General features: G+C 68.3%; 52 protein-coding genes (1 of these 52 only partly in view). 31 read left to right on the top strand and 21 right to left on the bottom strand.

Translation table 11 applies throughout. The features are described from left to right. A protein-coding gene (locus tag E0H75_RS37575; RefSeq protein ID WP_131518474.1) for a sensor histidine kinase crosses the window boundary here: on the bottom strand, positions 1 to 1,009 show its 5' portion. The gene continues 653 nt to the left of window position 1, outside the view; 1,009 of the gene's 1,662 nt are visible here — the first part of the coding sequence; the start codon lies at positions 1,007 to 1,009; its stop codon lies beyond the left edge, outside the window. A gap of 329 nt (positions 1,010 to 1,338) precedes the next feature. Here E0H75_RS37575 and E0H75_RS37565 point away from each other — a divergent pair, with 329 nt between their 5' ends. The 5 genes from E0H75_RS37565 to E0H75_RS37545 all read left to right on the top strand — a co-directional run bounded on the left by E0H75_RS37565 (position 1,339) and on the right by E0H75_RS37545 (position 6,306). After that, positions 1,339 to 2,349, top strand: a complete 1,011-nt coding sequence (locus E0H75_RS37565; protein ID WP_131518473.1) for a Bug family tripartite tricarboxylate transporter substrate binding protein — start codon at positions 1,339 to 1,341, stop codon at positions 2,347 to 2,349. 76 nt (positions 2,350 to 2,425) lie between these two features. Beyond that, positions 2,426 to 2,938, top strand: coding sequence for a tripartite tricarboxylate transporter TctB family protein (locus tag E0H75_RS37560; RefSeq protein ID WP_131518472.1), 513 nt, complete (start codon positions 2,426 to 2,428; stop codon positions 2,936 to 2,938). After that, a complete protein-coding gene (locus E0H75_RS37555; RefSeq protein WP_131518471.1) occupies positions 2,938 to 4,446 on the top strand; it encodes a tripartite tricarboxylate transporter permease in 1,509 nt (502 codons plus the stop codon). Before E0H75_RS37560 ends, E0H75_RS37555 begins: the two co-directional genes overlap by 1 nt. Before the next feature lie 12 nt (positions 4,447 to 4,458). After that, complete coding sequence (locus tag E0H75_RS37550) at positions 4,459 to 4,902, top strand: EVE domain-containing protein (protein ID WP_131518470.1); 444 nt, start codon at positions 4,459 to 4,461, stop codon at positions 4,900 to 4,902. Positions 4,903 to 4,980: 78 nt separating this feature from the next. Beyond that, the gene (locus E0H75_RS37545) at positions 4,981 to 6,306 is read left to right on the top strand and encodes an MFS transporter (RefSeq protein WP_131518469.1); all 1,326 of its coding nucleotides are present in this window, start codon (positions 4,981 to 4,983) and stop codon (positions 6,304 to 6,306) included. Here the strand turns inward: E0H75_RS37545 and E0H75_RS37540 are convergent, their stop codons facing one another. Then, positions 6,307 to 6,900, bottom strand: a complete 594-nt coding sequence (locus E0H75_RS37540; RefSeq protein WP_131518468.1) for a TetR/AcrR family transcriptional regulator — start codon at positions 6,898 to 6,900, stop codon at positions 6,307 to 6,309. It lies immediately after the preceding gene. Between the two features lie 97 nt (positions 6,901 to 6,997). Between E0H75_RS37540 and E0H75_RS37535 the strand changes: the two genes are divergently transcribed. From E0H75_RS37535 to E0H75_RS37525, 4 genes are all read left to right on the top strand, one after another. Further along, positions 6,998 to 7,633 carry a VC0807 family protein gene (locus E0H75_RS37535; protein WP_131518467.1) on the top strand — a complete coding sequence of 212 codons (636 nt, stop codon included), beginning with the start codon at positions 6,998 to 7,000 and terminating at the stop codon, positions 7,631 to 7,633. Continuing rightward, entirely contained in the window at positions 7,623 to 8,624 is a 1,002-nt protein-coding gene (locus E0H75_RS37530; RefSeq protein WP_131518466.1) for a hypothetical protein, read from the top strand. Before E0H75_RS37535 ends, E0H75_RS37530 begins: the two co-directional genes overlap by 11 nt. Next, on the top strand, positions 8,621 to 8,776 hold the full coding sequence (locus tag E0H75_RS43360) for a hypothetical protein (RefSeq protein WP_165554323.1): 156 nt from the start codon (positions 8,621 to 8,623) through the stop codon (positions 8,774 to 8,776). The genes E0H75_RS37530 and E0H75_RS43360 overlap by 4 nt, the downstream gene beginning before the upstream one ends. A gap of 250 nt (positions 8,777 to 9,026) precedes the next feature. Further along, positions 9,027 to 10,211, top strand: coding sequence for a winged helix-turn-helix domain-containing protein (locus E0H75_RS37525; RefSeq protein ID WP_238163510.1), 1,185 nt, complete (start codon positions 9,027 to 9,029; stop codon positions 10,209 to 10,211). Positions 10,212 to 10,283: 72 nt separating this feature from the next. Here E0H75_RS37525 and E0H75_RS37520 read toward each other — a convergent pair whose 3' ends face one another. Genes E0H75_RS37520 through E0H75_RS37505 form a run of 4 tightly spaced genes read right to left on the bottom strand, consistent with a single transcriptional unit; the run spans position 10,284 to position 16,646 of the window. Continuing rightward, positions 10,284 to 11,528, bottom strand: coding sequence for an MFS transporter (locus E0H75_RS37520; RefSeq protein ID WP_131518464.1), 1,245 nt, complete (start codon positions 11,526 to 11,528; stop codon positions 10,284 to 10,286). Beyond that, the gene (locus tag E0H75_RS37515; protein WP_238163509.1) at positions 11,525 to 12,883 is read right to left on the bottom strand and encodes a GH1 family beta-glucosidase; all 1,359 of its coding nucleotides are present in this window, start codon (positions 12,881 to 12,883) and stop codon (positions 11,525 to 11,527) included. Before E0H75_RS37515 ends, E0H75_RS37520 begins: the two co-directional genes overlap by 4 nt. Next, entirely contained in the window at positions 12,873 to 13,466 is a 594-nt protein-coding gene (locus E0H75_RS37510; protein WP_131518463.1) for a YbjQ family protein, read from the bottom strand. The genes E0H75_RS37515 and E0H75_RS37510 overlap by 11 nt, the downstream gene beginning before the upstream one ends. Positions 13,467 to 13,493: 27 nt before the next feature. Then, complete coding sequence (locus E0H75_RS37505; protein WP_131518462.1) at positions 13,494 to 16,646, bottom strand: penicillin acylase family protein; 3,153 nt, start codon at positions 16,644 to 16,646, stop codon at positions 13,494 to 13,496. Positions 16,647 to 16,762: 116 nt separating this feature from the next. On the opposite strand from E0H75_RS37505, the gene E0H75_RS37500 reads away from it, so the two are divergent. Beyond that, positions 16,763 to 17,851 carry an aminotransferase class V-fold PLP-dependent enzyme gene (locus tag E0H75_RS37500; RefSeq protein WP_131518461.1) on the top strand — a complete coding sequence of 363 codons (1,089 nt, stop codon included), beginning with the start codon at positions 16,763 to 16,765 and terminating at the stop codon, positions 17,849 to 17,851. A 49-nt stretch (positions 17,852 to 17,900) separates the two neighbouring features. On the opposite strand, the gene E0H75_RS37495 is transcribed toward E0H75_RS37500, so the two are convergent. After that, positions 17,901 to 19,844, bottom strand: coding sequence for a DEAD/DEAH box helicase (locus tag E0H75_RS37495; protein WP_131518460.1), 1,944 nt, complete (start codon positions 19,842 to 19,844; stop codon positions 17,901 to 17,903). Positions 19,845 to 20,172: 328 nt separating this feature from the next. Between E0H75_RS37495 and soxR the strand changes: the two genes are divergently transcribed. Beyond that, entirely contained in the window at positions 20,173 to 20,646 is a 474-nt protein-coding gene (gene soxR, locus E0H75_RS37490) for a redox-sensitive transcriptional activator SoxR (protein WP_131518459.1), read from the top strand. Between the two features lie 303 nt (positions 20,647 to 20,949). Next, positions 20,950 to 21,618 carry a snapalysin gene (snpA, locus tag E0H75_RS37485; protein WP_238163508.1) on the top strand — a complete coding sequence of 223 codons (669 nt, stop codon included), beginning with the start codon at positions 20,950 to 20,952 and terminating at the stop codon, positions 21,616 to 21,618. 116 nt (positions 21,619 to 21,734) lie between these two features. Here snpA and E0H75_RS37480 read toward each other — a convergent pair whose 3' ends face one another. Beyond that, complete coding sequence (locus E0H75_RS37480) at positions 21,735 to 22,754, bottom strand: LacI family DNA-binding transcriptional regulator (RefSeq protein ID WP_131518531.1); 1,020 nt, start codon at positions 22,752 to 22,754, stop codon at positions 21,735 to 21,737. Between the two features lie 231 nt (positions 22,755 to 22,985). Between E0H75_RS37480 and E0H75_RS37475 the strand changes: the two genes are divergently transcribed. Further along, entirely contained in the window at positions 22,986 to 24,065 is a 1,080-nt protein-coding gene (locus E0H75_RS37475) for an ABC transporter ATP-binding protein (RefSeq protein ID WP_131353352.1), read from the top strand. A 9-nt stretch (positions 24,066 to 24,074) separates the two neighbouring features. Here E0H75_RS37475 and E0H75_RS37470 read toward each other — a convergent pair whose 3' ends face one another. Continuing rightward, positions 24,075 to 25,073 carry a glycosyltransferase family 2 protein gene (locus E0H75_RS37470; RefSeq protein WP_238163507.1) on the bottom strand — a complete coding sequence of 333 codons (999 nt, stop codon included), beginning with the start codon at positions 25,071 to 25,073 and terminating at the stop codon, positions 24,075 to 24,077. Positions 25,074 to 25,166: 93 nt separating this feature from the next. On the opposite strand from E0H75_RS37470, the gene E0H75_RS37465 reads away from it, so the two are divergent. Continuing rightward, complete coding sequence (locus E0H75_RS37465) at positions 25,167 to 27,656, top strand: YfhO family protein (RefSeq protein WP_165554321.1); 2,490 nt, start codon at positions 25,167 to 25,169, stop codon at positions 27,654 to 27,656. On the opposite strand, the gene E0H75_RS37460 is transcribed toward E0H75_RS37465, so the two are convergent. Then, entirely contained in the window at positions 27,646 to 28,638 is a 993-nt protein-coding gene (locus tag E0H75_RS37460; protein WP_131518455.1) for an ABC transporter permease subunit, read from the bottom strand. The two genes, E0H75_RS37465 and E0H75_RS37460, sit on opposite strands and share 11 nt — an antisense overlap. Next, positions 28,638 to 29,561: an ABC transporter ATP-binding protein gene (locus E0H75_RS37455; RefSeq protein WP_238163506.1), complete on the bottom strand. Its 924-nt coding sequence runs from the start codon at positions 29,559 to 29,561 to the stop codon at positions 28,638 to 28,640. The genes E0H75_RS37460 and E0H75_RS37455 overlap by 1 nt, the downstream gene beginning before the upstream one ends. 174 nt (positions 29,562 to 29,735) lie before the next feature. Between E0H75_RS37455 and E0H75_RS37450 the strand changes: the two genes are divergently transcribed. From E0H75_RS37450 to E0H75_RS37435, 4 genes are read left to right on the top strand one after another with little or no spacing between them, the layout of a single operon-like run. Further along, positions 29,736 to 30,041, top strand: coding sequence for a metal-sensitive transcriptional regulator (locus tag E0H75_RS37450; RefSeq protein ID WP_131518454.1), 306 nt, complete (start codon positions 29,736 to 29,738; stop codon positions 30,039 to 30,041). A gap of 34 nt (positions 30,042 to 30,075) precedes the next feature. After that, positions 30,076 to 30,294: a heavy-metal-associated domain-containing protein gene (locus E0H75_RS37445; RefSeq protein WP_131518453.1), complete on the top strand. Its 219-nt coding sequence runs from the start codon at positions 30,076 to 30,078 to the stop codon at positions 30,292 to 30,294. Next, positions 30,291 to 31,289, top strand: a complete 999-nt coding sequence (locus tag E0H75_RS37440) for a hypothetical protein (protein ID WP_131518452.1) — start codon at positions 30,291 to 30,293, stop codon at positions 31,287 to 31,289. Before E0H75_RS37445 ends, E0H75_RS37440 begins: the two co-directional genes overlap by 4 nt. Before the next feature lie 11 nt (positions 31,290 to 31,300). Then, on the top strand, positions 31,301 to 33,520 hold the full coding sequence (locus E0H75_RS37435) for a heavy metal translocating P-type ATPase (protein WP_131518451.1): 2,220 nt from the start codon (positions 31,301 to 31,303) through the stop codon (positions 33,518 to 33,520). Here the strand turns inward: E0H75_RS37435 and E0H75_RS37430 are convergent. The 5 genes from E0H75_RS37430 to E0H75_RS37410 form a co-directional block, all read right to left on the bottom strand. After that, the gene (locus tag E0H75_RS37430) at positions 33,513 to 35,054 is read right to left on the bottom strand and encodes a glycoside hydrolase family 13 protein (RefSeq protein ID WP_131518450.1); all 1,542 of its coding nucleotides are present in this window, start codon (positions 35,052 to 35,054) and stop codon (positions 33,513 to 33,515) included. The two genes, E0H75_RS37435 and E0H75_RS37430, sit on opposite strands and share 8 nt — an antisense overlap. A gap of 9 nt (positions 35,055 to 35,063) precedes the next feature. Then, positions 35,064 to 35,933, bottom strand: a complete 870-nt coding sequence (locus E0H75_RS37425) for a carbohydrate ABC transporter permease (RefSeq protein WP_131353081.1) — start codon at positions 35,931 to 35,933, stop codon at positions 35,064 to 35,066. After that, complete coding sequence (locus E0H75_RS37420) at positions 35,930 to 36,715, bottom strand: carbohydrate ABC transporter permease (RefSeq protein ID WP_238163505.1); 786 nt, start codon at positions 36,713 to 36,715, stop codon at positions 35,930 to 35,932. The genes E0H75_RS37425 and E0H75_RS37420 overlap by 4 nt, the downstream gene beginning before the upstream one ends. 170 nt (positions 36,716 to 36,885) lie before the next feature. Next, the gene (locus tag E0H75_RS37415) at positions 36,886 to 38,259 is read right to left on the bottom strand and encodes an ABC transporter substrate-binding protein (protein ID WP_131518449.1); all 1,374 of its coding nucleotides are present in this window, start codon (positions 38,257 to 38,259) and stop codon (positions 36,886 to 36,888) included. Positions 38,260 to 38,432: 173 nt separating this feature from the next. After that, on the bottom strand, positions 38,433 to 39,425 hold the full coding sequence (locus E0H75_RS37410; protein ID WP_131353083.1) for a LacI family DNA-binding transcriptional regulator: 993 nt from the start codon (positions 39,423 to 39,425) through the stop codon (positions 38,433 to 38,435). A 67-nt stretch (positions 39,426 to 39,492) separates the two neighbouring features. Here E0H75_RS37410 and E0H75_RS37405 point away from each other — a divergent pair, with 67 nt between their 5' ends. Further along, a complete protein-coding gene (locus E0H75_RS37405; RefSeq protein WP_238163521.1) occupies positions 39,493 to 40,740 on the top strand; it encodes a DUF4032 domain-containing protein in 1,248 nt (415 codons plus the stop codon). Here E0H75_RS37405 and E0H75_RS37400 read toward each other — a convergent pair whose 3' ends face one another. Both E0H75_RS37400 and E0H75_RS37395 read right to left on the bottom strand, forming a co-directional pair. Further along, positions 40,741 to 41,508: an SDR family NAD(P)-dependent oxidoreductase gene (locus tag E0H75_RS37400; protein WP_131518447.1), complete on the bottom strand. Its 768-nt coding sequence runs from the start codon at positions 41,506 to 41,508 to the stop codon at positions 40,741 to 40,743. Further along, complete coding sequence (locus E0H75_RS37395; protein WP_131518446.1) at positions 41,505 to 42,656, bottom strand: acyl-CoA dehydrogenase family protein; 1,152 nt, start codon at positions 42,654 to 42,656, stop codon at positions 41,505 to 41,507. The genes E0H75_RS37400 and E0H75_RS37395 overlap by 4 nt, the downstream gene beginning before the upstream one ends. 85 nt (positions 42,657 to 42,741) lie before the next feature. Between E0H75_RS37395 and E0H75_RS37390 the strand changes: the two genes are divergently transcribed. The 6 genes from E0H75_RS37390 to E0H75_RS37375 all read left to right on the top strand — a co-directional run bounded on the left by E0H75_RS37390 (position 42,742) and on the right by E0H75_RS37375 (position 46,093). Further along, positions 42,742 to 43,326: a TetR/AcrR family transcriptional regulator gene (locus tag E0H75_RS37390; RefSeq protein ID WP_131518445.1), complete on the top strand. Its 585-nt coding sequence runs from the start codon at positions 42,742 to 42,744 to the stop codon at positions 43,324 to 43,326. Between the two features lie 17 nt (positions 43,327 to 43,343). Next, positions 43,344 to 43,478, top strand: coding sequence for a hypothetical protein (locus tag E0H75_RS44750; RefSeq protein ID WP_272948961.1), 135 nt, complete (start codon positions 43,344 to 43,346; stop codon positions 43,476 to 43,478). Next, complete coding sequence (locus E0H75_RS44405; protein ID WP_475009193.1) at positions 43,427 to 43,765, top strand: DUF7800 domain-containing protein; 339 nt, start codon at positions 43,427 to 43,429, stop codon at positions 43,763 to 43,765. The genes E0H75_RS44750 and E0H75_RS44405 overlap by 52 nt, the downstream gene beginning before the upstream one ends. Continuing rightward, positions 43,711 to 44,154, top strand: a complete 444-nt coding sequence (locus E0H75_RS44400; protein WP_238163503.1) for a hypothetical protein — start codon at positions 43,711 to 43,713, stop codon at positions 44,152 to 44,154. Before E0H75_RS44405 ends, E0H75_RS44400 begins: the two co-directional genes overlap by 55 nt. 49 nt (positions 44,155 to 44,203) lie before the next feature. Beyond that, the gene (locus E0H75_RS37380; protein WP_131518444.1) at positions 44,204 to 45,079 is read left to right on the top strand and encodes a S1 family peptidase; all 876 of its coding nucleotides are present in this window, start codon (positions 44,204 to 44,206) and stop codon (positions 45,077 to 45,079) included. 129 nt (positions 45,080 to 45,208) lie between these two features. Beyond that, complete coding sequence (locus E0H75_RS37375) at positions 45,209 to 46,093, top strand: S1 family peptidase (RefSeq protein ID WP_131518443.1); 885 nt, start codon at positions 45,209 to 45,211, stop codon at positions 46,091 to 46,093. Between the two features lie 51 nt (positions 46,094 to 46,144). Here E0H75_RS37375 and rlmB read toward each other — a convergent pair whose 3' ends face one another. Next, positions 46,145 to 47,104, bottom strand: coding sequence for a 23S rRNA (guanosine(2251)-2'-O)-methyltransferase RlmB (gene rlmB, locus E0H75_RS37370; protein ID WP_131518442.1), 960 nt, complete (start codon positions 47,102 to 47,104; stop codon positions 46,145 to 46,147). Position 47,105: 1 nt separating this feature from the next. After that, positions 47,106 to 48,542 (bottom strand): cysteine--tRNA ligase, encoded by a 1,437-nt coding sequence (cysS, locus tag E0H75_RS37365; protein ID WP_131518441.1) that lies wholly within the window; start codon positions 48,540 to 48,542, stop codon positions 47,106 to 47,108. Between the two features lie 73 nt (positions 48,543 to 48,615). On the opposite strand from cysS, the gene E0H75_RS37355 reads away from it, so the two are divergent. The 4 genes from E0H75_RS37355 (at position 48,616) to E0H75_RS37340 (ending at position 52,681) form a co-directional block, all read left to right on the top strand. Continuing rightward, on the top strand, positions 48,616 to 49,788 hold the full coding sequence (locus tag E0H75_RS37355) for a neutral zinc metallopeptidase (RefSeq protein ID WP_165554319.1): 1,173 nt from the start codon (positions 48,616 to 48,618) through the stop codon (positions 49,786 to 49,788). A 114-nt stretch (positions 49,789 to 49,902) separates the two neighbouring features. Beyond that, a complete protein-coding gene (locus E0H75_RS37350; RefSeq protein WP_202873369.1) occupies positions 49,903 to 50,739 on the top strand; it encodes a lysozyme in 837 nt (278 codons plus the stop codon). 31 nt (positions 50,740 to 50,770) lie between these two features. Further along, complete coding sequence (locus E0H75_RS37345) at positions 50,771 to 51,328, top strand: GNAT family N-acetyltransferase (RefSeq protein WP_131518439.1); 558 nt, start codon at positions 50,771 to 50,773, stop codon at positions 51,326 to 51,328. 63 nt (positions 51,329 to 51,391) lie between these two features. Then, positions 51,392 to 52,681: a peptidase C39 family protein gene (locus tag E0H75_RS37340; RefSeq protein WP_131518438.1), complete on the top strand. Its 1,290-nt coding sequence runs from the start codon at positions 51,392 to 51,394 to the stop codon at positions 52,679 to 52,681. 3 nt (positions 52,682 to 52,684) lie between these two features. Here E0H75_RS37340 and E0H75_RS37335 read toward each other — a convergent pair whose 3' ends face one another. Beyond that, positions 52,685 to 54,364, bottom strand: coding sequence for a DUF2207 domain-containing protein (locus tag E0H75_RS37335; RefSeq protein WP_131518437.1), 1,680 nt, complete (start codon positions 54,362 to 54,364; stop codon positions 52,685 to 52,687). A gap of 102 nt (positions 54,365 to 54,466) precedes the next feature. Here E0H75_RS37335 and E0H75_RS37330 point away from each other — a divergent pair, with 102 nt between their 5' ends. Beyond that, on the top strand, positions 54,467 to 55,537 hold the full coding sequence (locus E0H75_RS37330) for a neutral zinc metallopeptidase (RefSeq protein WP_131518436.1): 1,071 nt from the start codon (positions 54,467 to 54,469) through the stop codon (positions 55,535 to 55,537). 26 nt (positions 55,538 to 55,563) lie between these two features. Continuing rightward, the gene (locus E0H75_RS37325) at positions 55,564 to 56,754 is read left to right on the top strand and encodes a neutral zinc metallopeptidase (protein ID WP_238163502.1); all 1,191 of its coding nucleotides are present in this window, start codon (positions 55,564 to 55,566) and stop codon (positions 56,752 to 56,754) included. The last annotated feature ends 917 nt before the right edge of the window (positions 56,755 to 57,671 follow it).

Raw genomic sequence — 57,671 nt, 5'->3', positions numbered from 1 at the left:
GCTCACGCTCCAGTTGCGCCAGCTCGGTCCGATCGCGCAGCGTAGTCACTGAGCCAAGCGAGTGCCCGTCCTTGGTGACGCTCATCCGGTTCATCACCAGCACCCGCCCACGCCGTACGACGACCGCGTCGCGAGCCTCGTCACCGGAGTGCTCCCCGGCCAGAACCTCGCGGAGCCGGCCCTCGATCCCTAGCTCACGCAGGCTCCTACCGACCGCGTTCTCCGGCAGGTCGAGCAGCCGGCGGCCGACGTCGTTCACCAGCGTCACCCGCAGGTGCGGATCCAGCGCGACGACTCCCTCGGCCAGTCCGTAGAGCATCGCCTCGCGGTGCTCGGCCAGCCCGGCGATCTCCCGCGGCTCGAGTCCGAGCGTCTGCCGCTTGATCCGGCGAGCGAGCAACCACGAGCCGAGCAGCCCGAGCACACACGCGATGCCCAGATAGATCGCCAGGTACGACGATGCGCCGCGCAGCCGCTGCCAGATCGACGGAGCCCGCTCACCGACCATCACCGTGCCGATCTGGTCGCCGAGCGTCCCGTCCGGCTGGTTGTCCGCGTTCGTGCCCTGACTCAGCACCGGGACCTGCGAGACCAGCTCGGTCCCGTCGTCGACGCCGAGCTCGCCGGACCAGCCGCGGCCTTTCGCGACCCTGGGATCACCGAGCGTCAGCTCGCTGCCGAGCGCGGAGAGCTCGGTCGCGGCGATCACCCGGCCCTTCGCGTCGGCGATGGTGATCGAGGTGACGCCGGACTGGGTCAGCGTGGTCTGGAGCAACGGCGCCAGGACCTCGGCCGGCGCCGGGTGCCGGATGCCGAACCGCAAGGTCTGATTGCCGGAGAGCTGCTCGGCCAGGGCGGTCACTCTGCGTCCCTCGACCCGGTTGAAGGTGGCCGCGGACTGGGCGAGCGAGACCGCGGCGACGGCGACCAGCACCACCACCACGATCGCCAGCTGCAGCACCAGCAGCTGACCGGCCAGGGTCGGCCGCTTGCCCAGTCTCCATGCCATGTCGCATGATCACCGGTCGAGCGCCGGCTTTGCCACACCTCGGCGGAATTCGGCGTGTGACCACAATGAACTCAACCTCCGCTGCTGACACAAGGCAGACGGCACTCCCGCGGGAAGGTCACGATCAACGCCCTGAGAGGGCGTCTGAGAACTCTGCGCCGTCGCGAGGAGGTGCTCGGTGCGGTGCATCGCCGTGCGGGGGCGAAGGTCTCGATGCGGAGCATCGTGGCCTTTGCACCCGTGCGGCGAGGTGCCGTGCCGAGTGCCCCGCAGTAGGCGCAGGGTTCTCAGACGCCCTCTGAACCCTTGGACGTGAAAGGACTCCGCCGATGAGGTCTCCCCGGTTACTGGTACCGACCGCGGCAGCGATGCTCGCCCTGTTCACCGCGACCGCCTGCGGCGCGACCGCGGACAAGGAGGACACCGCCAACGCCGGCAACGGCAAGCCGGCCACCGGTCTGCGCCTGATGGTGCCGAACACGGCCGGCGGCGGGTACGACACCACCGCCAGGGTGGCGGCGAAGGTGATGGACGACGCCAAGATCGCCACCGGCGTCCAGGTCTTCAACCTGCCCGGCGCCGGTGGCACGGTCGGCCTGCAGCGGACCGTGAACGAGAAGGGCAACGGCAAGCTCGCGATGCAGATGGGCCTCGGCGTGGTCGGGGCGACGTACACCTCGAAGTCGAAGGCGACGCTGACCCAGACCACCCCGCTGGCCAAGCTGATCGAGGAAGCCGGCGCGATCGTCGTACCGAAGGACTCCCCGTACAAGTCGATCGGGGACCTGGTCACCGCGTGGAAGGCGAACCCGAAGGGGCTCGCGGTCGGCGGCGGCTCGTCCCCCGGCGGCCCCGACCACCTGCTGCCGATGCAGCTCGCGCAGACCGTCGGGATCGACCCGAAGGACGTCAACTTCGTCTCGTACGACGGCGGCGGCGAACTGCTGCCGGCCCTGCTGGGCAACAAGATCGCCTTCGGCGCCAGCGGATTCGGGGAGTTCCTGGACCAGGTGGAGAGCGGCCAGGTCCGGGTCCTCGCGGTGACGAGTGAGCAGCCGATCGAGGCGCTGAAGGACGTGCCGACGCTGAAGTCGTCCGGCATCGACCTGGTCTTCACCAACTGGCGCGGGATCGTGGCACCGCCGGAGATCAGTGCCGAGGACAAGCAGGTCTGGGTCGACGCGCTGACCAGGATGCACGACTCGCCCGAGTGGAAGGCCGAACTGGCCAAGCGCGGCTGGACCGACGCCTTCGTCACCGGTGACGCGTTCGCCACCTTCCTGACCGACCAGGACAAGGCGGTCGCGGACATCCTGACCAAGCTGGGGCTGGCGGCATGAGCGAGCGAAGCGAGCTCATCATCAAGCACAGCGCATCTCGTGTCTCATCCGCGCCCGGAGCGAAGCGAGGACGTGGATGAGCACCGCCGAGGCTCAGGTCGAGACTCGGCGGGATCGGGCGCAGTACGCCGTGTGTGGGTTCCTGGCCGTTGTCGGTGTTCTGGTGATCATCGACGCGGCCCGGCTCCGGCACATTGCCAACAGCAACGACCCGATCGGCCCCAAGCCGGTCCCGATCGTGCTCGGCGTACTGCTTCTGGTGGTCGCCGCCGTGTACGCCGTGGACGTCGCGCGTGGTGGCACCGGTGCGGCCGAGGAGGGCGAGGACGTCGACCCGACCTCGCCGATCGACTGGCGGACGGTGCTGCTGCTGATCGGCGCGTTCGTGGTCAACCTCGTACTGATCGAGCCGCTGGGCTGGGTGATCAGTGGCGGGCTGCTGTTCTGGGGCTCGGCGTTCGCGCTGGGTAGCCGGCACCACTTCCGCAACCTGGTCATCGCCGCCGGGTTGTCGTTGGCAACGTTCTACGCGTTCGCGATCGGCCTTGGCGTGAACCTGCCGGCCGGCGTACTGCAAGGGATCCTGTGATGGACAACCTGAACAATCTGCTGACCGGGTTCGGCGACGTACTGACTCCGATGAACCTGCTGCTCGCCCTGCTGGGAGTGACGGTCGGGACCGCTGTCGGCGTCCTGCCCGGCATCGGTCCGGCGATGACAGTCGCGCTGCTGCTGCCGATCACCTACGGCCTCGAGCCGGTCCAGGCGTTCATCATGTTCGCCGGCATCTTCTACGGCGGCATGTACGGCGGTTCGACCACGAGCATCCTGCTCAACACACCCGGCGAGTCGTCCTCGGTGGTGACGGCGATCGAAGGCAACAAGATGGCCCGGGCCGGACGCGCGGCACAGGCGCTCGCGACCGCGGCGATCGGGTCGTTCGTGGCCGGCACCATCGGTACGGCGCTGCTGGTCCTGATCGCACCGCAGGTGGTGAAGTTCGCGATCAGCCTGGGTGCGCCGGACTACCTGGCGATCATGCTGCTCGCGTTCGCCGGTGCCACCGTTGTGCTCGGCTCGTCCCGGATCCGTGGGATCGCGGCGTTGCTGCTCGGCCTGGTGATCGGACTGATCGGCATCGACAAGGTGACCGGTCAGGAACGGCTGACCTTCGGTCTGCCGCAGCTTGCCGACGGCATCGATGTCGTCGTCGTTGCCGTCGGCATCTTCGCGGTCGGCGAAGCGCTCTGGGTGGCCGCGCACCTGTGGCGGAACCCGGGCACGGTGATTCCGGTCGGGCGGCCGTGGATGGGGCGCTCCGACTGGCGTCGTTCGTGGAAGCCTTGGCTGCGCGGGACGGCGTACGGGTTCCCGATCGGTGCGCTGCCGGCCGGCGGGGCGGAGATCCCGACGTTCCTGTCGTACGCGACGGAGAAGAAGCTCTCGAAGCACCCGGAGGAGTTCGGGCACGGTGCGATCGAGGGGGTGGCTGGGCCGGAGGCGGCCAACAACGCCTCGGCCGCCGGGACGCTGGTCCCGATGCTGGCTCTCGGGCTCCCGACCAACGCGACTGCTGCCGTGATGCTGGCGGCCTTCACGTCGTACGGGATCCAGCCCGGTCCGTTGTTGTTCCAGCGGGAGTCGTCGCTGGTGTGGGCGCTGATCGCGAGCCTGTTCATCGGCAACCTGATGCTGCTCCTGCTCAACCTGCCACTGGCGCCGGCCTGGGCGAAGCTCCTGCAGATCCCGCGGCCCTACCTGTACGCCGGGATCATCTTCTTCGCCTCGATGGGTGCGTACGCCGTGAACGCGCAACCACTCGACCTGCTGCTCCTGCTGTTGCTGGGCCTGCTCGGCTTCACCATGCGCCGCTTCGGCCTGCCGGTCCTGCCGCTGATCATCGGCGTCATCCTCGGTCCGATCGCCGAACGCCAGGCCCGGATGTCCCTCCAACTCTCCAACGGCGACCCCTCCGGCCTGATCGGCGGCCCTGTCTCCTACGTCATCTACGCCGTCATCCTGACCCTCCTCGCCTGGCCGCTCCTGGCCAAACTCCGCTCCCGAAAAATAAGACAAGACGTGTCAGCTATTCGGTAGCACGGTGGAGCCATGATCACCGCGACCCCGGAACGCGCCTGGCTCGGTGTCGTCTCCGCCGACCACACCCGCCGCGCCACCGACCACGGCTTCATCCAGCTCAACCACGGCAAGCGGCACAACCTGAACCGGTTGCGGCCCGGAGACGGCTTCGTCATCTACTCGCCGACCGAGCGGTACGGCGAGAAGGCGCCGCTCCGGGCCTTCACCGCCCTCGGCATCGTCGCCGACTCCGAGCCGTACCAGGCCGAGCCGATGTCGATGGGAGCTCACGGCGTCGTCCGGCCGTGGCGGCAGGCGGTCGACTTCGAGGTGGTCGAGCGTGCCGCCCTCGCCGAGGTCAGCGGTGAGTTGACGCTCACCCGGCAGCCGAACTGGGGTTACCAGCTCCGCCGGGGGCTGGTCCCGCTCGCGGTCGAGGACTTCGAGGTGTTGCGGTCGGTCATGATCTGTTGATCGGGGCGTGTCAATTTCTCGTCGGGGACTTCGACGTACAGGTGAGAGCACGAACTCACCGAGGCGAAGGGCGATCCGATGAGCGCGACGGGGACTGCGGCGAAGTCCAGGACATTCCGGCGGTTGCTGGCGAACACGCTGGTGGCGAACGTGACGACCAGCTTCCTGTCGTTCGCGCTGGCGTTCTGGGTCTACCTGGAGACCAAGTCGGTGCTGGCCGCGTCCATCGTCTCCGGCGTCTCCATGCTGATCGGCGCCATCTCCGGCACGATCGTCGGCGCAGTCGTCGACACCCACCGCAAGAAGACCGCGATGGCGCTGTCGAGTGCCATCACCGGAGTCGCGTTCGCAATCGCCGGCGCCGTGTACGTCGTCGCCGGCGAGCGGACCAGCAACTGGCACGGACCGTGGTTCTGGGCGTTCACCGGACTGATTCTCGTCGGAAGTATCGCCGGCCAACTCCGTAGCATCGCCCTCTCGACGACTGTCACGCTCCTGGTCCCCGCGGATCGCCGGGACAAGGCGAACGGCCTGGTCGGCACAGTCAACGGGGTAGCTCACCTGGTGACCAGCATCCTCAGCGGACTCTCGGTCGGCCTGCTCGGCATGGGAGGAACGGTCGCCATCGCCGTCGTCTTCACCGCCGTCGTTCTGGTCGACCTGCTGGCCTCGATCCACATCGACGAGCCGCGGCCCGAGGGACACCACCAAGCGGGGTTCGATCTCCGCGCCACCTGGCAGACCCTGCGCGGCGTACCGGGCCTGCTCCCGCTGGTGCTGTTCAGCAGCTTCAACAACCTCGTCATGGGAGTGTTCATGGCGCTGATGGACCCGTACGGCCTGAACCTGTTCTCGGTGGAGTCCTGGGGCGTCGTACTCGGCATCACCAGCATCGGCTTCATCGCCGGTGGTGCGCTGGTCGCCCGCTTCGGCCTGGGCCGCCAACCGCTGCGGGTCCTGCTGGTGGCGAACGTCGCGATCGCGATCATCGGCATGGGTACGGCGGTCCGCGAATGGCAGTCGCTACTGGTCCTGGGGATGTTCGGGTTCATGCTCGTCATCCCGATCGCTGAGGCGGCCGAGCAGACGATCCTCCAGCGGCTGGTCCCGTTCCAGCAGCAGGGCCGGGTGTTCGGCGTCGCGCAGAGCATCGAGACCGCGTCCACCCCGATCGCGGCCTTCATCATCGGCCCGGCTGCGCAGTTCCTGCTGATCCCCTACATGGAGTCGGCCCCGGGCCGTTCCTCCTTCGGCTGGCTGCTCGGCGACGGTCAGGCCCGCGGGATGGCCTTGGCCTTCGTGGTCGCGAGCCTGCTGATGCTGATCGTCGTACTGCTGGCCTTCCTCAGCACCGCCTACCAGCGCCTCAACCTCCGGTACGCCGCCGAGCCCGTGCCGGCGTAGTCAGCCGTGGGAGCGCATGAGGGGCAGGTACACCTGGTCGACGATCTCGACCAGGACCGCGTCGGGAACCGATCGCGCGCCGTTCAGCGAGTACTCGTTCCGCAGCAGGTCGACCGCGACGGTGGCGACTCTGGGGGTGAGCGCGGAGGGGTCGACCTCGCCGCGGCTCACCGCCCGGGTCAGGACCTTCAGCCAGACGGCGACGCCCGCGCGCGAGGCCTGCTCGCGGAGGTCGCGAAGCGGCTCGGGCTCGGCCTGGATGCCCGCGATCAACTCCCGCAGCATCTGCCCCACCGGCGTTGACATCCGCTCGTTCGCCCGCTGGAGGAGCGCCAACGCGTCCGAGCGGACCGAGCCGGTGTCCGGCGTGTCCTCGGCGTCGGTCGGCAACATCCGCAGATAGGCGGCGACGCAGAGCGCGCCACGGCTCGGCCAACGCCGGTAGATGACGTTCTTCGACGTCCCGGCGCGAGCGGCGACCGCGTCCATGGTCAGGCTGCGGAACCCAACCGCGTGCAGCTCCTCGATCGTCGCCTGCAGGATCGCCTCGTCCAGCGCCGCGCCCCGGCGGCGGGTCGGTCTTGCGCTTGTCACCCAACCTCCCCTGAGAGATACCCAGAGTATCCCATGACATTCGGCACCTCTCCGCTCACATTCACCAGCTTAAGCTACTGGCAGTATCTTATTTGAGATGGAGATGACGATGCAGAAGAAGGCAGTCCTGATCGGGTTGCTGTGGGACCTCGGCCTGCCGGCCGCGGTGTTCTACGGAGCCCGCGCGCTGGGGTACGACGTACTCCCGGCGCTGGTGGCCGGTGGCGTGGCGGCGGTGATCCGCGTCGGGTTCGTGGCCGTCGTACGGCGCCGCCTCGACGGGGTCGCGGCGCTGGTGGGTGGCACGTTCGCGGTGCTGGTAGTCGTGTCGTTGCTGACCGGGGATCCCCGGATCCTGCTGGCGAAGGAGTCGGTGCTGTCCGGTGGGGCCGGCCTGCTCCTGGTCGGTTCGTGCCTGCTCGGCAAGCCGTTGGTCTACACGCTGGGGCGGAAGCTCAACACCGGCAAGGCGGAAGTGCTGGCGCAGTGGGACGAGCGGTGGCGTACCGAACCGGCGTTCCGCGGGCATTTCATGAAGCTGACCGCGGTGTTCGGCGGTGTGCTGCTGGCCGACGCGATCGTCCGGGTGGTGCTCATCTACTCGCTGCCGGTCGACCTGATGGCGAACCTGTCGCCGGTGCTGCACGTCGCGGCTCTGGCAGTGCTGGTCGGCCTGGCGCTGTGGTATCGGAGCCGTCGGCAACGAGCGATGGAGCAGGCGAATGCGCGGTAAGGGAATCAACTACGACACCGGCGCTCAGTTGACCGGTGGGTGCACGAGGCGGTCGTTCGACTCGGCGACGGTACGGCGCGAGCTGGAGGTCATCGCGGACGAGTTGCACTGCACCGCCGTCCGGATCTCCGGCAGCGATCCGGATCGGATGGCGATCGCGGGCGAGCATGCGGCCGCGGTTGGGCTCGAGGTGTGGTTGTCGCCGTTCCCTTGCGACCTGACCACAGAGCAGATGCTGCCGTTGTTCGCGGAATGCGCGGAGCGGGCCGAGAAGATTCGCCAGTCCGGGGCGGACGTCGTACTGATCGCCGGTGGCGAGCTGAGCATCTTCTCGCGTGGCTTCCTGCCCGGTGACGATCTCTTCGAGCGCACCGCGAATCTGACCGATGCCGGTCCTGACCTGCCGTGGTTGCTCGGCAGTGTCCCGACGAAGCTGAATCTGTTTCTGGGTGAGGTCATGGAGACGGTACGGCCGATCTTCGGCGGCAAGGTGACGTATGCGTCACTGCCGTACGAGAACGTCGACTGGACGCTCTTCGACTTCGTCGCGGTGGATGCCTATCGCAGCGCGCAGAATGCGGCGACGTTTCGCGAGGAGGTCCGTGGTCTTCAGCAGTACGGTCTGCCGGTCGTCGTGACCGAGTTCGGCTGCAGCACCTACCGCGGCGCCGGGGACCGCGGTGGGCGCGGCTGGATGATCCTCGACCGCGATCAGAATCCGTGGCGCCTGGACGGTGACTACGTCCGCGACGAGGACGAGCAGTCGGCGTACTTCCGCGAACTCGTCACCGTCTTCGACGAGGAGGGTGTCGACACGGCGTTCTGGTTCACGTTCGCCGGTTACAACTTCCCGCACCACCCCGAACCGCGCCGCGACCTGGACATGGCGTCGTACGGCGTCATCCGGCTGAACCCCGACCACACCTGGTCGCGCAAAGCCGTCTTCCACACCCTCAGCACCACCTACTCCACGATGGGAGCCTCCTCATGACCACCCGCCTCGCAATCGTCGGCGCCGCCCTCACCCTCGCCGGCCTCCTCAACCTCGGCGCCCTCGCCAAATACTCCCTCCCCCTAGGCATAGCCGTCCTCGTCCTCACCGCCATCCTCTGGCTCGCAAACCACCAGAAATCCCGCGAGTAGACGACCGACGGGGAGTGCAGCTGGACAGGTAGTGCACCTGTGAGACGCCGTACACACGCCGCAGGCGCCGCTCAGGTGTACTACCAACCGCCCGGTACTTCCTGTTCATCTGCACGCCGCCGGATAGGTTCGGGGTATGGGCGCGCGGGTTGTTGGGGATGCGGTGGGGGTGGGGGCGGCTCGGCGGATTGCGTTGGGGGCTCAGGGGTTTGGGGGGCGGCCGGCGGCCGGGCGGGGGGACGTACGGCGGGTGCGGAAGGCGGTTGGGCGGGCCGGGGTGTTGCAGGTGGACTCGGTGAATGTGTTGTGCCGGTCGCACTATCTGCCGGTGTTCGCGCGCGCTGGGGACTACGCACGGACGACGCTCGATCGGATGAGCTGGGGTGAGCCGCGGGAACTGTTCGAGTACTTCTGGGGACACAAAGCGGCGCTACTCCCGTTGAGCTACTACCCGTTGCTGAAGTATCGGATGCAGGCGGCGGAGCGGCAGGTCTGGGACGCCAAGCTCGATCCGGACGTGACCGCGCCGTGGTCCGTGGTCGTCGGGATGCAGCGGTTGACCGCCGAGCGGCCCGGATTCGTCGACGAAGTACTGGCCCGGGTGACCGAGCAGGGCCCGATCTCCGCCGGCGAGGCGAGTCCGGACGGCGTACGACGGAAGCGGTCCGAGCCGGACCCGGATCCGAGCACCGGCCGGATGTGGAACTGGCAGGACGCGAAGATCGCGATCGAGTACCTGTTCTGCACCGGCCGTGTGACGATCGCGGGACGGCGGAACTTCGAGCGCCTGTACGACCTGACCGAACGCGTCCTGCCCGCCGACGTCCTCGCCCGTCCCGCACTCGACCCCGCCGACGCCCGCCGTGAACTGGTTCGGATCGCCGCCCGCGGGCTAGGCATCGCTACCGCCCGCGACCTTTGCGGCGCCGGCACCGGCCACTACCCGTTGCCCACAGCAACCGCCCGCGAGGTTATCGGCGAACTGGTCGACTCCGCCGAACTGATCCCTGTGCAGGTCGAAGGAATCACCCAACAGAGCTATCGCTGGCACGAGTCCGACGACCGTCCCGTCGACGCCCGCGCCCTCCTCTCCCCCTTCGACCCCCTGATCTGGAACCGAGACCGCACCCACCACCTGTTCGACTTCTTCTACCGCATCAGCATCTACACCCCCGCACCGCAACGCATCCACGGCTACTACGTCCTCCCCTTCCTGCTGGGGGATCGCCTGGTAGCCCGAGTAGACCTCAAATCCGACCGCTCCACCTCCACGCTCCTCGTCCCCAGCCTCACCTCCGAGCCCAACGCCCCCGCCTTCACCCAACCCCTAGCGGATGAGCTCCGGCTCCTGGCCAAGTGGCTCGGCCTCACCCACATCCGCGTGACCGCCACCAGCCCCGCCGCTGTCCCCCTGGCCCAAACCCTCAAGGGTTGAGGGGTCGATGGCGGCTTATGTTGCCGCTGGCGGGGTACTTCGGCGCCAGCGGTCAAACAACCCGCCAGCGAGCTACCTGACCGACCTGACCTTGGTGACCAGTACGCCGGCCAGGACGGTGACGAAGGAGGCCAGGAGGTAGAGGACCGGGTAGCCGCCTAGGTGTCTGACGATCGGGGCGGCTATGGCGGGGGCCAGGACTTGGGGCAGGGAGTTGGCGATGTTGATGACGCCGAGGTCCTTGGCGCGGTCGCGGGCGTTGGGGAGTACTTCGGTGAGGAGCGCGAAGTCGACCGAGAGGTAGACGCCGAAGCCGGCACCCAGGACCACGGCGCCGAGGATCGCGCCGGGCCAGGTCGGCCAGACGGCGAGTACGACGCCTGCCGCCGCCATCACCACGCCGGACCAGGTCACGAAGATCTTCCGACGCGCGGTCCGGTCGGACCAGCGGCCGAAGCTGATCGCGGTGGTGAGGACGCAGACGCTGTAGATCGCGGTCAGGATCAGTACGCCGGTGTCCGCGTCCGAGATCCTCACCTCGTCCTGCAGGTAGTAGAAGAGATACAACGTGCCCAACGCGTTCCCGACGTTGAACAGGAACCGCGTCAACCACGCCCACCCGAAGTCCGGATAGCGGCGAGGGCTGATCCAGAACCCCCGCAGGAACTCCCCCACCACCAACGGCGAACGCTGCAGCAGCCGCACATCGCCACTACGCAACAGATAAGGCACAACCGACAGAAACAGGAAGACAGCACACGCCACATACCCCAACGCGAACCCACCGAACGCGGCCGCCAGCGCAGTACCGACCAGCGCACCCAGCACCTGCGAGATCGCGACCCACCCACCAACGACCCCACGCTGCGCGACCGGGACCCGATCCGGCACCGTCGCGGTGATTGCCGCGAGCAACGCGTTCCCGAACAGCTGCACCAGGCACCACCCGAGCAGCATCAAACCGACCGCTCGCGAGTCCGCCAGGATCATCAACCCCGCAACTCCACCGACAGCCCCGGCCAGCACCCAAGGCACTCGCCGACCGTGTCGCGACATCGTCCGATCCGAGATCGCTCCGAACGCCGGATTGGCCACCACCGACACCGCGGCCCCGAGCCCCGTCACCAACCCGAACACGAACTCCTTGTTGCCCGGAGCAACCGCCTCTGACTGCTGCGCCAGCAGCACCTGGATCGGCCCGAGCCACGCGGCGAACACTCCTACGTTCGCCAGTACGACGGCCGACGTCCACCCGGCCCGGACCCGCACGGTCGGCTCCGCCAGTGCGGCGGGTACGACCCCGGGCTCGGGAATCATCCGCGGCCGATCACGTCACGAAACCAGTGGTACGACGCCTTGGGCGTCCGCACCAGCGTCTCGAAGTCGACGTGCACCAACCCGAACCGCTGCGAGTACCCGGCGGCCCACTCGAAGTTGTCCAGCAGCGACCACTGGAAGTACCCGCGGACGTCGATCCCGTCGTCGATCGCCGCCTTCAACGCCCGCAGGTACCCGTCGAGGTAGTCGATCCGCCGCTGATCCGACACCACCCCGTCGACCGGTTCGTCGTTGATCGCACACCCGTTCTCGGTGATGTAGAGGGGCGGCAGCCGATCGCCGTACCGGTCCTTGAAGGTCCGTAGGAGCTCGCCGAACGCCGCCGGCACCACCGGCCATCCGAAGTCGGTGGTCGGGTACCCGGTCAGCTGTCGCGGCTCGAACGGCAACCCGGGCGGCAGCAGGATCCCGTCGGTCGCCGCCGTGTCCGCCTGTCCCGTCGCCGCCCCGACGCATATCGGCGAATAGTGGTTGATCCCGAACCAATCCAGCGGTGTCGAGATCACCGCCAGGTCATCCGCAACCGGCCCAGGCATCGCCGCCTCGAACCCAGCCGGATAAGAACCAAGCAGGACCGGATCGGCGAACAGCCAGTTGATCAGATTGTCGTAGAGACCGGCCGCCTCCTTGTCCTCGACGCTGTCGCTGGCCGTCCAGGTCGGAGCATGGTTGCCGGCGATCCCGATGTACGACGCGCCGCCCGCCCGCAACGCCTGTACTGCGCGACCATGCGCGAGCAACTGGTGATGCGCGACCGGCAACGCGTCGAACAGCAACTGCTTCCCGGGCGCGTGCGCACCGAGCGAATAGCCCATCAACGTGAGCACCATCGGCTCGTTGATGGTGATCCACATCGGTACCCGATCCGCGAACCGCTCGGCCAGCAGCAACGCGTACTCCGCGAAGCGATCACAGATGTCCCGGGTCAGCCACCCGCCCGCATCCTCGAGTGGCTGCGGCGTGTCCCAGTGGAACAGCGTCGGCGCCGGCTGGATCCCCGCTCCCAGCAGCGTGTCGATCAGCCGGTCGTAGAAGTCCATGCCGGAGGCCACGGCCGGCCCGGTCCCCGATGGCTGGATCCGCGACCAGGAGAACGAGAACCGATACGTGTCCACCCCGAGTTCCCGCATCAGCGCGACGTCCTCGGCGTACCGGTGGTAGTGGTCGCAGGCGACCTCGCCGGTGTCGCCGTTCAGGATCCGGCCCGGCTCCGCGCAGAAGGTGTCCCAGGTGGAGGGGCCGCGGCCGCCCTCGGCCACGGCTCCCTCGATCTGGTACGCCGATGTCGAGACCCCCCAGCGGAAGCCGGGTCCGAAAGACAGATCAGCCGTCACTCGCATCATCCTCATCGGGTGTGGTGTCCTGCGGCCGCGGCGGCTCGTCCTGCCGCACGATGACCGCCGTACCGTAGGCGGCGACCTCGCTCATCGTGTTCGCGATCTCGTTGCAGTCGAACCGCATCGCGAGGATCGCGTTGGCGCCCATCTGCTGGGCCATCTGGCACATCCGCATCACCGCGACGTGCCGCGACTCGGCCAGCATCTGGGTGTACTCCGGCACCTCGCCGCCACCGAGCGACCGGAAGCCGGCCGCGAAGTTCGACCCGAAGTCGCGGCTGCGCACGGTCAGCCCGAAGACCTCGCCGAACACCTTGTCCGCGGTGTACCCGGGCAGGTCGTTCATCGTCGAGACAAGCACCGGGTACGGCGACCCCTGCGGCGCGACGTGCGGCGCGTTCTGCTGCGTCGGCTGGTAGTTGCCAGGAGCCTGTCCGTACCCGGGCTGCTGCCCGTACCCCTGCGGCGGCGGACCCTGCTGATATCCCTGCTGCTGCGGCGGGGCGTAGCCGGGCGGCGGGCCCTGCTGGTAGCCCTGCTGCGGCGGGTATGGCTGGTTCGGAGGAAAGTTCTGGTTCATGCCCTCATCCTGACAGGCGCACGGTCGTCATTGGCGGAAGACTTGGAGCTCGTAGAGCGAGTACCCGTACGACGTCGCCCGCTGCGTCCCGGTCACCCGCACATACCGTGCGGGAACCGCGCCGAACCGGACCACATCCTCCCCGCCGTCACCGGTCGATGTCGCGTACACCTGCTGCCAGGTCGTCCCGTCCCGCGACGCCTCGATCCGGTACGCCTTCCCGTACGCCGTCTCCCACCGCAGCACCACCCGGCCGACCGGCTGCTCGTTGCCGAGGTCAACCTTCAGCCACTGCGGATCGGACCAGTTGCTCGCCCAGCGCGTGGTCAGCTTCCCGTCGACCGCCTGCGCCGGCGGCGAGTTGAACAACCCGGTCTCGTGACTGCTGGCGGTTGCCGTCTTCCCCACAGCCAGGTTGCCGACGTCGTCACCGCGTCGCGCCGGGAACTCGACCACCTGCTGGTACGTCGGCCTGTTCACCCAGGCAATGCGGTCCTGGGTGATGCCGCCCATCGGGTTGTGCGCGATCTGATCGGCACAGAACTGATCTCCCGCCGCACAGTCCGCAGTAGCCGGGTACGTCGTCGCAGCCGGGACCTTCGTTGCTGCCAGCAAAGAGTCAGTCAGCGCCTGCCGACAAGCCGGCAGCGATCCACTGCCGCAGAACGTGACCGGTTGCGGCGCCTGGACGGGATCGCCGAGCACCTTGCGCAGATCGCGCTGCACGAAGCCCCACCATCCGCTCTGGAACGCGGATCCCTGCGCACTCGGACGCTCGTCGATCTTCAGGTTCGCGACCAGAGCGCCGTACAAGTCGGGGCCGAGGTCCTTGAACTCCGCCGGGACCAGCAGTGGCCACCACGCGTCCAGGATCCGGATCGCGTCGGCGTGGTCGTAGGTCTTCGACGAGGCGTTGGGCGTCTTGCGGTGACTGCCGGCCGCCTCCCACGCCGTGAGCTTGGCGACCGCGTCGGCCACCGCCGGATCGGTGATCGGCGCGCTCTTCAGGACCCGGATCAGGTAGGGCAGCACCTGGTCACCACGGAGGTCGACGGTGGCGGCGTCCTCCATCGCCTCGACCAACTTGCCGCGGGTGAACCTCTGCCCGTTGTCGATGACGGCCTTGATCCGGTCGTCGAGCGGCTGGCTCCGGTAGACGGAGTTGTACCCGAACTGCCCATCCGACGCGGAGAACCCGGGTGCCTGCTTGTTGTTCCAGCTGGTCAGGTAGTCCTGGTTGACCACCTGCGGGTGCTGCGTGGCCGGGGTGTAGGTCGCGCGGTTGGTGGCCGGATTCCAGCCCTGCCACTCGTACGAGCTCCAGGTCGGCAGGTTCGGGTCGCCGCCGGCCGCGCGGACCGGGTTGTCACCGGAGTTGAAGTACGCGATCGACGACTTGTCGGTGTAGAACCAGTTGAACGTGTAGCCGATGTTGCTGGCGGCACTCTGGAAGTCGGCCGCCGAATGGATCCGGTCCGGGTCGTTGAGCTGCATGAACCCGAGCGCGGAGCCGGCCTCGTTGCCGTACGTCGACCGGTTCTTGGTGAACACGACCGGCCGTCCGCCGACCGTGCCGCGGTGCGTGACGATGCCGAACTTGGTGCGGAGGGCAACCAGCGTGTACGACCCGGCCGGTTCGGACGAACCGAGGCTGGCGTACCACTCGTTGTGCCGCTCGAGCCGTTCGATCGGTTGGCACTGACCGCGGAACTCGTAGTACTGCGAGTCCTTCGTCGGCGTTCCGCCACCCGGCTCACACAGCGGTACGGCGAACGTGTCGGTGATGTCCTGTCCGGCGGACGTAGCGCTCCACGAGTAGTCCGGTCCGCGGCCGATCAGGGTGTAGAAGTTCAAGCCGGCGAACGCGATGCCGCGTGAGCTGACTCCCGGTCCCTGCAGCTCCTGACGCATGAGCAACTGCGGAGCGAAGTACCCGGTCTGTGGACCGTAGACCGCGACCGGATTGCCGCTCTCGGTGTGCGCGCCGGAGACGAGAAGGGCGTTCGACATCCCCTTCTTGCCAAAGCCTTCTGGGAACAATCCACCGTCGAAGATTCCGCGCAGTGCCTCCGAACCCGCGGGTGCCGGTTTCGCCGCCTTCCCCGAAGCGACGGTCTGATTGATCACCTCGGGCTCGGGGGTGACCGAACCGCGGTCCGGCATGGCACGACCGGCCGGGTTCGGACCTGTCTCGCCGTACGGGAAGGTCGTCCCGTTGTGCACCGTCGTACTGGCCTCCGGGTCGTTCTGCGACCGGAACGACTCCCAGACCTTGGTGCCTTCGGCAACGCCGTACTTCGCCTGGGCCTCGAGCAAAGCCAATGCGGAGTTGACTTCCTGGCCGCCGCCGGTGCCGAAGATGCCCGCCACCACGGCCGCGGTGGCGACCACGTCGGTCACCTTCCACGGCTGGGTCGGCCAATCCAGGCCGAGCGCGACGTACTCACCGGGGTAGGCGATGCCGACGGTGTTGATGTAGTCGTTCACGCCGTCGACCCAGGCCTGGATGTCCTGCTGCATCCTCACGCCGTCTGCGCCGTACAACTCGTCGGCGTCGTCGTACTGCCGTTGCAGATCTGCTTCCGTGTACGGCGCAGTGCGCCAGAACTCCTGCTCGAACGCGCGATTCGCCGCCGCACCACCCGCGAACGGAGTCAGCTGGCCGCGGCCGAGATGCCGGAACACGTCCATCACGAACAGCCGGTCCTGGGCGCCGGCGTACCCGGAGCCGAACATCACGCCCTGGCGGGTGGTCCCGGTGATGTGTGGGATGCCGCGCGACTTGTCCCGCACGATCGTGACATCCGCACGCGGGTGGATCGTGCTCGCCACGTCGATCGGCTGCACACCGAACGAGGCGTCGTCGTAGTACGGCGCAAGGCCGTCGTCGGTGATGCCCTGCGAGTTCCAGACCAGGTCCTGGTACGGCTTCAGCGAATCGCTGAAGTGCGCCGGACGGACGCCCAATCCCTTGAAAAGAAGGAGATCCGTGAAGGTGGCGTTGCCGTTCTGACCGGGTGGAAGGATGTCGCGACATTGCCCGGCGCAATAGTCGGTGGGTGTGGCGGCGGCCGCTTCGGGCCTGGCCTGACTCGGCGACGGTAGGGCAGCCAGCACGGCGGTGACGGCGACTGCGGCGGTGATCGTACGAAGGTGGGTTCGGCGTGCGGGGCGGGGCACAAGAAGCCTCCTCTGCTCAGTGAAACTGAGAATGACTCACTAGTAGGTTTCGGGTCAAGATCTTGCGCTCGGGGTCTCGCCAATTGCTGTGCGTGACCACTAGGCTCAGCGGCACCATGAGCATCCATGAGCGATATCGGTTGAGTGTGGTGATCAACGCCAAGGGGACGTACACCCCGCTCGGGGTGTCGCGCAGTTCCGATGGGGTGGCGGCGGCCGTCGCACAGGCACTTCCTGAATTCTTCGTGATGGACGAGCTCGGCGATCGGGCCAGCGAGGCCATCGCGCAGTTCACCGGTGCGCAGGCCGGTGCCGTCGTGCACTGCACCGCGGCCGGCATCACGCTCTCGGTCGCGGCCACGATGACCGGCGGCGACCCACGCCGGATCGCAGCGTTGCCTGACACAACGGATCTGCACCACCGCGTCGTCCTGCCGGCCTGTCACGTCGTCAACTACGGCCACACCAACCTGCAGGGCATCCGGCTGGCCGGTGCGCAGGTGGACCTCGCAGGAGACGAAACCCGTTGTTCCATTGGGGATCTGGAGGAGGAGCTGGACGGACCGGACGTCGCTTGTCTGTTCCTCGTCTCGTCCCGGCTGACCGCAGGCGAGCCGATCGATCTGATCGCCGCAGTACGTGCTGCGCATCGTCGCGGCGTACCCGCGATCATCGACGGCGCCGCTCAGTTCCCGCGGATCGCGGACCTGCTCTCGACCGGCGCGGACCTGGTCCTGGTGAGCGGGCAGAAGTACCTCGGCTCGCCCACGGCCGGGCTGGTCGCTGGGACCTGGTCGCTGGTCCAGGCCGTCCGCGCCCAGGAGCGAGGCATCGGCCGGGGGATGAAGCCGACCAAGGAGGCCGTCATCGGCGTCCTGGCCGCACTCGAGGAGTGGCAGGCGTTCGACCGGATGAAGTGGGAGGCCGACGAACTGGCGAAGGTGGTCGCGTTCACCGATGCCGCCGGCAAGATTCCCGGTGTCGTGGCCGAGGTCGTGCCGGATCCGACCGGCCTGCAGGTGTCGCGAGCCCTGCTCAGGGTGCCGGACGCCAAACGCGTGGCCACCGAACTCGAGGCCGGGTCACCGTCGATCTACGTGATGACCGATCGCGTCGACACCAATGAGCTGATGTTCGAGCTGGTCCCGCTGGACGACACCGAGATCGCCGCCATCCTGGCCAGGCTCTGGGCGATCCTGACATAGCAAAGGCCCTGATCCCCTTGTATCACAGGGAATCAGGGCCTCGCTTGGATCAGTGCTGGTACGACTTGCCGTCAGTACGACGGGGTCCGTTGCTGCGACGCGGTCCGCTGCCGCCACGGCTGTCGTGGCCACGACCCGGCCGGCTGCTGCCGAACCGCTTGCCACCCTTGCCGCCGCCCTTGCCGAAGCGCTGCGGCTTCGGGGCCGGCAGCTTCACCGGGTACCCGGACGGCTTGTTACCGCCGGTCAGCTCGGTGACCAGCTGGTCGCCCGGACGCGCGCGCACCGGCTCGGCGTCGACGCCGGCCGACTCGGCCAACCGGACCATGCCGCGCCGCTGGTGCGGCAGCACCAGCGTGACGACCGCACCCTTGCCACCGGCGCGTGCCGTCCGGCCGGCCCGGTGCAGGTAGTCCTTGTGGTCCGCCGCCGGATCCGCCTGGACGATCAGGCCGACGTCGTCGACGTGGATACCGCGGGCCGCGACATCGGTTGCCACGAGCACCGGTACCGAACCGTCCTTGAACTGGTCCAGCGTCCGGTTCCGGGCGCCCTGGGTCAGACCGCCGTGCAGCGCCGCGGCCATCACGCCACGGTCACGCAGCTGCGTCGCGACCCGATCGGCACCCAGCTTGGTCCGGACGAACACGATGGTCCGGCCGTCGCGGCTGGCCAGCTCGGCCGTCAGCGACTGCTTGTGCCCCGGCTCGATCACCAGCAGGTGGTGCTCCATCGTGGTGACCGTGGCCTGGCCGGACTCGGTCGAGTGCGTGACCGGATCCTTCAGGTACGTCTTCACGATCGTGTCGACGTCGTTGTCGAGCGTCGCCGAGAACAGCAGCCGCTGGCCGCTGGCCGGGGTCATGTCCAGCAGCGTGGTGACCGCCGGCATGAAGCCCATGTCGCACATGTGGTCGGCCTCGTCGAGTACGGCGATCTCCACCGCACCGAGGTCGGCCGCACCCTGCTCGCACAGGTCGATCAACCGGCCCGGCGTCGCGATCAGCAGGTCGACACCACGGCGTAGCGCGTCGATCTGCTTCGGGTAGGGCAGGCCACCGGCGATCAGCTTCAGCGACACGTTCATCACGTGCGCGAGCGGCTCGAGCGCGTCGTGCACCTGCATCGCGAGCTCACGCGTCGGGACCAGGATCATCCCGCGCGGCCGCCGCGACTCGGTCCGGCCACCGGACAGCCGCATCAGCGTCGGCAGACCGAAGCCGAGAGTCTTGCCGGAACCGGTCTGGCCGCGGCCGAGCACGTCCTTGCCGGCCAGCGCGTCCGGGATGGTCGCGGCCTGGATCGGGAACGGCGTGGTGATGCCGTCCCGCGCCAGCCGCTGGATCAGCCGCGGCGCGAGCCCGAGCTCGGCGAACTGGTTGTCGGGAGCAACGGTCCCGAGGTCCTCCGGAACCTCGTCCCGCTTGCTGTACTGCTTGTCGTCGCGCCGGTACGTCGGCCGCTCACCGCGATCGTTCCGCTCGAAACGCGGACGCTCGTCGCGCTGGTACGACGGACGCTCGTTACGCGGACGCTCGTCGCGCTGGAACGACGGACGCTCGTCGCGCTTGTACGACGGACGCTCGTCCCGCTGGTACGACGGACGGTCGTTCCCCTCGAAGCGAGGACGCTCGTCCCGCTGGTACGAGGGACGCTCATCGCGCTTGTACGTCGGGCGGTCGTCGCGACGGTACTGCGGGCGGTCGTCCTCGCGACGCGGCTGGTTCGCGCGCTCGGCGCGGTAGCCCTTCACCGGGGCGCGGTCGTAGCTGCGCACACCGCGGTCCGAGTACTGGGTGGGTCCGCCCCGGCGCTCACCGCGGGCGGTGTCGTCCCGGACCTCACCGGCCGCCGGGGAAGCGGCCGCGGCGTCGGCCGCCATCCGCTCGCCGTACGACTGGGTCTGGAACTTCTTGTGCCGCGGCTTCTTGATCCGGCCGTCGGCCGTGGTACCGGCGGCAGGCTCGTGCTGGTCCTGGTGGTGCTGGGTCACGCAATCTCTCTCTCAACGTCACGGACGAAACCCGACCGGTACCCGCGCGCAAAGGCCGGCCAGGAGAAACTGGCCGGTCTGGACGAACTGGCAGGAGATAGGCATCGACCTGCGGGTGCTATCGCGTTGCACCCTCGTCGCCGGGAACCTTCAGCGGGATGCTGAAACCGACGGGTCGGAGCGCCTGGGAAATGCTCTGGTGACGCGACGCGCGCACCGACACCACCCAAGTGTACAGGAATCAGGACCGCCCCTTGACCACACCGGTCAACGCCCCGTCCAGTTCAAGTCCACTTGAGTCTTTGGCGCACCGTTCTAGGGTGGCGGTATGGCGCAGGAGAACGTCCCCAGCAAGGAGCACTGGCTCTCCATCGGGGAGATTGCACATCGGTCCGGAGTAGCGGCGTCGGCGTTGCGGTTCTACGAGGACCAGGGCCTGATCACCTCCCGGCGGACGGCCGGCAACCAGCGGCAGTACCAGCGGAACACGTTGCGGCGGATCGCCTTCGTGCAGGCCGCCCAGCGGGTCGGGCTGGCACTGTCCGAGATCAAGGGGGCGCTCGATTCGTTGCCCGAGGACCGGACCCCGACCCGCTCGGACTGGAGCCGGCTGTCCAAGACCTGGCGCGGCCGGCTCGACGAGCGGATCTCCGAGCTCGAGCGGCTGCGCGACGACCTGGACAGCTGCATCGGCTGCGGCTGCCTCAGCCTGCAGCGCTGCAACCTCTACAACAAGGCCGACCGCCTGGCCGAACGCGGCCCCGGCGCCCGCATCCTCAACGTCGGCATCCCCGGCGAGTAACCAGCCGTACCCCGGCCATGAAGCCGGCCGCACTCGGGATGAAGCGATCATCGGAAAACAAAGTGCCGCCAGGAGACGAAAAGTTTCCGATCAGGCACCGGCGCGGCCCGGGGACATAGGTGGGGTGTTATGGGTGACATACGACCGTCGACGTCACTCGCGGGTTAACCCCCGAGTTTGGGGCGATCCGGTGCGGAATTTCCGGAGTCTTGGCAGCATCCGGGGGTAGCGAACAGTAACCCGCTGGTCGCTATCCGCCACAGATATCCGGAGTGAGGCCCTCTCATGTCGCATCGCCGTGTCTTGAGTTCGTTAGCGGGGCTCGCCGCCGCCGCACTCGCCATCCCCGCCTTCGCCGCCGCGTCCCCCACTGCGTCGGCTCCCGCCTCCAACCCGTCCGCCTCCACCGCCGCGACCCGGGCGGCGTACGTCGGTTCGCCGCAGGACGAGGCCGCCACCAAGGCCTTCTACGACGCGGTGATGAAGTCAGCTCGCGCCAAGCTGGCCCAGCAGGCCAAGTCCGGCCGGAAGGTGACCGCGGTCACTGTCACGTACGCCGTCGACGCGCCGACCTTCCAGTCGCAGATCAACTCGAGCACGCAGATCTGGAACTCCTCGGTCAGCAACGTCCAACTGGTCGAGGGCAGCAACTACGACTTCTACTACACCGAGGGCAACGACCCACGCGGCTCGTACGCGTCCACCGACGGGCACGGCAGCGGCTACGTGTTCCTCGACTACGCCCAGGCCCAGGAGTACGACCCGACCCGGATCACCGCCCACGAAACCGGCCACGTGCTCGGCCTGCCGGACCACTACACCGGCCCGTGCTCCGAGCTGATGTCCGGCGGCGGCCCCGGCCCGTCCTGCACCAACCCCTACCCGGACTCGACCGAGCGTTCGCGGGTGAACTCGCTCTGGGCGAACGGCATCACCAGCCTGCCCAACGCGGCATTCCACGTCGCCAAGTGATCAACCTCGACTGATCCGGTTCTCCGGCTCGACCGTCCGGCAGGGGGCGGCCGGGCCGGAGTCATTCCGGTCTGCCCGGGCAGCCCGCCCCGATGCCCGGGCAGGCCGCCTCGCCGTCAGCGGGCGGGACCCGTCGTACCGCGGACCACTAGCTCGGGACGGAACAGGAACTCGGTGTGGGGGGTCGCGTGGCCACGAACTTCTTCCAGCAGAGACTGGACGGCCGCGAGCCCCATCGCCTGGACCGGTTGGCGAATGGTCGTCATCGGAGGATCGGTGAACTCCATCATCGGGGCGTCGTCGTAGCCGACCACCGAGATGTCGCCGGGAACAGAGAGGCCCTGCTGACGGGCAACCCGGATCACGCCGAGCGCCATCATGTCGGAGCCGCAGATGACCGCACTGACGCCGGCGTCCATGAGTTGCTGAGCGGCCGCGGCGCCCCCCTCGACCCCGAACATGCTCAACGCGACCATCGGATCCAGCTCGTCGTCGGACAACCCGAGCTGGGCCTTCATCGCGGTCCGGTAGCCGGCCAGCTTGCGCTGCACCACGATGAACCGCTCCGGCCCGGACGCGAACCCGATCCGACGGTGGCCGAGGGCAACCAAATGGGTGACCGCCAGCTCCATCGCGGCGTACTCGTCGGACGAGACGAACGGCGCCTCCACCCCGGGCAGCCAGCCGTTCATGAACACCACCGGCAGCCGCCGGTCGACCAGCGACTGGTACCGCGCGTGGTCCGCGCCGGTGTCCGCGTGCAGACCGGAGACGAAGATGATCCCGGAGACGCCGCGCTCCAGCAGCATCTCGACGTACTCCTCCTCCGTCGCGCCCGACGGGGACTGCGTGCACAGCACCGGGGTGAAGCCGCGCTGGGACAGCGCCGACTCGATCACCTGGGCGAACGCCGGGAAGATCGGGTTGATCAACTCCGGCATCACCAGCCCGATCAGTCCGGCTGACCGGCGCCGCAACCGGGTCGGCCGTTCGAACCCGAGTACGTCGAGTGCGGTCAGCACCGACTGTTTGGTGTCCTCCGCGACCCCCGGTTTTCCGTTCAGTACCCGCGAGACCGTCGCCTCACTGACCCCCGCCTTGGCCGCGATGTCCGCCAGCCGGGCCCTCCCGTTCACGCTGCTGCTCACGCCCGGAACTGTACCCAGCCCGCCGCTGATCTTGCAGCAAGATCCTGCAAGAACTTGCAGGATGCGCGGAAGTGTCCACAACGTGAACAGTACGGGCACCTCACACGCCGTACACCTTGTCAGGACGAGCGGGGCGGGCGAGGATAAGCGAACCCCCGCCCGGGGGCCTTTACTCGGATCGTCCGGCACGTTCCTGCCGGTGAAGGGATGTAAATCGTCATGGCCACTGTGTCGTTCAAATCGGCAACCCGGGTCTACCCCGGCTCCGACACCCCCGCGGTCGACAAGCTCAACCTCGAGATCGAGGACGGCGAGTTCATGGTGCTCGTCGGCCCGTCGGGTTGCGGCAAGTCCACCTCGCTCCGGATGCTCGCCGGCCTCGAAGAGGTCAACGAGGGCTCCATCTACATCGGCGACCGCGACGTCACGCACCGTCCGCCGAAAGAGCGCGACATCGCGATGGTGTTCCAGAACTACGCGCTCTACCCGCACATGTCCGTCTCGGACAACATGGGCTTCGCGCTGAAGATGCAGGGTGTCTCCAAGGAGGACCGGGCCAAGCGGGTGATGGAAGCCGCGAAGCTGCTCGGCCTGGAGGAGTACCTGGACCGCAAGCCGAAGGCGCTGTCCGGTGGTCAGCGTCAGCGTGTCGCGATGGGCCGCGCGATCGTGCGTAACCCGCAGGTCTTCCTGATGGACGAGCCGCTGTCGAACCTCGACGCCAAGCTGCGGGTCCAGACCCGTACCCAGATCGCCGAGCTGCAGCAGCGCCTCGGTGTCACCACCGTCTACGTCACCCACGACCAGGTCGAGGCCATGACGATGGGCGACCGGGTCGCCGTACTGAAGGACGGCCTGCTCCAGCAGGTCGACACCCCGCTGAACCTGTACGACGCCCCGAAGAACAAGTTCGTGGCCGGCTTCATCGGCTCGCCCGCGATGAACCTGCTCGAGGCGGACATCACCGAGAGCGGCGCGAAGGTCGGGGACTACGTGATCCCGATCGAGCGCAACATCCTGTCGAAGGCCGGCAGCGACAAGACCCTGACCATCGGTGTCCGTCCGGAGGCCTTCAAGGTCGCCGACAACGGCCTGCCGGTCAAGGTCGCCGTGGTCGAGGAGCTCGGCGCCGACGCGTACCTGTACGGCACCGCGGAGCACAACAACGAACACCAGCAGATCGTCGCCCGGATCGACGCCCGGATGCCGGTCGAGAAGGGTTCGACGATCCGCCTCGCGGCGGTGCCGGACAAGCTGCACCTGTTCTCGACCTCGACCGAGGAGCGGCTGACCGCCTGATCCTCGGCTCTACATCACACGCCGGCCCCGGGTGGCTCTGCCACCCGGGGCCGGTGTCTTGTCCAGACGGTCGGCCGGGTCCATGTTGGTCTGCTTGAGCAGGTAGTGCGGGCGCTGCTTGGTCTCGTAGTAGATCCGGCCGATGTACTCGCCGATCACCCCGAGCATCACCATCTGCAGCCCGCCGAGTCCGGTGATGGCCGCGATCAGTGTGACGTACCCCGGCATCTTCACCCCGTTCAGGGCGGCCACCACGATCACCCAGACCGCGTAGGCGGCCGCGATCGCGGTAAGCACTCCACCGACGTAGATCGCCAGTCGCAGCGGCTTGTTGTTGAACGACAGCAGCCCGTCCAGCCCGTACTCGAGCAGCCGCCGGAACGTCCACCGGCTCTTCCGGTCGGTCTGCTTCACGTTCTCGTACTCGAACAGGATCGACTCGAACCCGATCCAGGCGAACAGCCCCTTGGAGAACCGGTTGTACTCGCCCAGCTCCAGCAGCCCGTCCACCGCGCGCCGCGACAGCAGCCGGAAGTCGCCGACCCCGTCCATCAGCTCGACGTCGGCCCAGCGGTTGATCAGCCAGTAGTACGTCCGGGCGAACAGCGTCCGGGTGGCCGGGTCGCCGACCCGGGTCCGCCGCGCGATCACCTGGTCGAAACCGCGCTCGTAGTGCTCCAGCATCCGGCCGACCAGCTCCGGCGGGTGCTGCAGGTCCGCGTCCATGATCACCACGGCGTCGCCGCTGGCGTAGCGCAGGCCGGCCAGCATCGCGGCCTCCTTGCCGAAGTTCCGGCTGAAGGACAGGTAGCGCACCGACTCGTCGGTGGCGGCCAGCTCGACCAGCGCGTCCAGGGTCCCGTCCGCGCTACCGTCGTCGACGTACACGATCTCGTACGGACGGCCGGTGGCGGTCAGTTCCCGGCTCAGGGCCTGGTGGAATTTGGCGATCACCTCGGCCTCGTTGAAGCATGGTACGACCAGACTCAGTCGCATCGTCGTTCTCATCGATCCCACCCGCCCGCGCCGACGCGATTCTTGTCTAGACCTGAACTAGGCGTTAGCTTTGCACGCCGGGGCGAACGAGCAAAGGGGCGGGTAGTGGGATCGGAGCAAGGCGCGGGGGTGCAGGACCGGCCTGCCCAGGCGGGCAGAGCGGCGCTGGTGGCCGGGCTAGTGGTGGCGGCGGTGTTCGCCGCCTCCGGAGTCATCCGCGGTACCTATCCCTTCGGTTCAGTGTCCCGCAGCACCAATGATCTTGGCACGCAGTACATCCCATTCTTCGCCCATCTCTGGGACGTCCTGCACGGCCGCGCACAGGGCGACCTGTTCTTCAACTGGCAGAGCGGCTTCGGCGTCGGCTTCCTCGGCGACTACGGCGTCGTCCTGGGCAGCCCCCTGTCGTTGCTGGTGGGGCTGTTCCCGCGCGACCAGATCGATCTGGCCGTCTACGTCATCACCGTCCTCAAGCTGAGCCTCGCCGCCGCCGCGATGGCGGTGCTACTCATCAAGATGCATCGAGGACCCCGTTGGGTTGCAGCAATTCTCGGAGCTTCGTACGGCGTCTGCGGCTGGGCCATCGACGACGGCGCATACGTGCCGATGTGGTTGGACGGTCTGATCGCCCTGCCGCTGTTCTTCCTGGTCGCCGAGTGGTCACTCCGCCGGACCAACCGCCTGCTCAGCGTGCTGGTGGTCGGGGTCTTCTGGGTTTCCAACTTCTACACCGCCTACATGGCCACCATCGCCGGCGGAATCTATCTCATCGCCCGGGTGCTGACCAGCGACTTGCGCTGGGTGGACCGGCTGCGCGTCGTCGTCCGGCACGGAATCTCGTTCGTTCTCGGGATCGCCCTGTCGGGGCCCATCCTGCTCCCGGTCCTGATGGCCAACGGGGACGCAACGCCGTCGCCGCCCGGGATCTTCACGCCGAACGAATGGAGCGAGTTCCTCTCCCGCCTGCTCCCGCTGTCCGAGGGCGTCGGCCGGACAGCCAGCCTGTACGTCGGAACGGTCGCGCTGCTGCTCGCCTGCACCCTGCCGTTCAACCGGGCGGTGCCGATCCGCACCAAGCTGGTCTGGGTGATCACGACCGTCCTGGTCACCCTGTCGTTCTGGTGGGCGCCGACGCAGGCGATGTGGCACGGCTTCGACACGCCGAACGGCAGCCAGTACCGCGAGGCGTTCGTCCTGTGCGGCCTGATCGTGGTCATGGGCTGGTTGTCGGTGGCGTACCGCCTGCCCGGGCCGATCGCACTGCTCGGCGGCGGCGCCCTGGTCGCCGTGATCGCGGTGCTGTCGGACGGGAGCCCGTACCTGACCGAGCACGCGGTGAGCCTGCTGATCGTCTCCGGCGTCGTCACCGTTGCAGCGCTCACGATCATCTGGGCGGTACGACGCTCACCCTCGCTGAAACGGTCGAAATGGCCGGTCGCCGCGGCCTTCGCGCTCGTGCTGGCCGTCGTCGGGGTGGAGACCACCTGGTCGGCGGTGGTGACGGACGCGCAGCGCAAGGAGATCCTCAGCGCGTCGCTGCGCCCCTGGAACGAGCGGCAGACCCAGCGGCTCGACGCGCTCGAGGCAGCCGGCGACTGGCCGTCGTACCGGACGGATCCGGGGACCACGGTGACCCCGAACGACCCGGTGTTGCTCGGTGGGCAGGGCCCGGGTCTCTACAGCAGCCTGCTGCCGCACTCGCTGAACGAGACGCTGACCGATATCGGCTTCGGCTGGACCGGCTACGGCAGGGCCAACCGCGACCTGGACAACCCGGTGGTCGACGCGATCTTCTCGGTCGGGGCCCGGATGCACCTGAAGGGCGGCGACCCGGAGTTCACCCGTGCCACCGTGCCGCCGCTCGTCACGGTCCGGCGCCGGCTCGGCATGACCCAGGCGCCGAACGTCTTCGTCGCCCAGGACCGGCTGCTCGGGACCCAGGTGTACCAGGTGCCGGCGTACAAGGGCAGCCGGATGCCCGGCGGCGGAAACGTCGTGCTCGTCGGCCAGTGCCTCCCGGGCTCCAAGGTCTTCCTGAATCTGCCGCACACGGTCGGACAGGTGCGGCAGACCGGTGACGACACCTGGACGCCTCTGCTCGCGAGCCGCCGGCCAGGCGTGACCACGAACAGCGGGGTGGTCGGCCTCGGCACCACGCCGGCCTCCGGTGCGGTGTCCGTGGAGGTCAAGTTCCTTGGGAACGCGAAGCGCGGCATCGCGCCCCGGGGTGCGATCGGCTGCCTCGACGAAGCCGCGCTCGCGAAGGCCGTCGAGACGTTGCGCTCCACCGGGGCGACGGACGTCGAGGCGGGCGGTCACTCGATCAGCGCGACCCTCCCGGCGGGCAGCCAGGGGTACGCCGTCGTCGCCGTACCGAAGCTGCCGGGTTGGAGCTGCTCCACCGGGGACGGCGCGGCCAAGACCCCACGGGACTTCGGCGGCCTGATCGCCGTACCACTCGGCGACTCGGCCGACCGGATCGAGTGCAGCTACACGCCTCCCGGTCTGCGGCGCGGTCTGGCACTGGCCGCGGTCGCCGTTGCGATCGCTGTCGGTGTGGCGCTGTTCGGGCGGATGCGGCGGCTCAGGAGTTGATGTCGCGGCGGTGGAAGACCGCAGCGCCGAAGACCACCAGGACGACCGCGAGGATGCCCAGGTACCACGCACCCCGCTCGAACGTCAGCGTCTTCACGACGCTGTTGCACAGGTAGCCGCCGTCGCTCGTCGACGAGCACTGGTTGACGTAGTACGTCGTGTCGTGGCGGATGAACGCTTCGAAGTTCAGCCTCACCAGCCACGGCTGGACCTTGTTCAGCAGGTTGCCGAAGATCGCCTCGACCAGGACCAGGTAGCCCATCGCCAGACCGATCGCGGCCGCGGTGTGCCGCAGCAGCAGGCCGATCACCCCGCCGAGAGCCGCACCCAGAGCGGTCAGTACGACGGCTCGCCCGGCGGTCGCGAGCAGATCACCCCAGACCTTGCCGGTCGTGGTCGCGGTACTGCCGAGCTGGTCGACGATCAGGTAGGTGCCGACCACCAGGACACCGAGGACGACGACCGCCACCGGCACGAGCCCGATCGCGGCCGCCAGCAGCTTGCTGCCGTAGACCCGTAGCCGCCGCGGTTCGAAGGTGAGCCAGTTGCCGATGGCACCAGTACTGAACTCGGCCGCGACGAAGCTCGCGCCCAGCAGGAACGCGGCGAACAGCAACAGGTACGACACGCCGTGCAGCAGGTCGGGCATCAGCTCGGCGAACACCGCCGGCGGCTTGCCGAACTCCTCCGGCCGAGGCTCGGGGTAGCTGCACATGTCCTCGCGCTTGGGCTTCGGATCAGGCTGCTTCTCCCACTGCTCGTTGCACGCGGCCTCGTTCGCCACGTGGCCGTCCACCCACTGCTGATGGGCGATCTCGTACTGCGACTGGGCCGCGCGCTGCTCTACCGCCGACGACGGCCGCGCCTCCAGCCAGGTCGCGAACAACAGCAGCAGGGTGATCAGCAGGAGGCCGACCACTCCGATGACGGTCATCCGCCGGGCGACCAGCCGGTGCAACTCGACGGTGGTGAGACGGACCATCAGATCTTCTCCTCCGCGGTCAGCTCGAGGAAGACGGACTCGAGGTCCGCGCGGACCGGGACGAGTTCGGACACGTACAGCTCCTGATGCGCCAGCCGGCGCGTGATCTCGGCCGGTTGCCCGGCGCCGTCCACCAGCAGATAGTTGCCGTCGGCCCGCACCGCCATCCCTGCCGCGGCGAGGATCCGGGTCGCCGCCTCGTGGTTGTCGACGGCAACCTTGACGGTGGTCGCCGTACCGCCGCCGATCACCTCCGCGACCGTGCCGGAGGACAGCAGCCGGCCGTGGCCGATGATCGACACGGTGTCGGCGACCTGCTCGACCTCGGCGAGGATGTGGCTGCTGACCAGCACCGTCCGGCCCTGGTTGCCGAGTCCGCGCATGGTCTCGCGGATCTCCCGGATGCCGGCCGGATCGAGGCCGTTCGTCGGCTCGTCGAAGATCAGTAGATCGGGTTCCTTGAGCAGCGTGGCCGCGATCGCCAGCCGCTGCTTCATGCCCAGCGAGTACGAGCGGAACCGGTCGTCACCGCGCTCCGCGAGCGACGTCTGCTCGAGCACCTCACCGACCCGCCGGCGGGGTACGCCGATCGCCTCGGCGAGCAGTTGCAGGTTCTTCTCACCAGTGAACGCCGGGAAGAACTTGGGCGACTCGACGATCGCACCGACCCGGCCGACCACCTCCGGCAACTGGGCCGGTACGCGGCGACCGAACACCGTCATCGTCCCCGCGTCAGCGCGGATCAGGCCGAGCAGCATCCGGATCGACGTGGTCTTGCCCGAACCGTTCGGCCCGAGGAAGCCGTGCACTCCCCCGGCCGGCACGTCCAGGTCGAGACCCTGGACAGCGACGACCTTCCGGCCCAGCCGGGTCCGGTAGGTCTTGCGCAGACCGCGCGTACTGATCGCCAGTTCCGGCATCATGCCCCTCTCGTCTGGTGGCAGACGCACAGCGTGACAGATTTGTTGCCGGACTACTCCACGTGATACCCCCCGCCCGTATTCGCTGATGACTTGCATTCGATACCCCAAGGGGGTAACTTCATGCCTGTCGACATACCCCCAAGGGGTAGCCGCGGACCGCTGGAGGAACCTGAGATGACCACCGACGCCGACGCTCCTGTGCACGGATACACCGCCGAGAAGAGCAGCCACCTGAAGCGGCTGCGGCGGATCGAGGGCCAGATCCGCGGCCTGCAGCGGATGGTCGAGGAGGACAAGTACTGCATCGACATCCTCACCCAGGTGTCGGCCGCGACGAAGGCACTGCAGTCCTTCTCACTCGAGCTGCTCGACGAGCACCTGTCGCACTGCGTGGTCGAGGCCGCGCAGAAGGGTGGCGCCGAGGCCGAGGAGAAGGTCCGCGAGGCCTCCGACGCGATCGCCCGCCTGGTCCGCAGCTGACACACCTGAACGCATTCGAGCGAGGAGCACCGCTATGACCACCACGACCTACTCCGTCTCCGGGATGACCTGCGGCCACTGCACCACGGCGGTCACCGAGGAGCTCAGCAAGCTGGCCGGCGTGAAAGAGGTCAGCATCGACCTCGTCGCGGGTGGCACCTCCGCGGTGCACGTGACGAGTGAGTCCGCGCTCGACGACGCCGCCGTGCGCGAGGCCGTCGACGAGGCGGGTTACGAACTGGCGGCGTCGTGAGCCGGGCCGTCGCGCTCCGGCTCGGCGCGTTCGCCGGTGCGCTGGCGCTCGCCTTCGGGGCGGCGTACGCGATCGGCTCCGCGGTCGACCCGATCGCGGCGGCCGACACCCCTGCGGCTCCGGCCCATGGAGAGGAAATGGGCGGCATGGAGCAGACCTCAGGACACGGCGCCGGACACGATGCCTCCGGGCAGCTGCCCGGGCTGGCGGTGTCCGACGCCGGTTACACGTTCGCGCCGGCGACGACGTTCTACCAGTCCGGCGCGAAGACCCAACTGCGCTTCACGATCCAGGGCCCGGACGGCAAGCCGGTCACGCAGTACACGAAGACCCACGAGAAGGACCTGCACCTGATCGTGGTCCGGCGTGACCTGTCGGGCTTCCACCACGTACACCCGACCAGGGACGCGAGCGGGACGTGGAGCGTGCCGTTCACCTTCACCGCCGGCGGTACTTGGCGGCTGTACGCCGACTTCCAGCCCGCCGGACTGGACCGCGGCCTGACGCTCGGCACCGACGTCAACGTCTCCGGTCTCTACATCCCAGTCCCGCTGAGCGAGCCGGCGAGCATCTACAGCTTCCACGGGTACGACGTGACGCTGTCAGGCACTCCGGTCGCGGGGAAGGAATCCGAGCTGACGTTCCGGGTCAGCCGGGGCGGCAAGCCGGTCACGGACCTGCAGCCGTACCTGGGCGCCTTCGGGCACCTGGTCTCACTGCGCAGCGGCGACCTCGCCTACCTGCACAACCACCCGGCACAGCACGCCGAGCCGGGGATGAAGGGCGGACCGGAGATCACCTTCGGCACCACCTTCCCGACCGCCGCGACGTACAGCCTGTTCCTGGACTTCCAGCACGCGGGCGCCGTACACACCGCCGAGTTCACCGTGACGGTCGGCCCGGACGGGACCAGGATCGTGCCGCCGACGCCGGTGCCGACCCCCACGACCACCACGACCACCCCGGGGCACGAAGAGACCCCGCACGGCCACTGAGGAGGCTTGCCATGAGTGATTCCGTCGAACTCATCATCGGTGGCATGACGTGCGCCTCGTGCGCCGCCCGGGTGGAGAAGAAGCTGAACCGGATGGACGGCGTCACCGCGACCGTCAACTACGCCACCGAGAAGGCGAAGGTGACGTACCCGGCCGGCATCACCACCGACGACCTGGTCGCCACCGTGGAGAAGACCGGCTACACCGCGACGCTCCCGGCCCCTGCGGTTGCCGATGGCCACGAGGACGAGCCGGACGAGCTGAAGCCGCTGCGCGAGCGGCTGATCGCCAGCATCGTGCTGGCGGTGCCGGTGATCGCGTTCGGGATGATCCCGGCGCTGCAGTTCGACTACTGGCAATGGGCATCGCTGACGCTGGCGTTCCCGGTGGCGACGTGGGCGGCCTGGCCGTTCCACAAGGCCGCCTGGACCAACCTGCGGCACGGCGCCACCACCATGGACACGCTGATCTCGCTGGGCGTGGTCAGCGCGTTCCTCTGGTCGCTGTACGCGCTGTTCCTCGGCTCTGCCGGTGAGCCGGGCATGACGATGCCGTTCACGCTGATCCCGTCCCGCGGCACCGGCGCCGAGGAGATCTACCTCGAGGTCGTCACCGCGGTGACCACGTTCATCCTGGCCGGGCGGTACTTCGAGGCCCGCGCCAAGCGCCGGTCCGGCGCTGCCCTGAAAGCGCTGCTGGAGCTGGGCGCGAAGGACGTCGCCGTACTGCGGAACGGTGCCGAGGTGCGGATCCCGGCCGACCAGCTGGCCGTCGGGGACGAATTCGTCGTCCGGCCCGGCGAGAAGATCGCCACCGACGGCGTGATCGTGACCGGCAGCAGCGCGGTCGACGCGTCGATGCTGACGGGCGAGTCCGTCCCGGTCGAGGTCAGCGCGGGTGACGCGGTCGTCGGCGCCACCGTGAACGCCGGCGGCCGGCTGATCGTCCGGGCCACCCGGGTCGGCGCCGACACGCAGCTGGCGCAGATGGCGCGACTGGTCGAGGACGCGCAGAACGGGAAGGCCGAGGTCCAGCGGCTGGCCGACAAGGTGTCCGGGTTCTTCGTGCCGATCGTGATCGGGCTGTCGCTGACGACGATGGGCTTCTGGCTCGGCAACGGTTCCCCGGTCGAGGTGGCGTTCACCGCCGCGGTCGCCGTACTCATCATCGCTTGCCCGTGTGCGCTCGGGCTGGCCACGCCGACCGCGCTGATGGTCGGCACCGGCCGCGGTGCGCAGCTGGGCATCCTGATCAAAGGTCCGGAGGTGCTCGAGTCCACTCGCCGCGTCGACACCGTCGTCCTGGACAAGACCGGCACCGTGACCACGGGCCGGATGGAGCTGATCGACGTACTGCTGACTCCTGGGCAGGAGCGGGCCGACGTACTGCGTCTGGCCGGGGCGTTGGAGCACTCGAGTGAGCACCCGATCGCACAGGCCATCGCCCGCGGTGCCCAGGCCGAGCTCGGTCAGCTGCCCGACGTCGAGGACTTCGGGAACGTCGAGGGCCTTGGGGTCCAGGGCATCGTCGACGGCCACGCCATTCTGGTCGGCCGCACGCGGCTGCTGGAGGAGTGGAGCCAGTACCTGCCCGACGACCTCGCGCATGCGAAGGACCACGCCGAGGCCGAGGGCAGTACGGCGGTCGCAGTCGGTTGGGACGGCGAGGCGCGAGCAGTCCTGGTGGTTGCGGACACGGTGAAACCCACGTCAGCACAGGCCATCGGCCAACTGAAGGCGCTGGGGCTGCGGCCGGTGCTGCTGACCGGCGACAACGAGGCAGTGGCGCAGAAGGTCGCGGCGGAGGTCGGCATCGACGAGGTGATCGTCGAGGTACTGCCGGCCGGCAAGGTCGACGCGGTCAAGCAGTTGCAGGGCGAGGGCAGGGTCGTCGCGATGATCGGTGACGGCGTCAACGACGCCGCTGCCCTGGCCCAGGCCGACCTCGGCCTGAGCATGGGCACCGGGACCGACGTGGCGATCGAGGCCAGCGACCTGACCCTGGTCCGCGGCGACCTGCGCGCGGCGGCGGACGCCATCCGCCTGTCCCGCAGCACGTTGCGCACGATCAAGGGCAACCTGTTCTGGGCCTTCGCCTACAACGTGGCGGCACTTCCGCTGGCCGCCGCCGGACTGCTCAACCCGATGCTGGCCGGCGCGGCGATGGCCTTCAGCTCGGTCTTCGTCGTCTCGAACAGCCTGCGACTGCGGCGATTCCGCCCCCTCACCTGATCCAGGCTGTGCTGTCGCTCGGCAGCCTGCCGTCGTCCAGTGGGGTGCTGGTCAGCAGCACCTCCTCGTGCGGCGGCAGGTCGGCCGGGTCGGCCGTCAGATTGGTGACGCAGGTCAGGTTCTCCCGCTGGAATGCGAGCACACCAGGTGGCGAGTCGAGCCAGGTGAGGGTGCCGTCGCCGAGGCAGGTACGGCGGAGTGCCAGGCCGGTGCGGTAGAGGGTGAGCATCGAGTTCTGGTCGTCGTGCTGGGACTCGACGGTGAGGTTCTTCCAGTCGGTGGGTTGCGGGAGCCACGGCGTACCGGTGCCGAAGCCGAACGGCGGCTCCTTGCCCGACCACGGTAGGGGCACTCGGCAACCATCCCGGCCGCGGTCGGTCCCGCCGGAACGCGCGAAGATCGGGTCCTGGAGCAGTTCGTCAGGCAGGTTCTCGACCTCCGGCAGACCGAGCTCTTCGCCCTGGTAGACGTACACCGCACCCGGCAGGGCCATCGCGAGCAGGGCCGCGGCGCGGGCACGCCGTTCACCGAGGACGAGGTCCGTGCGCATCCCGTGCTTGCGGTCCTGATGCGAGAACGACGTGTCCGGACGCCCGTACTTCGTCACCGGGCGGGTGACGTCGTGGTTGGACAACACCCAGGTCGGCGGGGCTCCGATCGGGACGTGCGTGGTCAGCGTCAGGTCGATCGACGACTTCAGTTCGTCCGCCTGCCACGGCCGGGACAGGAAGTCGAAGTTGAACGCGGTGTGCATCTCGTCCGGACGCAGGTACAGCGCGAACCGCTCCTGGTCCGGCATCCACATCTCGCCGACCAGGAACCGGCCTTCGTACGAGTCGGTGACCTGGCGCCAGCCGCGGTACACGTCGTGCACCTCGTCGTGGTCGGTGTACGACTCCTCGACGCTGTCCAGGTCCTTGAACAGTACGGCGGCGCTGTCGATCCGGATCCCGTCCACGCCCCGGTCCAGCCAGAACCGCAGGATCGCGTGGAACTCGTCGACCACCTCTGGGTTGCGCCAGTTGAAGTCCGGTTGCTCCGGGGCGAACAGGTGCAGGTACCACTCACCGTCCTCCACCTGTGTCCAGGCGGGGCCGTTGAAGATCGACTGCCAGTCGTTGGGCGGCAGCTCACCGCGGCCGGAGCGGAACAGGAACCGCTCCCGCTCGGGCGAGCCTGGACCGGCCTGCAACGCCTGGACGAACCAGTCCTGCTGATCGGATCCGTGGTTCGGAACGATGTCGATGATCGTGCGGATGTTCAGCGCGTGCGCCTCCGCGATGTACGCCTCGGCCTCCTCGAGCGTACCGAAGGCTGGATCGATCGCGCGGTAGTCGGCGACGTCGTACCCGCCGTCGGCCATCGGGGACGGGTACCACGGGTTCAGCCAGATCGCGTCCACGCCGAGCTCGGCCAGGTACGGCAGCCGCTCGCGCAGACCGGCCAGATCGCCGATCCCGTCACCGTTGCCGTCGGCGAAACTGCGCAGGTACACCTGGTAGATCGCCGCATCGCGCCACCACTCGTCAGCCATCGAATCCCCTTATCCTTTGAGACTTCCGGCGGTCAGACCCGCCATGATGCTTCGTTGGAAGACGAAGAAGACCAGGATCGTCGGCAGGCTGGCGATCACCAGCGACGCGATCAGCACGTTCTGCGGCATCTGCGCGGACAGCGACGCGATGCCGACGCTGATCGACATCTTGTCCGTCTCCGGCAGCACCAGCAGCGGCCAGACGAAGTCCTTCCAGACCGTCACGACGGACAGGATCGACACCACACCGAGGATCGGCCGCGACACCGGCAGCACGATCGACCACAGGATCCGCAACGGTGAGGCGCCGTCGATCTCCGCCGCCTCCAGCAGTTCGCGCGGGATCGAGTCGAAGAACCGCTTCAGCAGGAACACGAAGAAGCCGTTCGCTGCCGCCGGCAACCAAATCGCCCAGGGCGTGTTGAGCAGATCCAGGTGGAAGATCGGCAGATCCTTGGCCACCAGGTACGTCGGCAGCAGCAGGACCATCGGCGGGATCATCAGCGTGGCCAGCATCGCGCCGAGGATCAGCTTGCCGAAGAACGGCCGGAGCTTCGACAGCGCGTACGCCGCGGTGACGTCGACGGCGAGCGTGAACAGCCACGCGCCACCGGCGTACAGGGCGGTGTTCTTCAGGAAGACACCTAGTTGCAGCTGTTCCCAGGCATCGGCGTACACCCCGAGATCGAACGACTTCGGGAAGAAGCTGGGCGGGATCTGGGCCAGCTCGTCCGGGGACTTGAGCGCGCCGGTCACCATCCAGTACAGCGGGAACACGAACGCGCCGGTGAAGCCGACCACGACGACCGTCAGGATCGTCCAGTAGATCAGCCGGCCGCGCGGGGTCCGCAGCGCGAGCGGCGACACCAGGGTCCTCACTGGGCCTCCTCCTCGCGGGACACGCGCAGATAGATCGTGGAGAACACCAGCAGGACGAGCATCAGCATCAGGCCGAGTGCACCGCCGCCACCGAAGTCGCCGAAGTTGAAGGCGTACTGGTACATCAGGTAGGCGACCGTGACGGTCGCGTTCTCCGGGCCGCCGCCGGTCAGCAGGTACGGCTCGATGAACACCTGCATGGTCGCGACGACCTGCAGCAGCAACATCACCAGCAGGATCAGCTTGGTCTGCGGGATCGTCACGTGCCACACCCGCCGGAACAGGCCGGCTCCATCCAGCTCCGCCGACTCGTACAGGTCACCCGGGATGCTTTGCAGCGCGGCGAGGTAGATCAAGGTTCCGGTGCCGAGGTTCATCCAGGTGGACACCAGCACCAGGCTCACGAGCGCCGTACTGGTGGAGTCCAGCCAGCTCAGCGGCGGGAGGTGGAAGACGTCGAGGATCTGGTTGAACAGACCTGAGCCTGGGTCGTAGAACCACTTGAACAGCAGTACGGCGACGGCCGGCGGCAGCATCACCGGGAGGTAGACGACGAACCGCAGGTAGGCCTTCGCGTGCCTGAGTTCGTTGAGTACGACGGCCAGCACGAACGGTACGGCGTACCCGATGACGAGGGCGAGACCGCTGAACGCGGCGGTGTTCAGCCACGCGGACCGGAACGCCGGATCCTCGATCACGGTGCGGAAGTTGTCGAACCCGACCCACTTCCCCGGGTCGACGAAGTTGTTCTCCTGAAAACTGAGCACCACCTCCCGAACCATCGGATACCAGGAAAACAAGGCGAAACAGATCAAAGCCGCACACAAGAACCCGTAAGCAGTCAGATTCCGACCGAAGGCCCGGCGCAGCGCGCCACCGTGATCGTCGTCAGGTCGCGGGTCCGCCGCCCCCTCCAACCGGGGGCGGCGCACCTGCTCTTCGGTGACTGCCATCAGGTGTTCTTGGCCAGGATCTTGTTGGCTTTGCCTTCCGCGTCGGACAGGAGTTTGTCGATGTCGGCGTCCTTCCGGGTGAGTACGGCGGACATCGCCACGTCCAGGACGGCGTACAGCTCCTGCGCCTTCGGCGGCTCGAGCTTGTTGGTGATGGTCGACTGCGCCGCGACGTACGGCGAGAAGTGGTCGACCGGGACCGTCGCGTACTGCTTGCGCAGGTCGACGATCTGCTTACCCGGCCCGGAGTCGCCGTACAGGTCCGGGATCGGCAGCCCGACCGGACGCCCCTGCTCCTTCGCCCGCGCGTAGTTGAACTGTCCCTGTCCCGGTGTCAGCTCGTGGAAGTTCAGCCACAGCAGCCCGGCCTTGATCTTCTCCGGCGTGGCCTTCGGATTGAACATGTAGCCGTCGCCACCGCTCAGCGACGCCTTGCCCTCGGACTCCGGTACGGCGGTGACGCCGTAGTCCTCGAACTTGCCCTGGAAGTCGTTGTTCACGCCCTGCACGACATCCGGCGCGCCGATCATCATGCCGAGCTTGCCGGAACCCATCATCCGCATCAGGTCCTCCCACTGGAGGAGCTGCTTGCTGCCCATCGAGTTGTCGTTCCAGCGCATCTGCTTGAGGTTCTCCAGCACCGCCTTGCCTTCGGCGCTGTTGAACGCGGCGGTCTTGCCGTCGTCGCTGACCATCGACCCGCCCCGTGCGTACAGCGAGGCGGCGAAGTGCCAGCCGCCGGTGTTGCCTGCGGAGTACTCACCGAAGCCGACGTACCCGGCGCCGAGCCCGGCGATCTTCTTCGCCGCCTCCTGCACCTCGCCCCACGTTTTCGGCGGGCTGTCCGGGTTCAGGCCGGCCTGGGTGAACAGCTTGCGGTTGTAGACAAGACCCATGTTGTAGTTGTTGCGCGGCAGCCCGTAGGTCTTGTCGCCGTCCTTGAACACGCCCATCACGTCCGGCCGGAGATCATTGACCGCCTTGACGTCACCGACGTACTGGCTGATGTCGGCGGCCTGCTTGGCCTTGATGATCTTCTGCACGTCGGTGTAGTAGACGTAGAACACGTCCTCCTGACTGCCGCCGGCCAGCTTCGCCTGGAAGGTGTCCGGGTTGATGCAGGGGAACGCGTCCCTGCTCTGGATGGTGATGTTCGGGTGCTGCTGCTGGAACGCGGCCACGTCGGCGTCCCAGCCTTCCCGCTCCTTCGGATTGCTCTTCGGCGGCTGGCAGCCGACCGTGATCGTCACCGGGCCGTCGCTGCTCGCTGATGCCTGAGCACTCGGTTCGTCGTCCCCCGACCCGCAGGACGCGGCCACCAGCCCGAGTCCCGCGACCAGCAGCAGGCTGAGCCCGCGCCGCGTTGTCCTCATCGATCCACCCTCTCCCTCGATCTTGCGGACACCGTAGGCAACTCGACACCACTGCGCAATAGTCAAATAGAAGATTGCAAAAACGTGACTTCAGATGGGAAGGTGGCTCGCGCAGGGCGGACGACAGCAGCCGCCGACCGGAGACCGGTCAGCGGCTGCGGAGGGGTGGTAGGTCAGATCCTGGCGCGCGCTGTGGAAGCCCGGACGACCAGTTCCGGCTCGAACAGCAACTCGTCGGCAGGCACGGCGGCGCGTTCGATCAAGGCGACCAGCATGTCGACGGCGGCCCGGCCCATCGCGTCGATCGGCTGCCGGACAGTGGTCAGTGGCGGGTCGGTGCAGTTCATCATCGCGGAGTCGTCGTACCCGATCACCGAGACCTCGTCGGGGACGGACAGGCCGGCCCGGCGGACCGCTCGGATCGCGCCGAGCGCGAGGATGTCGCTGGCGCAGACGATGCCGGTGACGCCGTTGTTGACCAGCCGGGTCGCGGCCGCGTGCCCACCCTCGAGCGAGAACATCGTGTGCTCGACCAGTTCCATGTCCGCCTCGTCCGCGGCCAGGAACGCGTCCAGCTTGCGCCGCGACGGGATGTGGTCCCGCGGCCCTAGCACCATGCCGATCCGGCGGTGGCCGAGCGCGCGCAGGTGCCCGAGCGCCATCTCGGCGGCGACGAAGTCGTCCGAGGACACCTGCGGGAAGCCGAGGTGGTCGACCGCCGCGTTGACGAGGACGGTCGGCAGCTTGCGCTCCTGGATCAGCTCGTAGTGCGCGTGCGGTGCGTCGGCCTGGGCGTAGAAGCCGCCGGCGAACACCACCCCGGACACCTGCTGCTGCAGGAGCAGATCGACGTAGTCGGCCTCGGACACGCCGCCGACCGTGCGGGTGCAGAGCAAGGAGGTGAAACCTTGCTGCGCCAGCGCACCACCGACGACCTCGGCGAACGCCGGGAAGATCGGGTTCTGCAACTCCGGCAGCACCAGCCCGACCAGCCGGGCCCGGTCGCCGCGCAGCTGCGTGGGGCGCTCGTACCCCAGGACATCGAGGGCGGTGAGCACCGCTTCCCGAGTCGCCTCGGACACTCCGGGCTTCCCGTTCAGGACCCGGCTCACGGTGGCTTCGCTGACGCCGACCTTCTTGGCCACCTCTGCAAGTCGTCGTGTCATAACGCAAACTCTACGCCTGATCACGCAAGTTCTTGCAATAGCTTGCGTACCTCGCTGAACTCTCAGGATTCCTGACAGACTTGGAGCCGTGCCCCGATTCGTCGCTACCCGCCCCGACACCGGTCTGCTGTCGCTTCCGTGGGACGTGCCCCTGGAGGACTGGCCCGAGGACCAGCTGGTCGCGCTGCCGCGCGGTATCTCGCGGCACGTGGTCCGGTTCGTCCGGGTCAACGGCAGCGTGTACGCGATCAAAGAGGTGATGGAGCACCTGGCGCTGCACGAGTACCGGCTGCTGCGCGACCTGGAACGGCTGGAGTCGCCCTCGGTCGAGCCCGTCGGCGTGATCACCGACCGGCTGGACCGCAACGGTGAGCCGATCGACTCGATCCTGATCACCCGGCACCTGCAGTTCTCGCTGCCCTACCGCGCCTTGTTCTCCAGCACGCTGCGGCCGGACACGGTGAACCGGCTGATCGACGCCCTGGTCGCGCTGATCGTCCGGCTGCACCTGCTCGGGTTCTTCTGGGGCGACTGCTCGCTGTCCAACACCTTGTTCCGCCGTGACGCCGGCGCGTTCGCGGCGTACCTGGTGGACGCCGAGACCGGCGAGTTGCACCAGGACATCTCCAACGGCCAGCGCGCGCACGACCTCTACACCGCGGAGATCAACCTGTTCGGCGAACTGCTCGACCTGCAGGAGGGCGGGCTGCTCGACCCGGACATCGATCCGCAGGAGACCGTCGAGTCGATCCAGAAGCGGTACGAGGCGCTGTGGGCCGAGCTGACCGCACCGGAGGAGTTCACCACCGACGAGATGCACCGGCTGGACTCGCGGATCCGGCGGCTGAACGAGCTCGGCTTCGACGTCGCCGAGATCGACATCATCACCGACTGGGACGGCAGCCAGGTCCGGATCCAGCCGAAGGTCGTCGACGCCGGCCATCACTCGCGCCGGCTGCTGCGCCTGACCGGCCTGGACGTCGAGGAGAACCAGGCCCGCCGGCTGCTGAACGACCTGGACGCGTTCGCCGCCGCGACCGACCAGCAGAACGAGGACGAGGAGATCGTCGCGCACCAATGGCTGACCACGGTGTTCGAGCCGGTGGTCCGCACAGTTCCGCGCGACCTGAACCGCAAGCTCGAGCCGGCCGAGGTGTTCCACGAGGTGCTCGAGCACCGCTGGTTCCTGTCCGAGCAGGCCGGCCACGAGATCGACACGATGGAAGCCGCCCGCTCGTACGTGGAGGACGTACTGGCCGCCAAGCCGGATGAGAAGCTCGCGCTGCCCAGCCCGACTCTGACCGAACCGGAGTGATCAGCGCGGAGGCATCCGCAGTGCGCCATCCAGCCGGATGACCTCGCCGTTGAGCATCTGGTTGTCGATGATGTGAGCGGCCAGAGCGGCGTACTCGGCCGGGCGGCCGAGCCGGGACGGGTGCGGGACCTGCTGCTCGAGCACCGTGCGGGTCTCCTCCGGGAGGCCCGCCAGCATCGGTGTCTCCATGGTGCCAGGGGCGATGGTGACGACCCGGATCCCCTTGTCTGCAAGGTCTCTGGCCGCGGTCAGCGTGAGGCCGACGATGCCGCCCTTGCTGGCCGCGTACGCCGCCTGCCCGACCTGACCGTCGTACGCCGCGATGGACGCGGTCATCAGCACGACACCCCGGTCACCGTCCTCGCCAGGCGGTTGCGCGATCATCCGCTCGGCGGCCAGCCGGAGCACGTTGAAGGTGCCGATCAGGTTCACCTCGATGACCTGCCGGAACGTTGCCAGCGGCAACGGACCCTTCCGGCCGACGACCCGGCCCGGCGTGGCGATGCCGGCGCAGTTGACGACCACCCGCAGGATGCCGAGCTCGGCGGCCGCGTCCAGGGCTGCCGTCACGGCCGCCTCGTCGGTGACGTCGGCCGGGGCGAACACGACCCGGTCGCCCAGCTCGTCGGCGACCGCCTTGCCCGCAGACGATGCCAGGTCCACGATCACGACGCCGGCTCCGTCGGCGGCCAGCCGCCGTACCGTCGCCTCACCGAGACCGGAACCGCCACCGGTGACCAGAGCGACGTCGGACGGGCCAAGCTTCATCGAACACTCCTCAGGAGATCTCGGCTGATCACCAGCCGCTGGATCTGGTTGGTTCCTTCGAAGATCTGGGTGACCTTGGCCTCGCGCATGTACCGCTCGGCCGGGAACTCGCGGGTGTAACCGTACCCACCGAGCACCTGGACCGCGTCGGTGGTGACCTTCATCGCGGTGTCGGTGCAGATCAGCTTGGCGATCGCGGCTTGCTGGGTGAACGGGCGGCCGAGGTCGCGGCGACGTGCGGCCTGCAGGTACGTCGCCCGGGCCGACTCGACCGCGGCGGCCATATCAGCAAGCAGGAACTGGACGCCCTGGAAGTCCGCGATCGCCTGACCGAACTGCTGCCGCTCCAGCGCGTAGGCCGCGGCGACGTCGAGCGCCGCCTGGGCCAGACCAACCGCGCAAGCGGCGATGCCGAGCCGGCCGGAGTCGAGCGCGGAAAGGGCGATCCGCATCCCGTCGCCCACGGCGCCGATGAGGTTCTCGGCCGGGATCCGGACCTGGTCGTAGTTGACCAACGTGGTGGTCGACCCGGTCAGGCCCATCTTGCGCTCGGGCGCGCCGAAGCTGAGACCCTCGGCGGACGCTCGCACGTGGAAGGCGGAGATGCCGCGGTTCGGGTCCTCCGACGTACGGGCGAAAGTGGTGTAGAAGTCGGCGTGCGAGCCGTGGCTGATCCACGCCTTGGTGCCGGTCAGGACGTAGGAGTCGCCGTCGCGGACTGCCCGCGTGGTCATCCCGCTGATGTCGGAGCCGGCCTGTGGCTCGGACAGCGCATACGCCCCGAGCATCTCGCCGCCGATCATCTCCGGCAGCAACCGGGCCCGCTGCTCCTCGGTGCCGAAGGTGGCCAGCCCGTAGCTGGTCATCGTGTGCACCGACACCCCGACGCCGACCGACATCCAGGCGGCGGCGACCTCCTCGAGCATCTGCAGGTACACCTCGTACGGCTGCTCAGCGCCGCCGTACTGCTCCGGGTAGGGCAGGCCGAGCAGACCGGCCTTGCCGAGTGTGCGGAACGCATCCCGCGGGAAGGTCTCGCTCTCCTCCGCCTGAGCGGCGTACGGCGCGAGTTCGTGCACGCACAGGTCACGGACCAGGGCGAGCAGATCGGTGGATTCCTCGGTCGGCAGGAGACGATCGACAGCCATCAGATACCCCTCTCAACGGCTGACGAAATGATACTCGTAACGATACTGAAGCACATAGTTCCGTATCGTTCTATGCTGTCTCGATATGACAACAGTCGTTCCGGGGCGCCGTACCCGCAGGCAGTCCGAACTGCTCGACCGGCTCCTGACCCTGTTCCTCGAGCAGGGCTTCAGCCGGTTCACCCTGGACGACCTGGCCGCCGAGCTGCGCTGCAGCAAGACAACCCTGTACGCGCTCGCGCCGAGCAAGGAGCAGCTCGCCGTCGAGGTGGTGAAGCACTACTTCAAGAATGCCACCGCCCAGGTCGAGTCGGCGGTCGCCCGGCAGACCCGGCACGACCGGCGGATCGCGGCGTACCTGAACGCGGTCGCGGACGCGCTCCGGCCGGCCAGCCGGACCTTCCTGGACGACGTCGCGACGTTCGCGCCGGCCCGGTCGGTGTACGAGCGGAACACCCGGATCGCGGCCGACCGGGTCCGGTCGCTGATCGAGGACGGCATCAACAACAAGATCTTCCGGCAGGTCGACATCGCGTTCGCGGCCGAGATGGTCGCGCACACCATGCAGGCCATCCAGCGCGGCGACATCGCCCGCCGCACCGGCCTCAACGACGCCGAGGCCTACCGCGAACTCGCGTCCTTCGTTCTGCACTCCTTGCGATTGGACTGAGCTTGTAGGTTGCCCGGATGGAACTCAGGCTGGGTCCGGCCGAGGTCGAGGTGCTCGGGCACACGGCCCGGACCTGGTCGGCGCACGGCGCCACTACGCACTGGTCCGGATCGAGGGCCTCGAGCCGGACTCCACGACGCCGTACGAGGTGAAGCTGGACGGCCGGACGGTGTGGCCGGCCGCGATCGAATCGCGCTGCTCCCGGCACCTCGATCCGGACGAGCGGGCGATGGTCGACGCCCACGAGTGGGAGTGGGTACGACGCCACACGGTCGGCGCGACACATCCGATCCGGCATCTCCTGCTGGCCTCGACCCTGCCGTTCCTGCTCGCGCCCGGACTGCACCACCTGGAGGGATGGGACGAGGCGGTCTCGTCCGGCGCGTGGGGACGGCGCGGCGCCCGGGTCGGCGAGAGGATCCGGCGACGTCGATCCTGATGCTGTCCGGCGACGTGCACTGCAGCTACGTGGCCGAGGCCCAGCTCACGACCGTCGACCATCCGGGTACGGCGATCCGCCAGCTCACCATGTCGCCGTTCCGGAACCCGGTGCCGCAGCACATCAGGTGGGGCAACCACCTCCTCGGCACCCGGTGGATGACCGCCCTGCTGCACCTGCTCGCACGGTCGGCCGGCGTACAGGATGTGGCGGCGGACTGGCGCCTGTCGCACGGACCGTGGTTCGAGAACGGGGCGATGACGGTGACACTGTCCGGCGCGGCGTGGGCCGTCGATGTCGATCACGCAGTGTCGCGAAGTGATATGCAGGTGTTGCGGCGCACGGTGACCTGCGGCGGCCTAGACTCAACCAAGCGTTTGACGTCCTGAAGCTGCCAATGAACTCATCAGAACCGCACGCCACGGAAGGCTGATGACCATGCGACCCTCCACTGTCCGGCGCGCAGCCGCTGCGCTCGCCGTAACCGCTCTGACCCTGACCGCACTCCCTGCCAAGGCCGATCCGGTCAAGCCGCCACGACTGTCCGCCGCGGCGATCACCTCTGCCCTGAACGAGGACGTCTCGATCCCGGGCACCACCTGGATGACCCGGCCGGACGGCACCGTCGAGGTGTCCTACGACTCGACCGTCACCGGCTCGAAGCTGACCTCACTGACCGGCGTGACCAAGAAGCTCGGGGAGGGCGTCGTACTGACGAAGCTGCCCGGCAAGCTGACCACCCGGATCAGCGGCGGCAGCGCGATCTACGGCGGCAACGTGAAGTGCTCGGCCGGCTTCAACGTCTCCCGGCGGGGCATCTACTACCTGCTCACAGCCGGTCACTGCGGCGCCGAGGCCGCGACCTGGTACAACAACTCGGCCAAGACCTCCCGGCTCGGCTCGCGGCACCATTTCAGCTTCCCGGGGAACGACTACTCACTCATCGTCTACCGGACCGACATCCCGCGGCCCGGCGGCAGCGTGAACCTGTACAACGGCCGGTCGCAGGACATCAGCCGGGCGGTCAACCCGAACCTCGGCAAGTACGTGTACCGCGCCGGCGGCACCACCGGACTGCAGCACGGCACGGTCACCGGGCTCAACGTCACGGTGAACTACCCCGAGGGCCGGGTGACCGGGATGATCCGGTCCAGCGTCTGCTCGGAGCCGGGCGACTCGGGTGGTCCGCTGTTCTACCGGCAGTACGCCTACGGCCTGCTCTCCGGCGGTAGCGGCGACTGCAGTTCGGGCGGCGTCAGCTACTTCCAGCCGGTCGTCGAGGCCCTCACCCGGTACGGCGTGGCGGTGTACTGAGCGGAGGATTACCCTCACGCTCCGAATTCGGGCGAATACTCACGGATAGATCTGGGTACTACTGCTCACGGTTTTAAGTCAAGGACGCACCCGCCCCGAGCGCGTCCTCATCGTGAGGAGGCTGAAACCGTGAAATTCTCTCCGCTTCGCCGTACCGCCGCGATCCTGGCAGCCGCCGGGCTCGCCGCCGCCGGGCTGCTGGCCACCCAGGCCAGCGCCGCCCCGATCAATCCGTCGGCACTGTCGGCGACCGCCATCACCGCCACGCTGAGCAAGGACGCGTCCATCCCGGGCACGGCCTGGCAGACCAACCCGGACGGCCGGATCATCGTCTCGTACGACGACACGGTCACCGGCGCCAAGCTGTCCTCGCTCACCGGGGTCACCAAGCAGTTCGGCGACCGGGTCACGCTGGAGAAGATCTCCGGCAAGCTGACCAAGTACATCGCCGGCGGTGACGCGATCTACGGCGGGCAGTACCGCTGCTCGCTCGGCTTCAACGTCCGCAGTGGCAGCACGTACTACTTCCTGACCGCCGGTCACTGCGGCAACATCGCGTCCAGCTGGTACTCGAACTCGAGCCACACCACGCTGCTCGGCACCACCTACGGGTCGAGCTTCCCCGGGAACGACTACGCGATCGTCAAGTACAGCACGTCGTTCACCAACCACCCCGGCACGGTCGACCTGTACAACGGCACGAGCCAGGACATCACGACCGCGGGCAACGCGTCCGTCGGCCAGGCCGTCAAGCGCAGCGGTAGCACCACCGGTGTGCACAGCGGCTCGGTCACCGCGACGAACGCCACGGTGAACTACGCCGAAGGCACCGTCACCGGCCTCATCCGCACCAACGTGTGCGCCGAGGGCGGCGACTCCGGCGGCGCGCTGTTCGCCGGTTCCACGGCGCTCGGTCTCACCTCCGGCGGGTCCGGCAACTGCAGCAGCGGCGGGACGACGTACTTCCAGCCCGTCACCGAAGCGCTCTCCCGCTACGGCGTGAGCGTCTACTGACCCTGCAACAACAACAGCGCCCCGGACCACTCGGTCCGGGGCGTTGTGTCGTCAGGCGCGGCGGCGGGAGATCTCGTAGAGGGCCACGCCGGTGGCGATGCCGGCGTTGAGGGACTCGGTGGCCGACGTCATCGGGATCGAGACGATCAGGTCACAGTTCTCGCGGACCAGCCGGGCCAGGCCCTTGCCCTCGGAGCCGACGACCAGGACCAGCGGCTCGGTCGCGACGTCCAGGTCGGGGAGCTCGACAGCGCCACCCATGTCGAGGCCGACGACCATCAGGCCGGCGTCCTTGTACGACTTCAGCGCGCGGTTGAGGTTGGTCGCCCGCGCCACCGGGATGCGTGCCGCGGCCCCGGCCGATGTCTTCCACGCCGACGCCGACACAGACGCCGCCCGGCGCTCCGGCACCAGTACGCCGTGCGCACCGAAGGCCGCCGCGGACCGGGTGATCGCGCCCAGGTTGCGCGGATCGGTCACCCCGTCCAGCGCGACCACGAGCGGCACCTCGCCGGCGGCGTACGCGCGGTCGAGCAGGTCGTCGGGATGCGCGTACTCGTACGGCGGGATCTGCACCGCGACACCCTGGTGGGCGCCGCCGGCGGTGACCCGGTCGAGCTCGGCCCGCGGCACCTCGAGCACCGAGACGCCGTGCTCGACCGCGAGCAGCAGTGCCTCCCGCAGCCGGGCGTCCCGTTCGGTGCCCTCGGCAACATGCAGCGCCGCGGCCGGCACTCCGGCCCGCAGCGCCTCAACCACCGGGTTGCGTCCGTAGACCCACTCGACGGTGGAGTCGCTGTCCTTGCGGGCCGGGCGGCGGTTGCGCTCACGCTCGTTGGCGCGCTCCTTCGCCTTCGCCCGCTTGTGCGCGGGGTGCTTGGTCCGGTCCACCGCCTTCGGGGTCGGGCCCTTGCCCTCCAGACCGCGGCGGACCCGGCCACCGGATCCGGCGGTCGGGTTGCCCCGCGGCTTCTTGCGGATGGCGCCCTTGCGCTGGCTGCTTCCCGGCACGTCAGCTTCCTTCGTCGGTTGTAGTCGGTGCCGCCAGCGACCAGCGTGGTCCCTGCGGCGTGTCCTCGACGACGACGCCGAGCGCCTTCAGCCGGTCGCGGATCGCGTCCGACGCGGCGTAGTCCTTGCGTTCGCGGGCGGACTGCCGCTGCTCCAGTAGCGCCTTGACCAGCCCGTCCACCACCTCGGTCAGCTCGCCGCCGACGTCCGACCGCGACGCCCACGGCTCGGCCAACGGGTCGAGCCCGAGGACGCCGAGCATTCCGCGCACCGCGGCCAGGGCGTCCCGCAACGCGGGCGAATCGCCGTCCGCGAGCAGTTTGTTCCCGTCCCGGACGGTGTTGTGCAGTACGGCGAACGCCGCCGGCGTCCCCAGGTCGTCGTCCATCGCGGCGCCGAAGTCGGACGGCAGCTCGGCGGCCGGCTCGACCCCACCGGTCACCTCGGTCGCCCGGGTGACGAAGCCCTCGACCCGCTGGAACCCCTTCGCGGCCTCGTCCAGCGCCTCGAACGAGAACTCCACCACCGAGCGGTAGTGCGACTGCACCAGGTAGTACCGCAGCTCGATCGGCCGGACCCGCTGGACCACGTTGCGCACGATCGCGCCATTGCCCATCGACTTCGACATCTTCTCGCCGGCGGTGGTGACGAGCGCGTTGTGCATCCAGAACCGGGCGAACTTGCGCCCGACCGCGGTCGACTGGGCCAGCTCGTTCTCGTGGTGCGGGAACCGCAGATCCAGCCCGCCGCCGTGGATGTCGAACTCGTCGCCGAGGTACTTGCCCGCCATCGCGGAGCACTCCAGATGCCAGCCCGGGCGGCCGCGGCCGTACGGCGCCGGCCAGGAGGCAGTCCGCGGGGTGTCCTCGGTGTAGCCCTTCCAGAGCGCGAAGTCGCGGGGGTCGCGCTTGCCGCGCGGGTCCGCGTCCTCGGCGGCCTCCATGTCGTCGATCTTCTGGTGCGAGAGCTCGCCGTACGACGGCCAGGACCGGATGTCGAAGTAGACGTCGCCGGAACCGTCCGGGGCGACGTACGCGTGGCCGCGCTCGATCAGCTCGTCGATCAGCTCGATCATCTCCGGGATGTGACCGGTGGCGCGCGGCTCGTACGTCGGCGGGCGGCAGCCGAGGACGTCGTACGACCAGTGCAGTTCGCGCTCGAACTCGTAGGCGTGCGCCCACCACGGGACGCCGCGCTCGGCCGACTTCGCGAGGATCTTGTCCTCGATGTCGGTCACGTTCGCGATCACGGTGACCTCGTAGCCGGACCGCTCCAGCCAGCGCCGCAGAACGTCGAAGACGACTTCCTTGTAGATGTGCCCGACGTGCGGCGCACCCTGCACCGTCAGCCCACAGTGGTAGATCCCGACCTTGCCCGGATGGACCGGCTCGAAATCCCGCACTGCTGCCGTCATGGTGTCGTACAAGCGAAGTGTCACCGGTCAAGGGTAACGGGAAGTGGCACTCCCTCTTGACAAAATACCGGCAGGAGCACTTGTCAGGAGGAATCCGTTGCCGAACCAGCCACCGTACGGCCCGCCGCCGCAACAGCCGGGGCCGTACCAGGGCCCACCACCCCCGCAGTACGGACCGCCACCAGGTCCGCCACCGCAGTACTGGGGTCCACCGCAGGGTCCACCGCGGATGGGACCGCCGATGGGACCGCCGCCGGGGCCGGGATTCGGCTGGGGATCGAACGGGTTCCCGCCGCCGAAGAAGAAGAGCAAGGCGGGCTGGATCGTGCTGCCGATCGCGATCGTGGGTCTGGCCATCGTCGGGTTCGCGGTGCTCAGCGGCATGCTGAAGCACAACAGTGACGACTACACCCAGCCGGAGCCGACGTCATCGACGTACGAGCCGACCGAGGGACCGACGTACATCCCCACCACCAAGGTCCCGACCGCGCCGGCCACCCGAACGACGCAGCCGCAGCCGACCAAGACGACGCCTCCGCCGCCGTCGGACTCCGACATCGTCACGAAGAACCGGTTCTACCGGACCGGTGTGCAGAACACGGTGAACTGCAAGGAGTCCAAGTCCCGGGCCAACAGCATGGCGAACGCGCGCAAGTACTACACGAGTGTGCTCAACTGCCTGATCCGCGCGTGGCCGAAGCAGGTGAACGCGGGCGGGGCCCACTTCGTCGCGCCGCATCTGATCGCCTTCACCGGCAGCGTCTCCACGCCTTGCAGCGGGAATGCGCCGAGTTCGTTCTACTGCAGGTCGAACCGGACCATCTATATGGACGCCGGCAGCGACGTGACCTGGTACCGCGGGCACAGCAACGACTCGGTGGCGACCACCTGGCTGCGGGCGGATATGACGGACACGGTGGCGCACGAGTTCGGCCACCACATCCAGGCCATGACCGGCATCCTGGCAGCGGAGAGCAATCTCGAGTACGAACTCAGCGGCGACAAGTCGCTGGAGATGAGCCGGCGTACCGAGATCCAGGCGACCTGCTTCGGCAACGTCTTCATGGGCGCGAACAAGAGCAGCTACCGGCTCACCGGATCGCTCAAGAAGGAACTGGACTTCCTGCACTCCCACCAGGGCGACGAGTACGGCACCGTCCGGGACCACGGCAGCCGGACCGTCATCCCGCGCTGGGCCAAGGCCGGTTTCACCACCCGGAGCCCAGGATCGTGCAACACCTATCTCGCCGCGGCGAAGTACGTGAAGTAGCCGATCGGTAAATAATCACCTCGGCTACAAACTGGAGGTTTGATTCTTTCCGACGCCGGGTAGAACCTCCGCCGAGCGCTCTGTCCGCCCCTCATCGCTCTGTGGAGGTTCACCGTGAAGTCCGTCCTCACGGGTGCCGCCGTCACTCTTGGCCTGCTTCTGGCCTCGATCGGCTCCGCCCAAGCCAGTACGCCGAACACCGACGCGTCCACCGCGTCCCACCAGCCCACCCCGCAGGCCCGCCAGCACGGCATCGACAAGGCCGGCGACGCCTACATGGGCTGGCTGCAGAACACCACGACCAGCGCCGCTCCGGCGGTGATGGCCCCGGCCGCCTCGGTCGAAGGCATCGACGTCTCCAGCCACCAGGGCAACGTCAACTGGGCCTCGCAGTGGTCGGCCGGCAAACGGTTCGCCTACGTGAAGGCGACCGAAGGCAACTACTACACGAACCCGTACTTCGCCCAGCAGTACAACGGGTCCTACAACGTCGGCATGATCCGCGGCGCCTACCACTTCGCCACCCCGAACGACTCCAGCGGCGCCAACCAGGCCACGTACTTCCTGGCCCACGGCGGCGGCTGGTCCCGGGACGGCAAGACCCTGCCGGGCGCGCTCGACATCGAGTACAACCCGTACGGCGCCACCTGTTACGGGCTGAGCGCGGCCTCGATGGTCAACTGGATCCGCGACTTCCTCAACACCTACAAGGCCCGGACCGGCCGCGACCCGGTGATCTACACCAACCTCGACTGGTGGAGCCGCTGCACCGGGAACAGCACCGCGTTCAACTCGACCAACCCGCTCTGGGTGGCCCGCTACGCCTCGGCGCCGGGGACCCTGCCGGGCGGCTGGCCGTTCCACACCATCTGGCAGTACAGCTCGACGCCGATCGACCAGGACCGTTTCAACGGTGACCAGTCCCGGCTCGTTGCCCTCGCCAACGGGTAATTGGGTTGCGGCGGTCTCATAGTCTCGATCGGTGAGCTCTTCACTGCCGATCGAGACCGACCGCCTGACCCTGCGCCGCTACCGCGATACCGACTACGACGACCTGCTGAAGCTGCAGTCCAACCCCGACGTCACCCGGTTCCTGCTGTACGACCCGAAGACGCCGGAGCAGGTCAAGGAGTCCCTCGCCGGCCGGCTGGCCGATGTCCCGATGGATACCGACGGTCAAGCGCTCACCGTCGCGGTGATCCTGCGGGAGACCGGTCAGCATGTCGGCGAGGTGTCGTTGTTCGTGCAGAACGCCGAGCACCGCGGCGGCGAGATCGGGTTCGTCTTCCACCCCGAGTTCCACGGCCACGGATTCGCGGCCGAGGCGTCGATCGAGCTGCTGCGGATCGGGTTCGAGGACTACGCCATGCACCGGATCATCGGTCGCCTCGACGCGACCAACACCGGCTCGGCGAGCCTGCTGAAGCGGCTCGGGATGCGGCACGAGGCGACCTTCGTGAAGAACGAGTTCCTCAAGGGCCGATGGACCGACGAGGCCGTGTTCGCGATGCTCGCCGAGGAGTGGGACAAGCGCTCGTAATTATCTGACCGCGCGACACGCGATCGCGGCACGCGTTCACCGGCTCGGGTCTACCGTCGAAGAATGACCACCGCCCGTTCCGTCACCGCCCTGATCGCCGGTGTGGTCGTGCTGACCGCCGGTTCGCTACCGAGCGAGCCCGCCAAGGTCGCGCCGCCGCGTCAGATCGCCTACCGCACGTGGACGTCGACCACCGACTTCCTCGCCGGTGCCCAGCACGGCACCACCGTCACCGACGATGCCCTGACCTTCGGCACCTCGACCGGCACCACGTCGTACGTCGACCCGTTCGGCGACGGCACCGCGAAGAGCTACGACCAGACCAGCTGGGTCTCGCCGCACGTGAGCACCGGCTTCGGGCTGACCGAGTTGGTCGCGTCCTGGAACGCGACGACGCCGCCGGGCACGTGGGTCGAGGTCTCGATGGCCGGCCAGACCGACGCCGGCACTACGACCAAGTGGTACGTGCTCGGCCGCTGGTCCGGCGGGGACGACACCGCGGCCGGCGACATCCACCGGACCTCGGTGCCGAGCCAGGGCGACGCGGACGGATCCGTTGCCGTCGACACCTTCACAGCCGCCTCGGGCCACTGGCTGGACCGCTGGCAGCTGAAGGTGACCCTGTACCGGCTGACCGGTACGACGCAGAGCCCTGTGGTCCGGTCGGTCGGGGCGATGGCGTCCCGGCTGCCCGACGACAAGAAGGTTGCCGCGAGCCCCCTTGGCGGTGCCGAGGGCATTGTTCTCGACGTACCGACGTACTCGCAGGAGACGCATCTCGGGCACTATCCGCAGTGGGACGGCGGTGGCGAGGCGTGGTGCTCGGCGACGTCGACGGCGATGGTGCTCGACTACTACGGTGCCGGACCGACCGCCGACGAGACGGCCTGGGTTGACCCTGCCGACGCGGATCCGCAGGTGGACCACTCGGCCCGGTCGGTCTTCGACTACGCGTACGACGGTGCCGGGAACTGGCCGTTCAACACGGCGTACGCCGGATCCCGCGGCGTGGACGGGTTCATCACCCGGCTGCGGTCGCTGACCGAGGCGGAGCAGTTCATCAAGGCCGGCATCCCGCTGGTCGCGTCGCTGTCGTTCAAGAAGGGCGACCTGCCGGGCGCGGGCTACGGGACCAACGGGCACCTGATGGTGATCGTCGGGTTCGACCCGGCCGGCAACGTGGTGGTGAACGATCCGGCCTCGCACCTGATCCCGAGCAACGGTGAGGTACGGACGACGTACGACCGCACTGCTTTCGAGAACGCGTGGGTGCCGCACTCGGGTGGGCTCGTGTACGTCATCCACCCGAGCGGCCTGCAGCTCCCACCGCGGGAACCACAGTCCAACTGGTAGAGCTCAGCGGGCGAAGAGCGCGCCCGTCAGGTTCGTGGTGAGGTTCCGCAGCGAGTCCGGCAGGTACTGCAGGTGCCAGCCGCGCGGACCGCGGTACCACGCGAAGCCCTCGTCCTCGTCGGCGTCCTCGTCGGTCGCGACCAGCGCGTCGATCCAGCGCTCCGAGCCGCCGAGGACGACGGCGTACGGCAGGGCGCGCGAGCAGAGCTCGGCGTGCTGGTCCGAGGGCAGTTCGCTGACGTCCATCTCGAGCAGCTCACCGCGGATCGCGGCGACCTGGCCGAGCACCCGTCCAGCAGCCGGCGCCTTGGCCGGCATGTAGCGGCCGACCACGATCAGGCCGACGCCGATGGCGGTGACCGCCAGGCCCAGCAGCCCCCACGTAGAGAACAGAGCGAGAAGGACAGTGGCGATCACGCCGACCACTGTGGTGGCGATACCGATCGTCGCCCACAGCGATCGGGTCCGGTCCGGGCGCTCGTTGAACCAGCCGCGCTTGACCACACCGTCGTACAGGGCGTCCTGGACCTGGCCGAGGTTCTCCCGCACCTGGCGGCCGAGCTCCGAGACGAGCACCGAGTCCGCGTCGCCGAAGATGGCGCGGATCAGGACGTTCTCGTACCGCTGCAGCTCCTCCGACGGCGCGTTCGCGACCCGGCGCAGCTCCCAGTCCGGTCGCGCGTACTCCGTCTCGTGCTCCAGCTCGATGATCGTGATGTGACCGCGGACGGCCAGGTCGATGATCGTCGCGGTGACGTCGACCGGGTCGATCCGCTCGTCGATCAGCGTGCCCACCTCGCCCGGCCGCAGGTCGGACGGCGGGGTGAAGTCGATCCGGGTGTCGTTGCCGAGGCTGAACAGCGAGGCCGGTACGACGCGGCGCGGGTCGACCTGGTCGCGGCCGCGGATCCGGTAGAGCAGCAGCAGCCCGATCAAGCCGAGCAGCAGCACCGCCAGTGCGGTGATCAGCTGCGCGGTGTCGGTGGAGAACGCGCGCTTGAGGGTCTTGCGGAACTCGACGATCGAGTTCGCGGCGATCTCGCCCTCGGGGAAACCGATCGTCATCCGGACCGTGTTGCCCGGCGGCAGGCTCTGCTGCTGGAACGTCGGCCCGGACGTCTCACCGACCTGCGCCAGCGTGCACGGCGTGTTGCTGTCGATCGCACCGGCGAAGCAGGAGACGTGCGAGACCTCCGGAGTACTGAAGACGATGTTGGCCTGCTGGACGGTCAGGTTGATCCCGGTCAGCGGCGCGAACCGCACCTCGGTGCCGTTCAGCGTCTGGGCGACCGCGCCCTTGACCGTGTAGGTGAAGTCCAGCTGGGTGTTGCCGCTGATGTCGGCGACCGCCATCGAGGTGACGTCACCGTCCGTGCTCAGCTCGGCCTGCTTGTCCTCGCCGCCGGACTTGACCTGCAGGTCCTGGATCTCCTGCACGTGGTCGACGTCGTCGGGCAGGTGGTCACGGGTGACGACGAACCGGGTGAAGGTCCCGGTCACGTTGCTGAGCTTCCAGGTCTCGGAAACCCGGAGCAGGCCGTCACGTTCGACCCGGATCTGGCTGTCGAAGTTGGTCACGACCGGGTCGGCCGCACCGTTTGAACCGGTCGCACCGGCGGGGAGGCCGGTGAGGGCGGTTAGACCAAGGGCACACAGGGAGAGCCCGAGCAGACGAAGACGCATTGCTCAATCACACCGTATCGGAGGGGTCAGTGTTGACCTGGGCACCATATCGTGACGGACGTTCAACTGTGGTTGAGCCTGCGCTCCGCTACCGTCTGCCGCGTGTCAGGCAACCAATGGGGACCTCCACAGCAGGCCGGGTACTACGGTCCGCCACCGGCCAATCCGCAGTACGGCTGGGGACCGATGCCGCCGCAGCCGCCGAAGAAGTCGCGCGGCGTGGCCGTCCTGGTCCTCGGCGTGCTCGCCGCCGCGGGAGCGGCCGCGGTCATCATCGCGCTCAAGATCGCCCAGGGTGACAACGACGATGTGGCCGTGACCCGACCGGTTGCGACCAGCGCTCCGACGTACGAGACCCCTTCGGTGCCGGTGGCAACGACCAGTTCGTTGCCGCCGCCACCCACCACGCGCCCGCCGACACCTCGGCCGACGCGGACGACCACCGCGCCGAAGGAGGTCAGCCCATTGCAGTTCATCGCCACCCACCGGCTCTACAAGACCGGTATGCAGCGGTCGGTGAACTGCAAGGAGTCCCGCTCGGGGCTCGGGAACGGGTCGAAGGCAACGGCCTACTACCGCGCGGTCAAGGCCTGCCTGGACCGCGCCTGGCCGCGGCAGGTCCAGGCCTCCGGCAGCCGGTTCCGGACGCCCGGACTGATCTCCTGGGTGGGCAACGCGAACTCTCCGTGCGGCAACTCCGACCGGAGTCTGTCGTTCTACTGCTCGTCGAACCACACGATCTACATGGATGTTGCCGACGACATCCAGTACTGGCGGCAGAACCAGCAGTTCACCCGGGCGCTCGCCATGCACACGGTGGCGCACGAGTACTCGCACGCCGTCCAGCAGATGACCGGCATCCTGCCGGCGTACTACAAGGTCCGCTACCAGATGCCGAACCAGGCGGCCCAGCTCGAGGTGAACCGGCGGATGGAGTTGCAGGCGTCCTGCCTGGGCAACACGTTCCTCGGCGCCAACCGCGGCAGCTACCCGATCTCCGGCGCGCTCTACCGGCAGTGGCTCTACATCGTGAACAACAGCGGTGACAACACCTCGCTGCCCCGGGACCACGGGAGCCGGAAGAACCACGGCGCCTGGAGCCGGACGGCGTTCACCAGCCGGAACCTCAGCAAGTGCAACACCTACACGGCGTCGGCGGCCAGAGTGAGTTGAGCCGGGGCTCGGATAGCGTCGGGCGGGTGTCTGGCAACCAGTGGGGCCCACCGCCGCCCGGGCAGTATCCTCCTCCTCCGCCTCCGCCCGGACAGTTCGGCGGCTACGGCGGTCCGCCGCCACCGCACGGTCAGTTCGGCGGGTACGGCGGTCCGCCGCAGCCGCAGCTCGGGTGGGGTGCACCGCCTGGTGGGCCGATGCCGCCGCGGAAGAAGGGCAGCGGTGCGAAGGTGCTGCTCGCGATCCTCGGTGTCGTCGTACTCGGTGGGATCGGTCTGCTGGTTGGGTCGAACGCCCTGAAGCACAACGACTCTCCCTACAGCAGTCCGTCGATTCCGACGTCGACCGACAGCCCGACGTACGAGCCGTCCGAGGAGCCGTCGCCGGCCACTGCCACCAGCCGGCCGACGGCGACCCGGACCACGACCAAGCCGACGACCACGCCGCCGACCGCGCCGCGGACGACCAGTACGCCGAAGCCCAAGCCCGGGCCGACCGACGCCGACCTGGTACTGCGCAACAAGCTGTACAAGGCCGGGGGCATGAAGTCGGTGAACTGCAAGGAGAGCCGGTCACGTCCGTCCACTGCAGCCGGTGCGCGGGCGAACTACTCCACTCTGCTGAAGTGCCTGAACAAGGCCTGGCCGTCGATCGTCGCGAAGGCCGGCGGCCGGTTCCGGTCACCGCATGTGCTGTCGTTCAGTGGGACCACCCAGACGCCGTGCGGGAGCTACAGCGATACCGGTCCGCCGTTCTACTGCGGCAGCACCGAGACCATCTACATGAACCTCAGTGAGGACATCGGCAACTACAACCGCCACCCGGAGGCCTATCAGAAGGTGTGGGCGCGGATGTGGATGCTGCACCAGTTCGCCCACGAGTACGGGCACCACGTGCAAAACATGACCGGCATCCTCGCGGCCAACAGCCGGATCCGGTACGAAGCGCCGACCCAGGCAGCCGAACTCGAGGGCAGCCGGCGGCTGGAGTTGCAGGCGTCCTGCTTCGGCGACATGTTCATCGGGTCCAACCGGCGTACCTACCCGGTCACCGGCGAATCCCTGTTCCAGTGGAAATGGCTGATCCTGCACTGGACGGACTACAACAACGACCACGGCGACGGGGTGAACCACCAGTACTGGGCCACCCGCGGCTTCAACAGCCGCAACCCGAACGTCTGCAACACCTTCGCCGCATCGGCCGGGAAGGTTCGGTAGACCGGAATGCCCGCCCGACACCGGTCTGATGCGCGGTGACCGCCCGGGGTGACTAGCCTGGGTGAACCCGGATCACGCAAAGTATGTCCGGGGATGTGCATCGTTGTCCGGAGGGAACCGACCGGGCGCGGCTTCGGCACCCCGAAACAGCGCCGGATGCATCACGTTGACGGCTACACCCAGCAAGGTCGTGAGGAGTATCGATGTCGGACAACTGGAACCCACCCCCGGGACACGACCCGGCAGACCGCGAGCCGGCTGAGGGCGATCAGCCGACCGGTCCGCCGGAGCGGCCGGCCCGGGACGGTCAGCCAGGCCAGTGGTGGACCGAAGAGGACATCGAGGCCAAGCGCGAGTTCCAGGACCCGTCCGGCGGCGAACGCCCCCGGAACAACTGGTTCGGCGAAGGCTGGTCCAACCGCCGTCCGGTAGACCCCGACCAGCCCTCCACCTGGCAAACCAACCCCGACCAGTCGAGGCCCACCCAACAACGCCCGAGCCAGTCCGGCCCGGGGCAGTCCGGCCCGGGGCAGTCCGGCCCGGGGCAGTCCGGCCCGGGGCAGTCCGGCCCGGGGCAGTCCGGCCCGGGGCAGTCCGGCCCGGGGCAGTCCGGCCCGGGGCAGTCCGGCCCGGGGCAGTCCGGCCCGGGGCAGTCCGGCTCCGCGCAGGGTGGTCCCGGCCAGCGTCGTCCCGCACAAGGTGATCCGAGGCAGTCCGATGCTACGCAGTCCGGCTCGGCGCAAGGTGGTCAGGGGCAGGGTGGTCCTGGTCAGCGGGGTCCGGCGCAGTCCGCACCAGGTCAGTCCGGTCCGACTCCCCCCGGCACAGGACAGTCCAGGTCGGGCCAGCCGGGTCCGGCACAATCCGCGCCAGGCCAGGCGGGTCCCGCACGCCCCCGCCCGGGACAGACCGGGCCC

Source organism: Kribbella capetownensis (assembly GCF_004331485.1).
Lineage (GTDB): Bacteria > Actinomycetota > Actinomycetes > Propionibacteriales > Kribbellaceae > Kribbella > Kribbella capetownensis.
The sequence above is the reverse complement of the archived record's forward strand: the minus strand, read 5'-3'. Positions and strand labels throughout refer to the sequence as shown.

Bases quoted from the DNA above. Each gene is read 5' to 3' on its own strand.
- E0H75_RS37565 (WP_131518473.1), top strand. From the start codon at position 1,339: ATGAGGTCTCCCCGGTTACTGGTACCGACCGCGGCAGCGATGCTCGCC.
- E0H75_RS37560 (WP_131518472.1), top strand. From the start codon at position 2,426: ATGAGCACCGCCGAGGCTCAGGTCGAGACTCGGCGGGATCGGGCGCAG.
- E0H75_RS37555 (WP_131518471.1), top strand. From the start codon at position 2,938: ATGGACAACCTGAACAATCTGCTGACCGGGTTCGGCGACGTACTGACT.
- E0H75_RS37550 (WP_131518470.1), top strand. From the start codon at position 4,459: ATGATCACCGCGACCCCGGAACGCGCCTGGCTCGGTGTCGTCTCCGCC.
- E0H75_RS37545 (WP_131518469.1), top strand. From the start codon at position 4,981: ATGAGCGCGACGGGGACTGCGGCGAAGTCCAGGACATTCCGGCGGTTG.
- E0H75_RS37535 (WP_131518467.1), top strand. From the start codon at position 6,998: ATGGAGATGACGATGCAGAAGAAGGCAGTCCTGATCGGGTTGCTGTGG.
- E0H75_RS37530 (WP_131518466.1), top strand. From the start codon at position 7,623: ATGCGCGGTAAGGGAATCAACTACGACACCGGCGCTCAGTTGACCGGT.
- E0H75_RS43360 (WP_165554323.1), top strand. From the start codon at position 8,621: ATGACCACCCGCCTCGCAATCGTCGGCGCCGCCCTCACCCTCGCCGGC.
- E0H75_RS37520 (WP_131518464.1), bottom strand. From the start codon at position 11,528: ATGATTCCCGAGCCCGGGGTCGTACCCGCCGCACTGGCGGAGCCGACC.
- E0H75_RS37510 (WP_131518463.1), bottom strand. From the start codon at position 13,466: ATGAACCAGAACTTTCCTCCGAACCAGCCATACCCGCCGCAGCAGGGC.
- E0H75_RS37500 (WP_131518461.1), top strand. From the start codon at position 16,763: ATGAGCATCCATGAGCGATATCGGTTGAGTGTGGTGATCAACGCCAAG.
- soxR (WP_131518459.1), top strand. From the start codon at position 20,173: ATGGCGCAGGAGAACGTCCCCAGCAAGGAGCACTGGCTCTCCATCGGG.
- E0H75_RS37475 (WP_131353352.1), top strand. From the start codon at position 22,986: ATGGCCACTGTGTCGTTCAAATCGGCAACCCGGGTCTACCCCGGCTCC.
- E0H75_RS37470 (WP_238163507.1), bottom strand. From the start codon at position 25,073: ATGAGAACGACGATGCGACTGAGTCTGGTCGTACCATGCTTCAACGAG.
- E0H75_RS37460 (WP_131518455.1), bottom strand. From the start codon at position 28,638: ATGGTCCGTCTCACCACCGTCGAGTTGCACCGGCTGGTCGCCCGGCGG.
- E0H75_RS37455 (WP_238163506.1), bottom strand. From the start codon at position 29,561: ATGATGCCGGAACTGGCGATCAGTACGCGCGGTCTGCGCAAGACCTAC.
- E0H75_RS37450 (WP_131518454.1), top strand. From the start codon at position 29,736: ATGACCACCGACGCCGACGCTCCTGTGCACGGATACACCGCCGAGAAG.
- E0H75_RS37445 (WP_131518453.1), top strand. From the start codon at position 30,076: ATGACCACCACGACCTACTCCGTCTCCGGGATGACCTGCGGCCACTGC.
- E0H75_RS37435 (WP_131518451.1), top strand. From the start codon at position 31,301: ATGAGTGATTCCGTCGAACTCATCATCGGTGGCATGACGTGCGCCTCG.
- E0H75_RS37430 (WP_131518450.1), bottom strand. From the start codon at position 35,054: ATGGCTGACGAGTGGTGGCGCGATGCGGCGATCTACCAGGTGTACCTG.
- E0H75_RS37420 (WP_238163505.1), bottom strand. From the start codon at position 36,715: ATGGTTCGGGAGGTGGTGCTCAGTTTTCAGGAGAACAACTTCGTCGAC.
- E0H75_RS37415 (WP_131518449.1), bottom strand. From the start codon at position 38,259: ATGAGGACAACGCGGCGCGGGCTCAGCCTGCTGCTGGTCGCGGGACTC.
- E0H75_RS37410 (WP_131353083.1), bottom strand. From the start codon at position 39,425: ATGACACGACGACTTGCAGAGGTGGCCAAGAAGGTCGGCGTCAGCGAA.
- E0H75_RS37400 (WP_131518447.1), bottom strand. From the start codon at position 41,508: ATGAAGCTTGGCCCGTCCGACGTCGCTCTGGTCACCGGTGGCGGTTCC.
- E0H75_RS37395 (WP_131518446.1), bottom strand. From the start codon at position 42,656: ATGGCTGTCGATCGTCTCCTGCCGACCGAGGAATCCACCGATCTGCTC.
- E0H75_RS37390 (WP_131518445.1), top strand. From the start codon at position 42,742: ATGACAACAGTCGTTCCGGGGCGCCGTACCCGCAGGCAGTCCGAACTG.
- E0H75_RS44750 (WP_272948961.1), top strand. From the start codon at position 43,344: ATGGAACTCAGGCTGGGTCCGGCCGAGGTCGAGGTGCTCGGGCACACG.
- E0H75_RS37380 (WP_131518444.1), top strand. From the start codon at position 44,204: ATGCGACCCTCCACTGTCCGGCGCGCAGCCGCTGCGCTCGCCGTAACC.
- E0H75_RS37340 (WP_131518438.1), top strand. From the start codon at position 51,392: ATGACCACCGCCCGTTCCGTCACCGCCCTGATCGCCGGTGTGGTCGTG.
- E0H75_RS37335 (WP_131518437.1), bottom strand. From the start codon at position 54,364: ATGCGTCTTCGTCTGCTCGGGCTCTCCCTGTGTGCCCTTGGTCTAACC.